This is a genomic window from Mycobacterium sp. NGS22, assembly GCF_059813095.1.
In genome coordinates this window covers 57,097-112,365 of sequence record NZ_JCALDY010000013.1, presented here as the reverse complement: position 1 = coordinate 112,365, position 55,269 = coordinate 57,097, and the positions used below count along the sequence as shown (strand labels likewise).

At 68.1% G+C, this 55,269-nt stretch carries 58 protein-coding genes, 2 pseudogenes and 1 riboswitch (2 of these 61 cut by a window edge); of the genes and pseudogenes, 34 read left to right on the top strand and 26 right to left on the bottom strand.

Translation table 11 applies throughout. The features are described 5' to 3' along the window. The 3 genes from AC5Y47_RS14595 to AC5Y47_RS14585 form a co-directional block, all read right to left on the bottom strand. Positions 1 to 2,441: the 5' portion of an MMPL/RND family transporter gene (locus AC5Y47_RS14595; RefSeq protein WP_499944710.1), read on the bottom strand. 490 nt of this gene lie to the left of the window's left edge; only the first 2,441 of its 2,931 coding nucleotides appear in the window; its start codon is at positions 2,439 to 2,441; the stop codon falls past the left edge of the window. Continuing rightward, a complete protein-coding gene (locus AC5Y47_RS14590; RefSeq protein WP_499944709.1) occupies positions 2,438 to 2,992 on the bottom strand; it encodes an MmpS family transport accessory protein in 555 nt (184 codons plus the stop codon). Before AC5Y47_RS14590 ends, AC5Y47_RS14595 begins: the two co-directional genes overlap by 4 nt. Before the next feature lie 97 nt (positions 2,993 to 3,089). After that, positions 3,090 to 3,776 carry a TetR/AcrR family transcriptional regulator gene (locus AC5Y47_RS14585; RefSeq protein ID WP_499944708.1) on the bottom strand — a complete coding sequence of 229 codons (687 nt, stop codon included), beginning with the start codon at positions 3,774 to 3,776 and terminating at the stop codon, positions 3,090 to 3,092. A 262-nt stretch (positions 3,777 to 4,038) separates the two neighbouring features. Between AC5Y47_RS14585 and AC5Y47_RS14580 the strand changes: the two genes are divergently transcribed. The 5 genes from AC5Y47_RS14580 (at position 4,039) to AC5Y47_RS14560 (ending at position 9,378) form a co-directional block, all read left to right on the top strand. After that, the gene (locus AC5Y47_RS14580; protein WP_499944781.1) at positions 4,039 to 4,461 is read left to right on the top strand and encodes an MmpS family transport accessory protein; all 423 of its coding nucleotides are present in this window, start codon (positions 4,039 to 4,041) and stop codon (positions 4,459 to 4,461) included. Between the two features lie 71 nt (positions 4,462 to 4,532). Then, positions 4,533 to 7,364 (top strand): MMPL/RND family transporter, encoded by a 2,832-nt coding sequence (locus tag AC5Y47_RS14575; protein ID WP_499944780.1) that lies wholly within the window; start codon positions 4,533 to 4,535, stop codon positions 7,362 to 7,364. 48 nt (positions 7,365 to 7,412) lie between these two features. Continuing rightward, complete coding sequence (locus AC5Y47_RS14570; protein WP_499944707.1) at positions 7,413 to 8,069, top strand: DUF1365 family protein; 657 nt, start codon at positions 7,413 to 7,415, stop codon at positions 8,067 to 8,069. Between the two features lie 44 nt (positions 8,070 to 8,113). Next, positions 8,114 to 8,677, top strand: coding sequence for a sigma-70 family RNA polymerase sigma factor (locus tag AC5Y47_RS14565; protein WP_499944706.1), 564 nt, complete (start codon positions 8,114 to 8,116; stop codon positions 8,675 to 8,677). Beyond that, complete coding sequence (locus AC5Y47_RS14560) at positions 8,674 to 9,378, top strand: anti-sigma factor (RefSeq protein ID WP_499944705.1); 705 nt, start codon at positions 8,674 to 8,676, stop codon at positions 9,376 to 9,378. Before AC5Y47_RS14565 ends, AC5Y47_RS14560 begins: the two co-directional genes overlap by 4 nt. A 19-nt stretch (positions 9,379 to 9,397) precedes the next feature. On the opposite strand, the gene AC5Y47_RS14555 is transcribed toward AC5Y47_RS14560, so the two are convergent. Further along, positions 9,398 to 9,913 carry a mycothiol transferase gene (locus tag AC5Y47_RS14555; protein WP_499944703.1) on the bottom strand — a complete coding sequence of 172 codons (516 nt, stop codon included), beginning with the start codon at positions 9,911 to 9,913 and terminating at the stop codon, positions 9,398 to 9,400. A gap of 10 nt (positions 9,914 to 9,923) precedes the next feature. Beyond that, a pseudogene (locus AC5Y47_RS14550) lies at positions 9,924 to 10,073 on the bottom strand (VOC family protein); the annotation flags it as partial. A gap of 27 nt (positions 10,074 to 10,100) precedes the next feature. Here AC5Y47_RS14550 and AC5Y47_RS14545 point away from each other — a divergent pair. From AC5Y47_RS14545 to AC5Y47_RS14530, 4 genes are all read left to right on the top strand, one after another. Continuing rightward, on the top strand, positions 10,101 to 11,840 hold the full coding sequence (locus tag AC5Y47_RS14545) for an N-acyl-D-amino-acid deacylase family protein (RefSeq protein WP_499944702.1): 1,740 nt from the start codon (positions 10,101 to 10,103) through the stop codon (positions 11,838 to 11,840). A 96-nt stretch (positions 11,841 to 11,936) separates the two neighbouring features. Continuing rightward, positions 11,937 to 13,379 carry a PPE family protein gene (locus AC5Y47_RS14540; RefSeq protein WP_499944701.1) on the top strand — a complete coding sequence of 481 codons (1,443 nt, stop codon included), beginning with the start codon at positions 11,937 to 11,939 and terminating at the stop codon, positions 13,377 to 13,379. 16 nt (positions 13,380 to 13,395) lie between these two features. After that, positions 13,396 to 13,806 carry a pyridoxamine 5'-phosphate oxidase family protein gene (locus AC5Y47_RS14535; protein WP_499944700.1) on the top strand — a complete coding sequence of 137 codons (411 nt, stop codon included), beginning with the start codon at positions 13,396 to 13,398 and terminating at the stop codon, positions 13,804 to 13,806. After that, a complete protein-coding gene (locus AC5Y47_RS14530; RefSeq protein ID WP_499944699.1) occupies positions 13,803 to 14,372 on the top strand; it encodes a carboxymuconolactone decarboxylase family protein in 570 nt (189 codons plus the stop codon). The genes AC5Y47_RS14535 and AC5Y47_RS14530 overlap by 4 nt, the downstream gene beginning before the upstream one ends. On the opposite strand, the gene AC5Y47_RS14525 is transcribed toward AC5Y47_RS14530, so the two are convergent. Further along, a complete protein-coding gene (locus tag AC5Y47_RS14525) occupies positions 14,352 to 15,170 on the bottom strand; it encodes an SDR family NAD(P)-dependent oxidoreductase (protein ID WP_499944698.1) in 819 nt (272 codons plus the stop codon). The genes AC5Y47_RS14530 and AC5Y47_RS14525 overlap by 21 nt on opposite strands. 75 nt (positions 15,171 to 15,245) lie before the next feature. Between AC5Y47_RS14525 and AC5Y47_RS14520 the strand changes: the two genes are divergently transcribed. The 5 genes from AC5Y47_RS14520 to AC5Y47_RS14500 all read left to right on the top strand — a co-directional run bounded on the left by AC5Y47_RS14520 (position 15,246) and on the right by AC5Y47_RS14500 (position 18,811). After that, the gene (locus AC5Y47_RS14520; protein WP_499944697.1) at positions 15,246 to 16,769 is read left to right on the top strand and encodes a PucR family transcriptional regulator; all 1,524 of its coding nucleotides are present in this window, start codon (positions 15,246 to 15,248) and stop codon (positions 16,767 to 16,769) included. Between the two features lie 43 nt (positions 16,770 to 16,812). Continuing rightward, entirely contained in the window at positions 16,813 to 17,523 is a 711-nt protein-coding gene (locus AC5Y47_RS14515) for an Rv1733c family protein (protein ID WP_499944696.1), read from the top strand. A 114-nt stretch (positions 17,524 to 17,637) separates the two neighbouring features. Next, a complete protein-coding gene (locus AC5Y47_RS14510; protein ID WP_499944695.1) occupies positions 17,638 to 17,931 on the top strand; it encodes a GreA/GreB family elongation factor in 294 nt (97 codons plus the stop codon). A gap of 2 nt (positions 17,932 to 17,933) precedes the next feature. Continuing rightward, positions 17,934 to 18,407 carry a GreA/GreB family elongation factor gene (locus AC5Y47_RS14505; RefSeq protein WP_499944779.1) on the top strand — a complete coding sequence of 158 codons (474 nt, stop codon included), beginning with the start codon at positions 17,934 to 17,936 and terminating at the stop codon, positions 18,405 to 18,407. Beyond that, positions 18,404 to 18,811 carry a DUF4189 domain-containing protein gene (locus tag AC5Y47_RS14500; protein WP_499944694.1) on the top strand — a complete coding sequence of 136 codons (408 nt, stop codon included), beginning with the start codon at positions 18,404 to 18,406 and terminating at the stop codon, positions 18,809 to 18,811. The genes AC5Y47_RS14505 and AC5Y47_RS14500 overlap by 4 nt, the downstream gene beginning before the upstream one ends. Here the strand turns inward: AC5Y47_RS14500 and AC5Y47_RS14495 are convergent. Continuing rightward, positions 18,808 to 21,030, bottom strand: a complete 2,223-nt coding sequence (locus AC5Y47_RS14495; RefSeq protein ID WP_499944693.1) for a catalase — start codon at positions 21,028 to 21,030, stop codon at positions 18,808 to 18,810. The genes AC5Y47_RS14500 and AC5Y47_RS14495 overlap by 4 nt on opposite strands. Positions 21,031 to 21,262: 232 nt before the next feature. Then, positions 21,263 to 22,888 (bottom strand): chaperonin GroEL, encoded by a 1,626-nt coding sequence (gene groL / locus AC5Y47_RS14490; RefSeq protein WP_499944692.1) that lies wholly within the window; start codon positions 22,886 to 22,888, stop codon positions 21,263 to 21,265. A gap of 233 nt (positions 22,889 to 23,121) precedes the next feature. On the opposite strand from groL, the gene AC5Y47_RS14485 reads away from it, so the two are divergent. Together AC5Y47_RS14485 and moeA are read left to right on the top strand one after the other, a co-directional pair. Beyond that, positions 23,122 to 24,054 (top strand): SDR family NAD(P)-dependent oxidoreductase, encoded by a 933-nt coding sequence (locus tag AC5Y47_RS14485; protein WP_499944691.1) that lies wholly within the window; start codon positions 23,122 to 23,124, stop codon positions 24,052 to 24,054. 1 nt (position 24,055) lies between these two features. Beyond that, complete coding sequence (gene moeA, locus AC5Y47_RS14480) at positions 24,056 to 25,255, top strand: molybdopterin molybdotransferase MoeA (protein ID WP_499944778.1); 1,200 nt, start codon at positions 24,056 to 24,058, stop codon at positions 25,253 to 25,255. Here moeA and AC5Y47_RS14475 read toward each other — a convergent pair. Continuing rightward, positions 25,252 to 26,424 carry an MFS transporter gene (locus AC5Y47_RS14475; RefSeq protein WP_499944690.1) on the bottom strand — a complete coding sequence of 391 codons (1,173 nt, stop codon included), beginning with the start codon at positions 26,422 to 26,424 and terminating at the stop codon, positions 25,252 to 25,254. The genes moeA and AC5Y47_RS14475 overlap by 4 nt on opposite strands. Before the next feature lie 129 nt (positions 26,425 to 26,553). On the opposite strand from AC5Y47_RS14475, the gene AC5Y47_RS14470 reads away from it, so the two are divergent. Genes AC5Y47_RS14470 through AC5Y47_RS14460 form a run of 3 tightly spaced genes read left to right on the top strand, consistent with a single transcriptional unit; the run spans position 26,554 to position 30,267 of the window. Further along, positions 26,554 to 27,252: a phosphatidylserine decarboxylase gene (locus AC5Y47_RS14470; RefSeq protein ID WP_499944689.1), complete on the top strand. Its 699-nt coding sequence runs from the start codon at positions 26,554 to 26,556 to the stop codon at positions 27,250 to 27,252. Then, positions 27,249 to 28,103, top strand: coding sequence for a CDP-diacylglycerol--serine O-phosphatidyltransferase (gene pssA, locus AC5Y47_RS14465; RefSeq protein ID WP_499944688.1), 855 nt, complete (start codon positions 27,249 to 27,251; stop codon positions 28,101 to 28,103). The genes AC5Y47_RS14470 and pssA overlap by 4 nt, the downstream gene beginning before the upstream one ends. A gap of 1 nt (position 28,104) precedes the next feature. Next, positions 28,105 to 30,267: an AAA family ATPase gene (locus AC5Y47_RS14460; protein ID WP_499944687.1), complete on the top strand. Its 2,163-nt coding sequence runs from the start codon at positions 28,105 to 28,107 to the stop codon at positions 30,265 to 30,267. 15 nt (positions 30,268 to 30,282) lie between these two features. On the opposite strand, the gene AC5Y47_RS14455 is transcribed toward AC5Y47_RS14460, so the two are convergent. The 5 genes from AC5Y47_RS14455 to napA all read right to left on the bottom strand — a co-directional run bounded on the left by AC5Y47_RS14455 (position 30,283) and on the right by napA (position 33,773). Further along, positions 30,283 to 30,933: an LON peptidase substrate-binding domain-containing protein gene (locus AC5Y47_RS14455; protein ID WP_499944685.1), complete on the bottom strand. Its 651-nt coding sequence runs from the start codon at positions 30,931 to 30,933 to the stop codon at positions 30,283 to 30,285. Between the two features lie 139 nt (positions 30,934 to 31,072). Continuing rightward, complete coding sequence (locus AC5Y47_RS14450; RefSeq protein WP_499944777.1) at positions 31,073 to 32,203, bottom strand: glutamate--cysteine ligase; 1,131 nt, start codon at positions 32,201 to 32,203, stop codon at positions 31,073 to 31,075. Position 32,204: 1 nt separating this feature from the next. Next, a complete protein-coding gene (gene sodC, locus AC5Y47_RS14445; RefSeq protein WP_499944684.1) occupies positions 32,205 to 32,915 on the bottom strand; it encodes a superoxide dismutase[Cu-Zn] in 711 nt (236 codons plus the stop codon). A gap of 38 nt (positions 32,916 to 32,953) precedes the next feature. Next, positions 32,954 to 33,421, bottom strand: coding sequence for a LytR C-terminal domain-containing protein (locus AC5Y47_RS14440; protein WP_499944683.1), 468 nt, complete (start codon positions 33,419 to 33,421; stop codon positions 32,954 to 32,956). 43 nt (positions 33,422 to 33,464) lie between these two features. Next, positions 33,465 to 33,773 (bottom strand): nucleoid-associated protein NapA, encoded by a 309-nt coding sequence (napA, locus tag AC5Y47_RS14435; RefSeq protein WP_499944682.1) that lies wholly within the window; start codon positions 33,771 to 33,773, stop codon positions 33,465 to 33,467. 274 nt (positions 33,774 to 34,047) lie between these two features. Between napA and AC5Y47_RS14430 the strand changes: the two genes are divergently transcribed. The 4 genes and pseudogenes from AC5Y47_RS14430 to AC5Y47_RS14415 all read left to right on the top strand — a co-directional run bounded on the left by AC5Y47_RS14430 (position 34,048) and on the right by AC5Y47_RS14415 (position 36,641). Continuing rightward, positions 34,048 to 34,644: a peptide deformylase gene (locus AC5Y47_RS14430; protein WP_499944681.1), complete on the top strand. Its 597-nt coding sequence runs from the start codon at positions 34,048 to 34,050 to the stop codon at positions 34,642 to 34,644. Beyond that, positions 34,644 to 35,213, top strand: a pseudogene (locus AC5Y47_RS14425) (GNAT family N-acetyltransferase, cg3035/Rv0428c family); the annotation flags it as partial. The gene AC5Y47_RS14430 and the pseudogene AC5Y47_RS14425, both read left to right, overlap by 1 nt. Before the next feature lie 61 nt (positions 35,214 to 35,274). Further along, on the top strand, positions 35,275 to 36,078 hold the full coding sequence (locus tag AC5Y47_RS14420) for an exodeoxyribonuclease III (protein WP_499944776.1): 804 nt from the start codon (positions 35,275 to 35,277) through the stop codon (positions 36,076 to 36,078). 101 nt (positions 36,079 to 36,179) lie between these two features. Then, positions 36,180 to 36,641 carry a hypothetical protein gene (locus AC5Y47_RS14415; RefSeq protein ID WP_499944680.1) on the top strand — a complete coding sequence of 154 codons (462 nt, stop codon included), beginning with the start codon at positions 36,180 to 36,182 and terminating at the stop codon, positions 36,639 to 36,641. 11 nt (positions 36,642 to 36,652) lie between these two features. On the opposite strand, the gene AC5Y47_RS14410 is transcribed toward AC5Y47_RS14415, so the two are convergent. After that, positions 36,653 to 36,889, bottom strand: coding sequence for an Rv1535 domain-containing protein (locus tag AC5Y47_RS14410; protein ID WP_499944679.1), 237 nt, complete (start codon positions 36,887 to 36,889; stop codon positions 36,653 to 36,655). Between the two features lie 60 nt (positions 36,890 to 36,949). Between AC5Y47_RS14410 and AC5Y47_RS14405 the strand changes: the two genes are divergently transcribed. The 5 genes from AC5Y47_RS14405 to AC5Y47_RS14385 all read left to right on the top strand — a co-directional run bounded on the left by AC5Y47_RS14405 (position 36,950) and on the right by AC5Y47_RS14385 (position 42,113). After that, positions 36,950 to 37,228: a hypothetical protein gene (locus tag AC5Y47_RS14405; protein ID WP_499944678.1), complete on the top strand. Its 279-nt coding sequence runs from the start codon at positions 36,950 to 36,952 to the stop codon at positions 37,226 to 37,228. Positions 37,229 to 37,320: 92 nt separating this feature from the next. Further along, positions 37,321 to 38,841, top strand: a complete 1,521-nt coding sequence (locus AC5Y47_RS14400; RefSeq protein WP_499944676.1) for a PE family protein — start codon at positions 37,321 to 37,323, stop codon at positions 38,839 to 38,841. A gap of 47 nt (positions 38,842 to 38,888) precedes the next feature. Beyond that, a riboswitch (TPP riboswitch) is annotated at positions 38,889 to 38,999 on the top strand. After that, a complete protein-coding gene (gene thiC / locus AC5Y47_RS14395; protein ID WP_499944675.1) occupies positions 38,990 to 40,642 on the top strand; it encodes a phosphomethylpyrimidine synthase ThiC in 1,653 nt (550 codons plus the stop codon). (Overlaps the previous riboswitch by 10 nt.) After that, positions 40,639 to 41,466 carry a bifunctional hydroxymethylpyrimidine kinase/phosphomethylpyrimidine kinase gene (gene thiD / locus AC5Y47_RS14390; RefSeq protein ID WP_499944674.1) on the top strand — a complete coding sequence of 276 codons (828 nt, stop codon included), beginning with the start codon at positions 40,639 to 40,641 and terminating at the stop codon, positions 41,464 to 41,466. Before thiC ends, thiD begins: the two co-directional genes overlap by 4 nt. Further along, entirely contained in the window at positions 41,466 to 42,113 is a 648-nt protein-coding gene (locus AC5Y47_RS14385; protein WP_499944673.1) for an alpha/beta hydrolase family protein, read from the top strand. Before thiD ends, AC5Y47_RS14385 begins: the two co-directional genes overlap by 1 nt. Here the strand turns inward: AC5Y47_RS14385 and AC5Y47_RS14380 are convergent. Then, positions 42,091 to 43,263, bottom strand: a complete 1,173-nt coding sequence (locus tag AC5Y47_RS14380) for a TetR/AcrR family transcriptional regulator (protein ID WP_499944775.1) — start codon at positions 43,261 to 43,263, stop codon at positions 42,091 to 42,093. The two genes, AC5Y47_RS14385 and AC5Y47_RS14380, sit on opposite strands and share 23 nt — an antisense overlap. A gap of 155 nt (positions 43,264 to 43,418) precedes the next feature. Between AC5Y47_RS14380 and AC5Y47_RS14375 the strand changes: the two genes are divergently transcribed. Both AC5Y47_RS14375 and AC5Y47_RS14370 read left to right on the top strand, forming a co-directional pair. Next, entirely contained in the window at positions 43,419 to 43,643 is a 225-nt protein-coding gene (locus tag AC5Y47_RS14375; RefSeq protein WP_499944672.1) for a hypothetical protein, read from the top strand. Positions 43,644 to 43,687: 44 nt separating this feature from the next. Beyond that, positions 43,688 to 44,035, top strand: coding sequence for a hypothetical protein (locus AC5Y47_RS14370; RefSeq protein WP_499944671.1), 348 nt, complete (start codon positions 43,688 to 43,690; stop codon positions 44,033 to 44,035). An 8-nt stretch (positions 44,036 to 44,043) separates the two neighbouring features. Here AC5Y47_RS14370 and AC5Y47_RS14365 read toward each other — a convergent pair whose 3' ends face one another. The 5 genes from AC5Y47_RS14365 to AC5Y47_RS14345 form a co-directional block, all read right to left on the bottom strand. Next, complete coding sequence (locus AC5Y47_RS14365; RefSeq protein WP_499944670.1) at positions 44,044 to 45,507, bottom strand: neutral zinc metallopeptidase; 1,464 nt, start codon at positions 45,505 to 45,507, stop codon at positions 44,044 to 44,046. 100 nt (positions 45,508 to 45,607) lie between these two features. Continuing rightward, complete coding sequence (locus AC5Y47_RS14360) at positions 45,608 to 46,003, bottom strand: DUF4190 domain-containing protein (RefSeq protein ID WP_499944669.1); 396 nt, start codon at positions 46,001 to 46,003, stop codon at positions 45,608 to 45,610. A gap of 228 nt (positions 46,004 to 46,231) precedes the next feature. After that, complete coding sequence (locus AC5Y47_RS14355; protein WP_499944668.1) at positions 46,232 to 47,734, bottom strand: M28 family metallopeptidase; 1,503 nt, start codon at positions 47,732 to 47,734, stop codon at positions 46,232 to 46,234. A gap of 31 nt (positions 47,735 to 47,765) precedes the next feature. Then, positions 47,766 to 48,191, bottom strand: coding sequence for a DUF2752 domain-containing protein (locus tag AC5Y47_RS14350; RefSeq protein ID WP_499944667.1), 426 nt, complete (start codon positions 48,189 to 48,191; stop codon positions 47,766 to 47,768). 15 nt (positions 48,192 to 48,206) lie between these two features. Next, on the bottom strand, positions 48,207 to 48,530 hold the full coding sequence (locus AC5Y47_RS14345) for a CD225/dispanin family protein (RefSeq protein ID WP_499944666.1): 324 nt from the start codon (positions 48,528 to 48,530) through the stop codon (positions 48,207 to 48,209). A gap of 354 nt (positions 48,531 to 48,884) precedes the next feature. Here AC5Y47_RS14345 and AC5Y47_RS14340 point away from each other — a divergent pair, with 354 nt between their 5' ends. Beyond that, positions 48,885 to 49,385, top strand: coding sequence for a serine/threonine protein kinase (locus tag AC5Y47_RS14340; protein WP_499944665.1), 501 nt, complete (start codon positions 48,885 to 48,887; stop codon positions 49,383 to 49,385). A 9-nt stretch (positions 49,386 to 49,394) separates the two neighbouring features. On the opposite strand, the gene AC5Y47_RS14335 is transcribed toward AC5Y47_RS14340, so the two are convergent. Genes AC5Y47_RS14335 through thiO form a run of 4 tightly spaced genes read right to left on the bottom strand, consistent with a single transcriptional unit; the run spans position 49,395 to position 52,096 of the window. Continuing rightward, entirely contained in the window at positions 49,395 to 50,153 is a 759-nt protein-coding gene (locus AC5Y47_RS14335) for an SGNH/GDSL hydrolase family protein (RefSeq protein ID WP_499944664.1), read from the bottom strand. Continuing rightward, positions 50,150 to 50,854 (bottom strand): thiazole synthase, encoded by a 705-nt coding sequence (locus AC5Y47_RS14330; protein ID WP_499944774.1) that lies wholly within the window; start codon positions 50,852 to 50,854, stop codon positions 50,150 to 50,152. The genes AC5Y47_RS14335 and AC5Y47_RS14330 overlap by 4 nt, the downstream gene beginning before the upstream one ends. A gap of 43 nt (positions 50,855 to 50,897) precedes the next feature. Next, positions 50,898 to 51,095, bottom strand: a complete 198-nt coding sequence (gene thiS, locus AC5Y47_RS14325) for a sulfur carrier protein ThiS (protein ID WP_499944663.1) — start codon at positions 51,093 to 51,095, stop codon at positions 50,898 to 50,900. Beyond that, positions 51,095 to 52,096, bottom strand: coding sequence for a glycine oxidase ThiO (gene thiO / locus AC5Y47_RS14320; RefSeq protein ID WP_499944662.1), 1,002 nt, complete (start codon positions 52,094 to 52,096; stop codon positions 51,095 to 51,097). Before thiO ends, thiS begins: the two co-directional genes overlap by 1 nt. 156 nt (positions 52,097 to 52,252) lie before the next feature. On the opposite strand from thiO, the gene thiE reads away from it, so the two are divergent. Then, positions 52,253 to 52,927 carry a thiamine phosphate synthase gene (gene thiE / locus AC5Y47_RS14315; RefSeq protein ID WP_499944661.1) on the top strand — a complete coding sequence of 225 codons (675 nt, stop codon included), beginning with the start codon at positions 52,253 to 52,255 and terminating at the stop codon, positions 52,925 to 52,927. A 38-nt stretch (positions 52,928 to 52,965) separates the two neighbouring features. Here thiE and AC5Y47_RS14310 read toward each other — a convergent pair whose 3' ends face one another. Beyond that, on the bottom strand, positions 52,966 to 53,460 hold the full coding sequence (locus AC5Y47_RS14310) for an NUDIX hydrolase (RefSeq protein WP_499944660.1): 495 nt from the start codon (positions 53,458 to 53,460) through the stop codon (positions 52,966 to 52,968). Between the two features lie 117 nt (positions 53,461 to 53,577). Between AC5Y47_RS14310 and glnX the strand changes: the two genes are divergently transcribed. After that, positions 53,578 to 54,897 (top strand): protein kinase G-activating protein GlnX, encoded by a 1,320-nt coding sequence (gene glnX, locus AC5Y47_RS14305; RefSeq protein ID WP_499944659.1) that lies wholly within the window; start codon positions 53,578 to 53,580, stop codon positions 54,895 to 54,897. Continuing rightward, on the top strand, positions 54,897 to 55,269 hold the start of the coding sequence (locus AC5Y47_RS14300) for a glutamate ABC transporter substrate-binding protein (RefSeq protein ID WP_499944658.1). 587 nt of this gene lie beyond the right edge of the window; 373 of the gene's 960 nt are visible here — the first part of the coding sequence; its start codon is at positions 54,897 to 54,899; the stop codon falls past the right edge of the window. The genes glnX and AC5Y47_RS14300 overlap by 1 nt, the downstream gene beginning before the upstream one ends.

Below are 55,269 nucleotides of genomic sequence, written 5' to 3'. Positions count from 1 at the left end.
GAGAGTCCGAACGAGGCGCCCAGCGACAGCAACACCGTGCCGACGATCACGAAGGCCGCCACGACGCTTCGGGTGATCACCAGCATGATGACGAAAATCAGGGTGGCCGCGGAGATTCCGGCGATCAGCAGATCGATGTTGGACCCGTCGTGCATGTCCTTGTACGTCGCGGCGGTACCGCCGAGGTAGACCTTGGCGCCCTCCCAGGGCGTGCCCTTGATCGCCTCGTGCACGGCCCGCTTGATCGGTTCGATCAGGTTGATGCCTTCCGGACTGGCCGGGTCGCCTTCATGCGAGATGATCAACCGGACAGCGTGCCCGTCGGGCGAGATGAACTGTTTGAGACCCCGTTCGAAGTCCGGACTCTGGAACGCTTCGGGCGGAAGGTAGAACGTGTCGTCGTTCTTGGCTTGATCGAATGCATCCCCCTGCGCGGTGGCGTTGTCGGCCTGCGCTCTGGCCTGGTCGTTGAGGCCCGTGGTGGTCGCATAGTTGGACATGATGGTTTCGAGATTGCGCTGCTGGCTCTCGATCTGCGGGGGTATCAACTCCACCAACTTGGGCTGAATCGCATCCAGCTTGTCCAGATTCGCGCTCAGGGCCAGGATGTTCTGCGCCACCTGGTCGATTCCGTCCAGCGCATTGAAGATGGACCGCAGCGCCCAGCAGATCGGGATGTCGTAGCAGTGCTTCTCCCAGTAGAAGTAGCTGCGAATCGGCCGGAAGAAGTCGTCGAACGTGGCGATGTCGTCGCGCAGCGCCTCGGTGATCTTGACCGTTTCCTTGGTGAGCTTGGTGGTTTCGTGCGTCGTGTTGCTGAGGTCCTGAGTGACCTGCATCTGCTCATGCAGCGTGGCCATCGTCTTGCGCAGCTCGTCCGCCTGGTTCAGCAGGTTTTGCGCCTGCTCGTCTTGGAAGTGCTGGGTCTGAATCCGTCCGGCGGCCTGGGCACCCATCTGAAAACCGAGGGTGCTGTGGTCCAGCGGCGTGCCCAACGGTCGGGTGATGGTCTGCACCCGGCCGATACCGGGGATGTGGAAGACCGCCTTGGCGACCTTGTCCAGGACGAGGAAGTCGGCCGAGTTGCGCAGGTCGTGATCGGTTTCGATCATCAGCAGCTCGGGATTGAGCCGAGCCTGGTTGAAGTGCCGGTCGGCGGCGGCGTAACCGATGTTGGCCGGGGTGTCCGACGGTAGGTAGTGACGGGTGTCGTAGTCCGTTTTGTAGCCGGGCAGCGCGAGCAGGCCGATCAGGGCGACCGCGATCGTGACCGCGAAAACCGGTGCGGGCCAGCGCACGATCGCGGTGCCGATCCGGCGCCAGCGGCGGGTCTGCAGCTTTCGCTTGGGGTCCAGGAGCTTGAAGAACGACGCAACGGTCAGCACCGCCGGGCCCAGCGTCAGCGCCGCGACGACCGCGACGAGCATACCGACGGCACACGGCACCCCGAGTGACTCGAAGTACGGCAACCGACAGAAGCTCAGGCAGTACATCGCGCCGGCGATGGTCAGCCCCGACCCGAGCACAACGTGGGCGGTGCTGTGAAACATGGTGTAGAACGCTTCTTCGCGCGTCTCACCCAAGCCGCGGGCCTCGTGGTAGCGGCCCACCACGAAGATCGCGTAGTCGGTCCCGGCGGCGATCGCCAGCAACACCAACAGGTTGTTGGCGAACGTGGACAGCCCGATGATCCCGTAGTTGCCCAGCACCGCGACCACGCCTCGAGCTGCCAGCAATTCGACGAAGACCATGAACAGCACGGCCAGGACGGTGACGACCGAGCGATAGACGAACAGCAGCATCACCATGATGACCAGAATTGTGATCAGGGTGACGACCGCGACGCCTTTCTCACCCGCGTGCGACTGGTCGGCGATCAGCGGACCCGCGCCCGTGACGTAGGCCTTGATGCCCGGTGGGGCGTGCACCGACTCCACGATCTTGCGAACGGCGTCGGAGGACTCGGCGGACAGGCCGCCGCCCATGTTGCCGGCGAGGTAGACCTGGACGTACGCGGCCTTCTGGTCGTGGCTCTGGGAGCCGGCGGCGGTCAGCGGATCACTCCAGAAGTCCTGCACGTGCTGGACGTGCTTCTTGTCGGCCTGGATTCGCCTGACGATCTCGTCGTAGTAGCGGTGCGCCTCCGGCCCCAGCGGTTTGTCGCCTTCCAGCACGATCATCGCCGAGGTGTCGGAATCGAACTCTTTGAACGTCGATCCGACCCGCATCATCGACTGGAACGACTCTGCGTCTCGGGGGCTCTGCGACACCGACTGCTTCTTGGAGACGACCTCCAACTGCGGCGCAATGGTGTTGGTGACAAAGACTATGCCCAACCACACCAGCACGATGGGCAGCGCCAGCCGATGGATCATCCGCGGCAGGAACGGCGGGATGAGCGGCTGGTCGACGCGCGGCGGCGCCTCGGCGGTCTCGCTCACGCGGACTTGTCCAGGCAATAGACGAAGGCGTTCACCGTCTGCTCGGGGCGCGACCGATTCGGCGCCTTGATGACGTCACCGCGTCCGTCGTTGTTGTTGACCAGGAACCGGCAAGCGATCCAGCTGCCGTTTCCTTGCGCCATCAGGTTGGCTGGGATCCCGGGCTTCGTTGACTTCAATTCCGTCTTCCACGGTAGGGGCACATTGAGAGCCTGCTGAGGATGAGAGTTTTCGTCGAGATAACTGATAGTCGCCGTGCTACCCGGTGCACCCCAGACCTCGAGGGTGATCGTCTTGGGGTTGAACTGGTCGATGACGTCACCGGACGAGCCGCCACCGAACGAACCGCTGTGCACGCCGAACACCCCGTGCAGTCGGTGGACCACGAACGCCGATACCGCGACGACGGCCACCACGGTGACGACGAGCCAGAACCGGGTGACGAGGCTCCACAGACCCTTGCGCTTGGTCTGGTCAGTCGCTCGATCACCCTCGCGGCCGGCAGAGTCCGGGGTCGTCAACGGTTCGGTCCTTGGCTCAGTCATCGTCATGGGCGCGCTTTCCTGATCAGTGAGAGCCGCGGAGAAATCAGCCTGTATTTCAACTCAGATACCCGTCTGACGCAAAACATTTCACGATCCTCACCCGTCATCGCGACCCCGGGAGTGAGCCGATGCAGGTGGCGGTGAGCACCCGGGTGAGCGCGGAGCCGAAGTCGATGTTCCATTCGGCCGGCAGCACCTCGGGTTCCTCCTCGTAGGCGTCCGAGATCTTCGCCGGCGGGTTGGCGATCTGCCAGAAGGCCGCCGCCAGCGAGTAGGCGGCGATCAGGATGTCGAACGCCCCCGGACGCCCCAGCGCGGGCAGCGCTTGTTCGATGGCGTCCGCCAGGGCGATCGCGGCGGCCGAGATGGTCCGCCGGATCTCGATGACCCGCTCGATCTCCACCTCGTGTTCGAGGTGCAGGTGCAGGTTGGCCAACAGGTCGCAGAACAACGGGTCGGCGGCCAGACCGCTGGCCAGCGTCTCGGCCACACGTTCCGGGGTCATCGGACCGGGTTCGGCCAGTTTGTCGCACACCGTGCCCGACCATTGCACCCAGCCCTCAGCAGCCAGATGCAGCAGCACCTCTTTGTGCGAGGTGAAGTAGCGGCGCACCGCCGAGTAGTGGATCCCGGCGCGACTGGCGACCGCTGTCAGGGTGACCGACGCGACTCCGGTCTCGACGGCCAGCGAGCGTGCGGCTTCTACCAGTGCCGCCGCACGTTGGCGCTTGTTCTCCTCGGTGCGGGCGCGTCGGAAAGCGAGTTGCGCCACTGGCAGAGGATAACGCACAACATGTGATTTGTATAACGCACGTAATGTGATTTGCGCAGGTAGAAGCCGGACGGTAGCGTCTGTTACGCACGTGATATGCGTTACAATTCGCAGCGCGAGTGGAAGGAGTGGACAGCCCGGTCGCGCGCCGTGCTTTACTTAGGCAAGGCTTAGTTGCTCTGGTCGACGAGATGCCGCCGGTGCACAGCACCGGTTGGGCGCCGCGGTCCGTATAACGCAAGAAATTCACGAATCTGCAAAGGGGTCTGCGATTTTCAGGCTGTTGTCGCGCACGTGGATCCCACTGACCGTGTTGGTGGTGGTGGCGGTCGGCGGATTCCTCGTCTACCGCGTGCACGGCTACTTCGGTTCGGAGAAGCGCGAGTCCTACGCCGACAGCAACTTGAAGAACCCTGAGCCGTTCGATCCCAAGCGAATCGTCTACGAGGTGTTCGGCCCGCCCGGTACCGTCGCCGACATCAGCTATTTCGACGTCAATTCCGATCCGCAGTGGGTGGAGAACGCACGGCTGCCCTGGTCGCTGCACATCAGCACCACCAAGGCGGCCATGGTCGGCAACCTCACCGCCCAGGGCGACAGCAACAGCATCGGCTGCCGGATCCTGATCGACGACGAGGTCAAGGCCGAGCGTCACTCCAGTGGCGTCAACGCGTTCACCTTCTGCCTGGTGAAGTCGGCGTGAGTACCGCCTACGCGCCGGTCGGCCCTCCCCCCGACCTCTCCAGCGAAGCCCACCGGCCGTTCATCGCGCGGATGATTCACGCCCTCGCGGTGCCGATCATCCTGTTCTGGCTGGTGGTCGTGGTGCTGCTCAGCATTTTCGTGCCGTCACTGGAAGTCGTGGGGCAAGAGCGCTCGGTCTCGCTCAGTCCCGCCGACGCACCGTCGTTCGTGGCGTTGAAGCACATCGGCAACGCATTCAAGGAGGGCGACACCGACAGCTTCGGGATGATCGTCCTGGAAAGCGACAAGCCGCTGGGCGACGAGGCGCACACCTACTACAAAGAGATGATCCGCAAGCTGCGGGAGGACAAGAAGCACGTCCTGAGCATCCAGGACTTCTGGGGCGACCCGCTGACCGCCGCCGGCGCGCAGAGCAACGACGGCAAAGCCGTCACCGTCCAGCTGACCCTCGCCGGCAACCAGGGCGAACCGCTGGCCAACGAGTCCGTGATGGCCGTCCGCAAGATCGTGGACAGCGTGCAGGCTCCGCCGGGGCTCAAGGCATATGTCACCGGCGCCTCGGCGCTGGCCGCGGACCTGCACGACAGTGGCGACAGATCCATGGCCAAGATCACCATCACCACGGTGCTGGTGATCACGCTGATGTTGATGTTCATCTACCGGTCGATCCTGACCGTGTTCCTGCTGCTGCTCTCGGTCGGCATCGAACTCAGCGCGGCACGCGGCGCGGTGGCGCTGCTCGGACACAACGAACTGATCGGGTTGTCCACGTTCTCGGTCAGCCTGCTCACGTCCTTGGCCATCGCGGCCGGCACCGACTACGGCATCTTCATCATCGGCCGCTATCAAGAGGCCCGCCAAGCCGGTGAGGACCGGGAAACCGCCTTCTACACCATGTATCACGGCACCGCGCACGTGATTCTGGGCTCCGGCCTGACGATCGCCGGCGCGTTGTTCTGCCTGCACTTCGCCCGGATGCCCTACTTCCAGACGCTGGGCATCCCGTGCGCGGTCGGCATGCTGGTCGCCGTCCTCGTCGCGCTGACACTGGGTCCGGCGATCCTGGTGGTCGCCGGCAAGTTCGGGGTGTTCGATCCCAAACGGGTGCTGTCGGTACGGGGTTGGCGACGGGTGGGTACCGCCGTGGTGCGCTGGCCGCTGCCGATCCTGGCCGTCACGCTCGTGATCGCGATCATCGGGCTGGTCACCCTGCCGGGGTACAAACCCAGCTACGACGACCGCGCCTACCTACCCGCTTTCATCCCGGCCAACCAGGGCTTCATCGTCGCCGACCGGCACTTCTCCCAGGCCCGGATGAAGCCGGAGATCCTGATGGTCGAGTCGGATCACGACCTGCGCAACCCGGCCGACTTCCTGGTGCTGGACAAGCTGGCCAAGGGCATCTTCCGGGTGCCCGGCATCTCCCGCGTCCAGGCGATCACCCGGCCGGACGGCACCCCGATGGATCACACGTCGATCCCGTTCCAGATGAGCATGCAGAACGCCGGTCAGCTGCAGACCATGAAGTACCAGCGCGACCGCATGGACGACATGTTGAAACAGGCCGACGAGATGACCAAGACGATCGCGCTGATGCAGAACATGTATGCGCTGATGTCCAAGCTGGTCGGAATCACCCACAAGATGGTCGGCGACACCGAGCAGATGCAGCAGATCACCAACGATCTGCGTGACAAGATCGCCAACTTCGACGACTTCTTCCGGCCCATCCGCTCGTACTTCTATTGGGAGAAGCACTGTTACGACATCCCGGCCTGCTGGACACTGCGCTCGATCTTCGACGCGTTCGACGGGATCGATCAGCTGACCGAGCAGCTGAATGTCCTGGTCGGCGACATCAAGCAGCTCGACGTGCTGATGCCGCAGATGATCGCCACCTTCCCGCCGATGATCGACACCATGGTGAGCATGCGGACCATGATGCTGACCATGCACAGCACCATGTCCGGGATCTTCGCCCAGATGGACGAGATGAGCGAGAACGCCACGGCGATGGGCCACGCGTTCGACGCGGCCAAGAACGACGACTCGTTCTACCTGCCGCCCGAGGTGTTCAAGAACGCCGACTTCAAGCGGGCAATGAAGAACTTCCTGACCGCCGACGGGCACTCGGCGCGGTTCATCATCCTGCACCGCGGTGATCCCGCCTCACCGGAGGGCATCGCCAGCATCGACCAGATCCGCACCGCGGCCGAGGAAGCCCTCAAGGGCACGCCGCTGGAGGACGCCAAGATCTATCTGTCCGGGACCGGGGCCGTCTTCAAAGACATCTCCGAGGGCGCCAAATGGGACTTGCTGATCGCGGGCATCTCCTCGCTGTGCCTGATCTTCATCATCATGTTGCTGATCACCAGGGCCTTCGTGGCCGCGGCGGTGATCGTCGGGACGGTCGCGTTGTCGCTGGGCGCATCCTTCGGCCTGTCCGTGCTGGTCTGGCAGCACATCCTGGGCATCCCGCTGCACTGGCTGGTGCTCGCGATGTCGGTCATCGTGCTGCTGGCCGTCGGATCGGACTACAACCTGCTGTTGGTCTCCCGGTTCAAACAGGAGATACACGCGGGCCTGAACACCGGCATCATCCGGTCGATGGGCGGCACCGGGAAGGTCGTGACCAACGCCGGCCTGGTGTTCGCGTTCACGATGGCGTCGATGATCATCGGTGACGCGCGGATGATCGGGCAGGTGGGTACCACCATCGGTCTGGGCCTGCTGTTCGACACGTTGATCGTGCGCGCGTTCATGACGCCGTCGATCGCCGCGCTGCTGGGTCGCTGGTTCTGGTGGCCGATCCGGGTGCGGACGCGGCCCGCCCGCAACCCCGCCCTGCCGCGCGACGACCAGCCGACCGACCGGATGCTGGCGCTCAGCGACCAGCGTTAGTCCGGCCGGCCCGGCCATCCGGCCGGCCGCCGACTCCGAATATCTGGTGTGCAGCCACAACACCAGTCCCGGGCGGGGAAGCCGACGGCGGTCTACCGCACCACGGTCAGCCAGTCGCAGCAGGTTCCGGCGCATCGCTCGTTTCAGCGCCGCGGTTACAGCTGGTACGTCGACGTCGACCGGCTTCCCCGGTTGCCGTGGTTGAGGGCCGGCTTGCGGGACCGGGTGACCGCGGTGTTCGCCGAGCACGGCGTCGAGATGCCTGACGGCCGCATCACCGGGTTGCTGCCCGCCCGCGCGTTCGGGCACGTCGTCAACCCGCTGAACATCTTCTGGTGCCACGACGGTGACGGCCTCCTGCGATACGTGATCGCCGAAGTGCACAACACCCGTGGCCGGCACACCTATCTGCTGCCGCCGGCCGAGGTACCGGTGTTGGTCCGGACGCAGTCCCCCGACGGCCAATGCCTGCTGCTCGCGCCGGTGCCCGAGCGCGAGGTCGACATCATGGTGTCGTTGCACCCCGAGTCCCGGTTGGCGTTCACCGCCACTGTGCGTGGCAAGCGGCTGTTGCCGAGGGCAGTGCTGCGCCGGTTCGCACGTCGGCGGACACAACGGGCCGGACAGGCAGCGATCGGCACCGCGGCTGCCGAAAAGCGGGAGCGGGCGGCCGATCTCGCGTCCGGGCCGGCCCGACAGCCATGACCGACGTCCCCAACCTGGCGCAATCGGGCGTTAGGCTACCGACGATGACCGCCCCGCCGACCCCCAGTGGCGACCTGGATGCGTTGCTGCGCCGGGTCGCCGCGCGAGACAACGGCGCGTTCGCCGCTTTCTACGACCAAACCAAAACCCGGGTGTACGGGCTGGTGACCAGGGTGCTGCGCGATGCCGGATACAGCGAAGAGACCACCCAGGAGGTCTACCTGGAAGTGTGGCGGACGGCGTCGGACTTCGACTCCGCCAAGGGGTCCGCGCTGGCCTGGCTGATGACCATGGCACACCGGCGCGCGGTCGACCGGGTGCGCAGCGAGCAGGCCGGAACCAAACGCGAATCACGCTACGGCACAGCGTATCTCGAGACAGCGACCGACGTCGTCTCGGACTCGGCGATAGCGGGTGACGAGCGGCGCCGGGTGATCCGGTGCCTGGAGGCGCTGACCGACGCGCAACGCCAGTGCATCGAGCTGGCCTATTACGGCGGCCTGACCTACGCCGAGGTGTCGCAGCGGCTGGCCGCGAACCTGTCCACGATCAAGTCCCGCATGCGCGACGCGCTGCGCGGCCTGCGCAACTGTCTGGACGTGGCATGAGCGCCCCCGACGATTTCGAGTTGCTCGAGCTGGCGGCCCCGTATGCGCTGCACGCCCTGACCGACACGGAGCAGGCCGAGATCGACGCCCGGGTTTCGTCGGCGCCCGCGCCGGTCGCCGCGGCCTTCGCCGACGAGGTCCGCGCGGTCCGGGAGACGATGGCGGTGTTGTCGTCGGCGAATGTCGCCGAACCACCGGACCAGTTGCGCGCGGCGGTGCTCGCCCTGACCGCCCCGTCCGCTGCGCCGACCCGGCTCCGATCACGTTGGCGCACTGCGGTTTTGGCGGCCGCCGCGGCGATCGCGGTGGGCCTGGCAGCGTTCGGTGTCGGGGTGTGGATGCGGCCGGCGCCCACGCAGACGGTGGCCGAACAGATTCTGGCCGCGCCCGACGTGCGGACGGTTTCCCGCCCGCTGGGGCCGGGGATCGCCACAGTGATGTTCTCCCGCGACCGCAATGCCGGTGTGCTGGTGATGAACAACGTGCCGCCGCCGGCGCCGGGCACCGTCTACCAGATGTGGCTAATTGGTGCAGACGGCACGACGTCGGCGGGCACGATGGGCACCACGGCGGTGTCGCCGGCCACCAAGGCGACGCTGGACAACCTGGGCAGCTCGACGTCCCTGGCGTTCACCGTGGAGCCCGGCACCGGCTCGCCCCAGCCGACCGGCGCGGTCTTGGCCGAGTTGCCGCTGCGCTGAGCGTCGCCCACCCGGGCAGCTACTTCGCGATCCCCCGCAGATACGCCGCCTGGCCCAGGTGCTGGGCGCAGTCGTCGATGATGCTGACCAGCCGCGCGCTCGCCGTCACCGGCGGGTCCCAGTTGGTGTCCACGATGCGCGCCAGTTCGTCGGCGGTCACCGCGGCGACGTAGTCGAGGGTGAAGGCGTGCACCGCGCGGTAGTAGCCGGCCAGCAGGGCGGCCGGCGCGCGCACTTTGGCCACGTCCCGGGCGCTGTGGCCGTACCCGATGTCGTTGCGCGGCAGGTCGAGCGCGAACCGATCGACCCAGCCGTCGCGCAGCCACACCTGCTCGGCGCCGGCGATGTCGGCCACCTGCAAGTCCTGCACCCGGGCGCTGTGCCAGAGCAACCACGCGATGCTGTTGGCCTGCGGCGTGGGCCGGTAGCCGGCGATCTCGTCGGTCAGCCCGTCGGTGAGTTCGTCGCTGTGTTCGATCAATCGGGTGAACGCGTCGCGCAACAGTTCCCGGACCGCGTCATCGCTTCCTGGCATACGCGCGACGCTACGCCCTGGCGCCGTGCCAGACGGCTTCGACGTTGTTGCCGTCCGGGTTGCGCACGAAGGCGCCGAAGTATCCGGGGTGATACTCCGGCCACCGCCGCGGCGGGTGCAACGACTCCGCACCCAGCCCCACCGCCGTCTCGTAGAAGGCGATCGATCACGGTCGTAGATTAGTTGGATGAGCTATGACCTCCTCATCCGCAACGGCACCATCGTGGACGGTCTGGGAGGTGAACCGTTCACCGGCGACGTCGCGGTACGCGACGGCGTGATCGCGGCGGTGGGATCGCTGAACAGCGCCGACGCGGCGCGCGAGATCGACGCGACGGGCCTGTTGGTCACCCCGGGCTTCGTCGACCTGCACACCCACTACGACGGACAGGCCATCTGGTCGGACCGGCTGACACCGTCCTCGGCGCACGGCGTCACCACGGTCGTGATGGGCAACTGCGGGGTGGGCTTCGCGCCGTGCCGCAAGGAGGACCACGAAGTGCTCGTCGACGTGATGGCCGGGGTCGAGGACATTCCCGGCGTCGTCATGACCGACGGGCTGCCGTGGACCTGGGAGACGTTTCCCGAATACCTGGACGCCATAGAGTCGCGGCGACGTGACATCGATGTGGCCGTCTATCTCCCGCATTCCCCGTTGCGGGTGTACGTGATGGGACAGCGCGGCGCCGATCGCGAACCCGCCACCGCCGACGACCTGGCGAAGATGCGGGAACTGGCCAAAGAGGCGATCGAAGTGGGCGCGCTGGGTTTCGCCTCGTCGCGGCTGACGATCCACAAGACCGAGAGCGGGGCGCCCATCCCCAGCTACGACGCCGCCCGCGAGGAGATCGAACAGATCGCCCGCGGCGTCGTCGACGGCGGTGGCGGTTTGCTGCAATTCGTCCCCGACCTCCCCGCCGGGGGCTACCAACCGGTGCTGCAGACGGTGTTCGACGTCGCCGAGGACGTCGGGCTACCCCTCACCTTCACCCTGATCGTCGGCAACACCGGTGAGCCGTTCTGGCCCGACGCCATCACCATGGTGGAGAAGGCCAACAAGAACTCTGGTGCCGGCGGGACGCAATTCACCGCGCAGTTGCTGCCGCGCCCGATCGGGCTGATCATCGGGTTGCAACTGTCGGCCAACCCGTTCGTCCTCTACCCCAGCTACCGCGAGATCGCCGACCTGCCGCTCGCCGAGCGCGTCGCCGAAATGCGCAAACCCGAGGTGCGCGCCCGCATCCTGGCCGACAAGCCCGGCACCGGGCATCCGATCCTGTACGTCGCGCAGGCCTGGGACTGGATCTTCCCGCTGGACGACAACCCCAACTACGAGCCGGACCCGTCGGACAGCATCGCCGCCCGCGCCGCCGCCCGCGGCGTCAGCGCGCTGGAGGAGGCCTACGACCGCCTACTCGACGACGACGGCCGGGCCATGCTGCTGGTCGCCACCAGCAACCTGGAGAACAACACCCTGGACACCGTGGGCGACCTGCTGCACCGCGACGACGTCGTGCTGGGCCTGGGCGACGGCGGTGCGCACTACGGCATGATCTGCGATGCCAGCTACTCGACGTACTTCCTGACCCATTGGGCACGCGACCGCGCGACCGGACGGTTCACCGTGCCCGAAGCCGTCCGCGAACTCACCTCGGTGCCGTCCCGCATCGCCGGGCTGGCCGACCGCGGCCGGATCGCCGTCGGCTACAAGGCCGACCTCAACGTCATCGACCACGCCGCGCTCCGGCTGCACAAACCGATCATCGCCCACGACCTGCCGGCCGGCGGCCGGCGGCTGGATCAGACCGCCGACGGCTACGTCGCGACGGTGGTTTCCGGCGAGCTGATCGCCGAGCACGGCGTGCCCACTTCGGCCCGCCCGGGGCGCTTGATCCGAGGCCGTCGACCCGCCCCCGAGCCCGTCTGACGCCTTTAACGGGACCCTGTTGGAGCCCTGAGAATTGGCCTTAGCGGGTTACCCGATAAGCCCACGGTAACCAGCCCCGGCGGGTAGGTTTGGGTGGTGACAAGCCCGCATTTCGCGTGGTTGCCGCCAGAGATCAACTCGGCACTTATGTTCGCCGGTCCCGGTGCGGGACCGCTGCTGGCTGCTGCCTCAGCATGGGCTGGACTGGCCGAGGAATTGGCGTCGTCGGTGGCGTCGTTCACCGGTGTCACACAGGAATTGACCACCTCTTCGTGGCTCGGTCCGTCGGCCGCGGCGATGATGGACGTCGCCACCCAGTACATGGCCTGGCTGAGCGCGGCGGCCGTCCAGGCGGACCTGGCGGCGGCACAGGCCACCGCGACGGCGTCGGCGTTCGAGGCGGCGGTGGCGGCCACCGTGCAGCCCGCGGTGGTGGCGGCCAACCGCGGCCTGGTGCAGATGCTGGCGTCCACCAACTTCTTCGGCATGAACTGGCCCGCGATCATGGACACCGAGGCCGCCTACGAGCAGATGTGGGCCCTCGACGTCGCGGCCATGGCGAACTACCACTTCGACGCGTCGGCGGCCGCCGCCCAGCTGGCCCCGTGGCAGCAGGTGCTGCGCAACCTCGGCATCGACATCGGCAAGAACGGTCAGATCAACTTCGGCTTCGGCAACACCGGCAGTGGCAACATCGGCAACAACAACGCCGGCAACTACAACCTGGGCAGCGGCAACAGCGGCAGCGGCAACGTCGGGGCCGGCAACACCGGTAGCTACAACCTGGGCGGTGGCAACACCGGCATCGGCAACCTGGGCTTCGGCAACTTCGGCAGCAACAACTTCGGCTTCGCCAACACCGGCAGCGACTCCTTCGGGTTCGGCCTGACCGGTGACCACCGATTCGGCTTCGGCGGGTTGAACTCGGGCAGCGGCAACACCGGCTTCGGCAACTCCGGCACCGGCAACACCGGCTTCTTCAACTCCGGCACCGACAACATGGGCTTCGGTAACTCGGGCAGCCTCAACTCGGGTCTGGGCAACTCGGGAAGCGCCAACACCGGCTTCGCCGGCATGGGGCCGTGGGGGTCGGGACTGTACGGCGGTGGCCTGGGCGCCGCGACCGGCCTGGAGGCGAGCCTGACCAACTCCGCGCACTACGCCACCGGCGGGTTGGGGACCGCGGCCCTGGGTTCGGGACTGCTGGGCTCGGCGCTGGCGAACACCGGCAGCCTGCATTCCGGTCTGGCCGGCGCGCTGAACGCCGGCATCGCCCCACCCGTCGTCGCCTCGGCCGCCGGACTGGATTCCGCCGGACCCGGCCAGGTGTCGGCCAACCCGACCAGCAGCCCGGCCGCCAACTCGGGGCTGCGCACCACCAGCAGCAACGTGACCGGCTTCACCATGGCGCGCGAGGCGGGGCTGGGCACCCCGAACCTGCCCAACGACGGCATCCCCAGGTCGGGTTTCTATCCCGAGTCCCAGCGCGACACCGCCGGTCAGAGCCGGGTGATCAAGTTCCCGGTGAAGTCGGACTGACGCCTATCCTCAGTCAATGGCCGCAAAGACCGCGAAAAAGGTTGACTTGCCGCGACTGGCGGCCGCCCTGCCCGACTTCCCGTTCGCGTACCTCATCACCGTCGACGACAGCTACCGCGCGCACACCGTGACGGTCGAACCGGTGCTGCGGGATCAGCGGGTCCTGGAGGTCGGGCTGATCGGCGGCGGCACCCGCGCCAACCTGGCCCGCCGCGCCGAGGTCACGCTGATCTGGCCGCCGACCGAACCCGGCGGCTACTCGCTGATCGTCGACGGCCGGGCCGAGATCAGCGAGGGCGCCGAGCCCGACACTGTCCACTGCGACGTCGTGCCCACCCGCGCCCTGCTGCACCGCAACGCCGACTCCCCGTCCGCCGCCCAGGGATGCCTGCACGACTGCGTCGTGTTCAGCCTTCCGGTCGCATGAGCCGCGTCGAACCGCTCGCGCCGCCGTGGAGCGACGAGGACGCCGCGGGCATCGAAAGCTGGGGCCACCCGGACCGGACCTACGAGCCATTGCTGCTGGTGCGCTGCCTGCAACGCCACCCGGCGCTGGCCACCCGGCTGCGCAAGCTCGGCGAAACCCTCTACGTGGCAGCGCTGTTGGCGCCCCGGACCCGCACCATCGCGATACTGCGCTGCTGTGCCCTGGTGGGATGCGCCTACGAGTGGGGCGGACAAGCGGCGTTCTGGGGCCCGCTCGCGGGAGTCAGCGACGAGGAGTGCGACGCCCTGGTCACCGGCGGGCCGCAGGACGCGCGGTGGAGCCCCGACGAGCGCGCGCTGATCGAGGCGGTGGACGAACTGGAGCGCAGCGGTTCGTGGTCGGAGCCGACCTGGGCAGCGCTGGGGAGCTTCCTCGACGACGAACAACGGATCGAGTTGCTCACCGCGGTGGGCTGGTACCGCACCATCTGCACGCTGTGCAACGCGCTGGCGCTGCCGGTCGAAGGCTGGATGCGACGCTGGCCGTCAACCCCGGTCTCGTCGTAGACCGGGATGCCGGCTCTTCAACAAGGGCAGCAGCAACCGTCGCGGCATGAACTGGACCAACCGGGTGCTCACCTGGTTGGGTAGTCCGGCGATGACCATTGCCTCGTCGGCGTCGAGGGCGTCCACCCCGATGCGTGCGACAGTCCGCGACGGGATCCACAGGAACTTGGGGAACGCGTCGGCGAAGGTCCGTTCGTCCATTCCCGCGCTGGTCAGGAACTCGGTGCGCACCGGGCCCGGGCACAGCAGCATGACCGTGACACCGGTGCCGGCGAGTTCCGCGCGCAGACCTTCGGTGTAGGACTTCACGAACGCCTTGGTGGCGGCGTAGCCGAGCTGGCCGGGAAACGGGTGAAACCCCGCGGTGGATCCCACGTTGAGGATCGCGCCGCCCCCGCGCGGCACCATCTGCTGGACCGCGCGCGTGCACAGGTCGATGACTGCCTCGACGTTGACCCGGACCTGGGCGATCTCTTTGTCCACGTCGGTCTTGGTCACCGAGCCGATGGTGCCCAGGCCGGCATTGTTGACCAGGACGTCGACGGTCAGTCCGCGCCGGCCGACCTCGTCCAGTAGCTCGGCGCGGGCGCCGGAGTCCGCGACGTCGCAGGCGAGGACCTCGACACGAACGCTGCCGGAGAGCTCGTCGGCCAGCTCGCGCAACCGGTCTTCGCGGCGGGCCACGAGCGTGACGCCGTGGCCGCGGCGGGCCAGTTCGCGGGCGATGTCGGCGCCGATTCCCGACGAGGCGCCGGTGACGACGGCGGTACTGGTCCGGGAGGGAGTCGGGAGCGCCACGTCTTTGAACCTACCGTCGTAGGACGCCGATCTTCGCATCGCTGATTACGCTGTGATCAATCGAAGGAGCGGCGCGTGATCACTCTGGATCGCCTGGTGAACGTCCTGGGCAGTTACGGGGTGCGGTTGCGGTGGTCGTCGATTCCCCGCTCGACCGAACTGCGCAACGTCGTGATCCACGAAGCCACCCCGCGCGGCCCGGTGACCGGCGACGTACTCCTGGCCGTCGGTGCCGCGTCGTTCGAGGAAGCGATGCGGTGGGCCGCTTCGGCGCACGCGGTCGTGACGTTGCTGCGCGGCCCGGCGGACCCGGCCACAGTCCACGGCGAAGGCGAGGTGGGCGCGGTGCTGCTGGTCGACGAGGCGCTGTCCTGGAGCGAGTTGGCCGCGGTGGTCTACGGGCTGGTGTTGGAGGGTCGCGAGACCGAGGCCGGGCGCGGCCCGACCGATCTGTTCGCCCTCACCGACAGCCTGGCCGACGCGATCGGTGGTGCCGTGGTCATCCACGACCGGCTGATGCAGGTGCTGGCGTACTCCCGACAGCAGCAGCACGCCGATTCCGCGCGGGTGCAGACCATCCTGGCCCGGCAGACCCCGGAGCGGCTACGGGCCTTCTACGAAGCCGACGGCGTCTTCACGCACCTGGCGGTCTCCGACGAACCGCTGTTCATTCCCGAGGATGCCGAGCACGGCGTGACGGGCCGCATGGTGGTGGCCGTGCGTTCCGGCCGCGAACTGATGGGGTCGGTGTGGGTGGCGTGTTCTCTACCGCTGGACGGGGCCGCACGCGTTGCCCTGGTCGACAGCGCCCACACGGTGGCCGTCCATCTGCTGCGGTCGCGTGCAAGTGCCGACCTCGAGCGCCAGGTGGAGTCCGAGCTGGTGATCCGGCTGTTGGAGAGCACCGCCGACGCGGCCACCGTGATCAGCCGGCTGGGGTTGCCGCGCTGTCCCCTGCGGGTGATCGCGCTCCAGGCGTGCATCGGTGCGGACCGCGATGCCGTGCTGCTGCTGGCGTTCGAGCGTGCCACGGCGGGATTCGGCTGGTCACGACCGGGCCGCAGTGCGCTGGTAGGCAGCACCGTCTACACGTTGCTGCCGGGCGACGAGCCGGAAGCCGCCCAGCAATGGGTCGCCGGGCTGCGGGCCGCGCTTCCCGAAGGAGTGACAGTGGTGGCCGGCATCAGTGGCGCCGCCGAGCCCGCCGATCTTGCCGCCGCCCGGCAGGAAGCCGACGAGTGCCTGGCGCTACACGAGGCCTCTGCCCTGTCCACCATCCCGGTTTACGACCAATGCTGGGACGACATACTGCTGCAGCGGCTGCGCACCGCGTCGCGTTCCGGCCGGCTGCCCGGCCGGGGTCCCGTCGCGGAGCTGCGCCGCCACGACGACGCCACCGGAACCGACTACGTGGCGACGCTGCGGGCATGGTTGGCGGCCCAGGGTGACCCGGCCGCCGCCGGCGAGCGCCTGGGAGTGCACGAGAACACCGTGCGGTACCGGATGCGCAAGATGGCCGAGGTCACCGACCTGGCGTTGGACGACGCCGACAAGAGGCTCGCGATGATGATCCAACTCGCGGCGACCGACCTCGGCTGACGCTTTTCGTCCTGTCGGGCCGCGACAACGCGAGCTGGCGCGGTTGTGCGGCTGGGTCAATGCTCACCAGGGCTGTTCGGGGAATCCTGGTATTACGGCCGAAGTTTCGCGGCCCACCGACAGGAGACCACCGATGACCCGCCAGCATACCGATCCGCGGCAGCGGTCGGATGACAGCGCCGCGATGGAAACCTTCACCCTGCAGGCGCCGCACTGGTTGTTCGTGCTGTTCAACCGCAACCCGCTGATTCGCAGGAGCGATCGGCTCGAAGCCCTCGTGGCGGTGCTGACCGTCGTGCTGGCGCTGCTGGCGATTCCGGTGGCAGGCGCCATCGGTACGGCGGTCTATGACTCACGTAGCCAGTTCCACGCCGCGCAGGCGCAGCAGCGGACCGAGGTCACCGCGACCGTGATCGACATGCCCGCGCGCAGCGATCTCACCCAGGTGCACGCCCGATGGTTCGCGGCCGGGGCCGAACACACCGGCGTCGTGCAGGCGCGCACGGCACCGGAACCGGGCGAGACGATCGAGATCTCGGTGAATCCGGACGGCACCTACGCGGGTGGGCCGCCGATGTCCGCCGCGCGTGAGGCGGTGTTCGTGGCCTTGGCGGTCTGGCTGAATGCGACGGTCGTCGCGGCGCTGATCTTCGTCGGCGCTCGAAAACTGCTCACCCGATCTCGCCACGACAACTGGCGACCTGAACTGGCGGACGTGACCGGCGAAGGCCGCGGGCACGTCAGCCGATCCTGACCAGCCAGGGATCTCCGGACCGGGCCCGGCAACGGGCTACCCCAGTCGCCGGGGGCGGTTGCTGAACTCTGCCCGCCCCTGGCGACGACATTCTCCAACTGAAGGGAAACGAAAATGACTCTCGCACAAGATGTTTCGCCCGCCTCGGGTGATGTCGCGAAGAGCGGAATGGTGCTGACCATTCGCTACGACGCGTCCGGTGAAACCGAAACCTTTTTGCTGGGCCGGCGTTTCGGCAAGAACGCCGACATCCCGGTCTACTCGACCCTGTCTCCGCTGGGTCACGCAATCGCCGGCGCACGTCCCGGCGAACAGCGCGTCTACGTGATGCCGCACGAGCGGCGCCCGGTCCACATCACCCTGTTGCGGGCCGTGCCGTACCAACAGCATTCGAAAGGATGGAACTGAACATGACCACCGCGCAACGGGTGTGGATCTCCAAGCACGCCTACGACCGCCTGCAGAAGGAGCTGGCCGCGCTACGTGAGTCGCGCATCGACGCCGACACCGACGGCGGCAGCGCGGAAGCCCACGCCGACGAACAGCAGCGGCAGACGCGTATCCAGCAGATCCACGACCTGCTCACCGATGTCACCGTGGGACAGGATCCCCCCGACGACGGAATCGCCGAACCGGGCATGGTGCTGACCGTCCGATTCGACGACACCGGTTCGGTCGAGACGTTCCTGCTGGGGGTGCGCAGCGCCGAACACGGCGACATCGAGGTCTACTCCAATCAGGCACCGCTGGGCGCCGCCCTCGAAGGCGCCCGCCCCGGGGAACGGCGCACCTATCGACTGCCCAACGGCACCGAAGTGACCGTCACATTGCTCAACGCGGTGCCCTACGGCATCCACATCGCAGCCGGAAAGGAAGAGAAGTGACCACCCGACGCCGTATCGCGGTGCTACTCGGAAGCGTCCTCGCCGCCGTCGCGCTGGCCTTCACGCTCGTCCAACCGGCGCGCGCCCACACCACCCCGGTGGCGACCGAGGCGCCACCGAACCTGCCACCGCTGATCACGTACTACGGCGCGATCGCCTACAGCCACGACGGCTCCAACGGCACCGCACGCCGTCACCTGTCCAAACTCGGCGCGCAGCAGCAAGCTCTGGAACGGTGCGGGGCCGGCAACTGCACAGTGGTCAGCACCTTCACCCGCTGCGGCGCGGTGGCCCACGACGGCACCACGTATCACGGCGGCATCGGCCTCAACCGCCCTATGGCCGAAGCCCATGCTCTGGACCGGCTCGGGGGTGGCTGGGTCGTCGACTGGGCCTGTAACTAAACCCGGTCCCAGACCCGGTGTTCGCCGAGACTCTCGATGAGCGACTCGACCAGGGCCGCCGGGTCCGAGCCGGCGAACACCCCGGCCGCTTCGGTCGGAACCCCTGCCAAAGCAACCAGATCGGCGCCTTGCGGCAGCACCGCGAGCGCCTTCTGGTGCCGATAGGCCTCGTCCACCATGATCCGCGCTTTCGCCAGGGTCGGTGATCCCGCGACGACGACGGCGTCGAACTCCACCGAACGCCCAGTGTCATAGGTGCGCGAAATGGGCACGCTGGGGCCGTCATGTTCGAGAGTCCCACCGTGGGGGGCCACCACGAGCGGAATCAATTTCGCCGCGACGACGGCGCCCAGCGCTGCCGCGACGTCACCGATGTCAGAGTCTGCACCGGTGATGATGCCGATCTGGCGTCCTTGGACGGGCCAACGTTGACCGACCTGCGCCACCGCGGGACTGGTCAGCGCGGGCTCGACGGGCGCAGCGGTCGGGCCCGGCGCCTCGAGTCCCAGACCGGCGGCGACCGTTTCGCACAGTTGCGCATCGACGTTCGCCAGTACCCCGAGGTAGCGCTGCTTGATCACCTTCTCGTAGCACTTGCCGAGTTCGAAGATGTACGCATCGGCCACATGTTCCTGTTCGACCGGCGTCAGACTGCGGTAGAACATCGTGGCCTGGGTGAAGTGATCCTCGAACGACGCAGGGACGGCACGAGTCTTCGTCGACTCCGGGACAACGGTAGGCACATCTATCAGGGCGCCGCTCGTCACGCCGGCCAGGAACGGGCAGCCGCCGTCGAGCGAGTTGGGGCGGTAGGGCGCAACGCCGGGATGCACGCCGTCCTGATGGAATCCGTCCCGCAACATGTCGTTGACCGGCGCGTGCGGACGGTTGATCGGGATCTGGGCGAAATTGGGTCCCGCCAGCCTCGAAAGTTGGGTGTCGAGGTAGGAGAACAGCCTCGCCTGCAACAGCGGGTCGTCGGTGACGTCGATACCGGGCACCAGATGCCCCGGATGGAAGGCCACCTGCTCGGTCTCGGCGAAGAAGTTGGTCACGTTGCGGTTGAGCTCAAATGTGCCGATCACCTGCACCGGGGCCACTTCCTCCGGCACCAGCTTGGTCGCGTCGAGCAGATCGATGCCCTCGAACATCTGCTCGGGGTTGTCCGGGAACACCTGCACCCCGAGGTCCCACTCGGGATAGGCGCCCTTTTCGATGTTGTCGGCGAGGTCGCGGCGGTGGAAATCGGGGTCCACCCCGGCGGCGAGTTGGGCCTCTTCCCACATCAATGAATGCACACCCAGGCGCGGCTTCATATGGAACTTCACCAGTGACGTCCGGCCGTCTTCGGCTATCAGGCGGAAGGTGTTGACGCCGAAGCCCTCCATCATCCGGTACGAGCGCGGGATCGCGCGGTCAGACATCTGCCAGATGGTGTGATGGGTGGCTTCGGTATGCAGACCGACGAAGTCCCAGAAGGTGTCGTGCGCCGATTGTTCCTGCGGGATTCCCCGGTCCGGGTGGGGCTTGGCCGCGTGGATGATGTCGGGGAACTTGATCCCTTCCTGAATGAAGAACACCGGGATGTTGTTGCCGACCAGATCCCAGGTGCCCTCGCCGGTGTAGAACTTGATCGCGAACCCGCGGGTATCGCGCAGGGTGTCAGGTGCGCCGAGCGATCCGGTGACGGTGGAGAAGCGGATGAAGATGTCGGTCTCGACGCCGGATTTGAGGAAGTGCGCTCTGCAAATCTGTTCGGCTGCGCCGTTGGCACGGAACACGCCGTGCGCGGCCGAGCCGCGCGCATGCACCACTCGTTCCGGGATGCGCTCGTGGTCGAAGTGCATGATCTTCTCGCGCAAATGGTGATCCTGCAGGAGCGTCGGCCCGCGTGGACCCGCCTTCAGCGCGTGATCGGTGTTGGACAACCGCGCCCCTTGGGCGGTGGTGAGGTACTCCCCTTGTTGTCCGCGCGCCGTCGGTGGGCCTGCCACAGGAGTGCCGGTGCCGGTGGCCAGCGTCGGCGAGGCCTGATCGGGCTTCGGCGGCAACGGGTCGCGAGGGTCGGTCGGTTCGTTTAACGACGGCTCCTGGGCACCGGGCGCGCCGGGTACATAGTCGGGCGGCTGCCCCGCCAAACCGGCGACCTCCTTGACCTTTTCTTTGACATCGTCGACGACGTCTTTGATGGTCTCCTTGGGTCCGCGACTGTCGGCCATCGTCACTCCTGGTCACTGCCCGGCATTCCGGTGAATGTCACTATGGGCGGTGCAGATACCCGAAACCTCGGCCTGCAAACGGCTCCAGCGTCGCGGGTTGAAGACGGCCGGACGTCGTTCCCGATCGAACCTCGCGTCGCGCGCCCGGAACCGGCGAATTAGTCTGCGCGCCAACGGTTCCCACGAAAAAGCCCGGCTCCACCGTGGGAGCCGGGCTTTCTCGTACCCAGGACTAGAAGTCCATACCGCCCATGCCACCGGTCGGGTCGCCCGCCGGAGCGGCCGCCTTCTCCGGCTTGTCGGCGACGACGGCCTCGGTGGTCAGGAACAGACCCGCGATGGACGCCGCGTTCTGCAGCGCGGAACGGGTCACCTTGACCGGGTCGGCGACGCCGGCCTTGAGCAGGTCCTCGTACTCACCGGTGGCGGCGTTCAGGCCGGTCCCGGCGTCGGAGTTGCGGACCTTCTCGGCCACCACACCGGGCTCCAGCCCGGAGTTGAAAGCGATCTGCTTCAGCGGAGCCTCGAGCGCGACGCGCACGATGTTGGCACCGGTCGCCTCGTCACCCTTGAGGTCCAGCTCGGCCAGGGCCGGAGCCGCCTGCAGCAGGGCCACGCCACCGCCGGCGACGATGCCCTCCTCGACGGCCGCCTTGGCGTTGCGGACGGCGTCCTCGATGCGGTGCTTGCGCTCCTTGAGCTCCACCTCGGTGGCAGCCCCGGCCTTGATCACCGCAACACCGCCGGCCAGCTTGGCCAGGCGCTCCTGCAGCTTCTCCCGGTCGTAGTCGGAGTCGCTGTTCTCGATCTCGGCGCGGATCTGGGCCACCCGGCCGGCGATGGCGTCGGAGTCACCGGCGCCCTCGACGATGGTGGTCTCGTCCTTGGTGATGACGACCTTGCGGGCCTTGCCCAGCAGCGAGATGTCGGCGTTCTCCAGGTTCAGGCCGACCTCTTCGCTGATGACCTGACCACCGGTGAGGATGGCCATGTCCTGCAGCATCGCCTTGCGGCGGTCACCGAAGCCCGGGGCCTTGACGGCGACGGACTTGAAGGTGCCACGGATCTTGTTGACGACCAGGGTGGACAGCGCCTCGCCCTCGACGTCCTCGGCGATGATCAGCAGCGGCTTGCCGCCCTGGATCACCTTCTCCAGCAACGGAAGCAGGTCCTTGACGGTTGAGACCTTGCTGGAAACCAGCAGGATGTAGGGGTCCTCCAGGACCGCTTCCTGACGCTCGGCGTCGGTGACGAAGTAGCCCGAGATGTAGCCCTTGTCGAACCGCATGCCCTCGGTGAGCTCGAGCTGCAGGCCGAAGGTGTTGGACTCCTCGACGGTGATGACGCCCTCGTTGCCGACCTTGTCCATCGCCTCGGCGATCAGGTCGCCGATCGACTGGTCGCCCGCGGAGATGCCCGCGGTGGCCGCGATCTGCTCCTTGGTCTCGACGTCCTTGGCTGAGTCGAGCAGGGTCTGGGTGACCTTCTCGACGGCCTTCTCGATGCCGCGCTTCAGACCCAGCGGGTTGGCGCCGGCGGCAACGTTGCGCAGGCCCTCCTTGACCAGCGCCTGCGCCAGCACGGTGGCCGTGGTGGTGCCGTCACCGGCGACGTCGTCGGTCTTCTTGGCGACTTCCTTGACCAGCTCGGCGCCGATCTTCTCGTACGGGTCCTCCAGCTCGATCTCCTTGGCGATGGACACACCATCGTTGGTGATCGTGGGAGCGCCCCACTTCTTCTCCAGGACGACGTTGCGGCCCTTGGGGCCCAACGTCACCTTTACCGCGTCGGCGAGGCTGTTCAGGCCCCGCTCGAGGCCGCGACGGGCCTCTTCGTCATACGCAATTGTCTTGGCCATTGCGAAGTGATTCCTCCGGATTGGGGATGGCTACGTTCGGGCCGGGCGCAGTGCCCGCGACGGACGGCTGGGGTTGCTCCCCGCTGACGCGGACCCCTGGCCTCACCGTCCCGACCTAGCACTCGCCGGTCGCGAGTGCCAACGTCATTCTTAGCACTCGCCTATGCCGAGTGCAAGAAAATGACGGGCGGTCGCGTCTCGGACTCGATGTCGGTCTGGGTATGTTCGGGGCCATGGCTTCCGACGGCAACAACGACCGCAACTGGGCCGCCGCCGACATCCCCGACCAGACCGGGCGCACCGTCGTCGTCACCGGCGCCAATACCGGTCTGGGCTACCACACCGCCGCGGCACTCGCGTCCCGCGGCGCGCACGTGGTGCTGGCGGTACGCAACCTGGAGAAGGGCAACGCCGCGCTGGCCGGCATCGTGGCCGGCAATCCCGGGGCGGACGTCACGCTGGCCGAACTCGACCTCGCCTCACTGGACTCGGTGCGCCGGTCCGCCGGGAAGTTGCGGGACAGCTACCCGCGGATCGACCTGCTGATCAACAACGCCGGGGTGATGTGGACACCCAAAGGAGTCACCGCCGACGGTTTCGAGCTGCAGTTCGGCACCAACCACCTCGGGCACTTCGCGTTCACCGGACTGCTGCTCGACCACCTGCTGTCGGTGCGCGGTTCCCGGGTGGTGACGGTCAGCAGCCTCGGTCACCGGATGCGGGCGGCGATCCATTTCGACGACCTGCAGTGGGAACGCAGCTACAGCCGCGTCGGCGCCTACGGACAGTCCAAGCTGGCCAACCTGCTGTTCACCTACGAACTGCAACGCCGGCTGGCCGCGGCGTCGGTGCCGACCGTAGCGGTCGCGGCACACCCCGGCGGGTCGGCGACCGAGCTGGCCCGCAACGTCCCGTGGTATCTGCAGCCGCTGCTGGTCCTGGGTCCGGTGTTGTTCCAGAGCGCCGAGAACGGCGCACTGCCGACGCTGCGGGCCGCCACCGACCCGGCGGTCGAGGGTGGGCAGTACTACGGCCCGGCCGGCTTCGCCGAGCAGCGCGGCCACCCGAAGCTCGTCCAGTCCAGCGCCCAGTCCCACGACCAGGATCTGCAGCGCCGGCTCTGGGCGGTCTCCGAAGAGCTCACCGGTGTCACGTTCCCGGTCTGAAATGCGCTCGGTCACCGAACATCAACGCATCGTGGCGGAGCTGATCCGGCCCCGACCCGCGGTCTCGGTTCCGCTAGCCGACGCGCTGGGGCTGGTGCTGGCCGCCGACGTGGTGGCGCCGCTGTCGCTGCCGGTGTTCGACAACTCCGCCATGGACGGCTACGCGGTGCGGGCCGAAGACACTGCCACCGCGACATCTGAACATCCGGTGGCGCTGCCGGTCGCCGAGGACATCCCGGCCGGGCGCACCGACGCGTTGGTGCTGGGGCCCGGCACCGCGCACCGGATCATGACCGGGGCACCGCTGCCCGCCGGAGCGACGGGCATCGTGCCGGTCGAGGACACCGACGGCGGCGTCGCATCGGTGCAGATCCGGCGGCCCGCCACACCCGGCAGACACATCCGCCGCGCCGGCGAAGACGTCGCCGCCGGAACCACCGTGCTGCAGGCCGGCCAGGTGGTGACCCCGGCCGCGCTCGGTCTGGTGGCGGCGCTGGGACTGGCCGAAGTGACGGTGACGCCGCGGCAACGGGTGCTGGTGATCTCCACCGGGTCGGAGTTGGTGCCGCCCGGTGCTGCCCTGCAACCCGGACAGATCTACGAGTCGAACGCGGTCATGCTGGCCGCCGCCGTGCGGGAGGCCGGCGCCGACGTGGTCAGCACCGAGACCGCCGGCGACGACGTCGCGCAGTTCAGTGCGGTGCTGGATCGCCACGCCGGGAACGCCGATCTGATCGTCACCAGCGGCGGTGTCAGCGCCGGCGCCTACGAGGTGGTCAAGGACGCGTTCGGGCGCGACGGCGACCAGGGTGTCGAGTTCGTCAAGGTGGCGATGCAGCCCGGCATGCCGCAGGGTGCCGGGCGGGTGGCCGGCACCACGATCGTCACGCTGCCCGGCAACCCGGTCAGCGCGCTGGTGTCGTTCGAGGTGTTCATCCGGCCGGCGTTGCGCGCGGCGACGGGCTTACCGGATCCGCTTCGCCCGCGCCGCGCCGCGGTCCTCACCGAGACCGTCACCTCACCGCGCGGCAAACGCCAATTCCGGCGCGCGGTGCTGGAGGGCGCGCAGGTCACCAGTTACGGTCCGCCGGCCTCGCACCACCTGCGCTGGCTGGCCACGGCCAACGGCCTGCTGGACATCCCGGAGGACGTGGTCGAAGTGCCTGCCGGCACCGAAGTGCAGGTCTGGGATCTGAGTTAGGCCGTCGAGCCGACCGGGTCCCGGTGGAACTCGTCGGCGACCTGGAAGGCCGTGGTCCCGGCGATCGCCAGCGCGGCCACCGTCAGCACGACCGGAATGGTGACCAGCGCAGCCGACAACCCCCACCACTGCGCCAGATGCCCGATCAACGGCGGCCCCAGCAGGTTGCCCACCCACCCGGTCGCGGCCACCAGTGCGATCGCCGACCCGCCGTTGCCGGCCGAATAGGCCGCGCTCAACGCCGTCGGCACCAACAACGCCACCCCGGCACCCAGGCAGGCGAAGCCCAGCACGCTGATCACCGGGTCGGCCGTCGCCAGCGTCACGCACATGGCGAGCGCGGCGAACACGGCCAGCGCCGGCAGCAACCGCCGGGCCGGGAGCCGCGAATGCAACCGGAGGGCGCCCAACCGCATCACCACCATCGCCAACGTGTAGGCCGCGTAGCTCAGCGCCGACAAGCCGGGACCGGCGCCCACGACGTCGTGCAGGTAGTTGGCTGACCAGTCGGTGGCGGCGCCCTCGCACAGGAAGGACGCGAACGCCACCGCCGCAAGCAGCGCCACGGTCTTGGTGAGCCGCGCCCGGCGGGGTTGCTGGCCGTCCTGGCAGGCGACGACGGCCGCGTCGGGGAAGAGGCGACGCGTGAACGGTCCCACCACCAGCAGCACGGCCAGTCCCAGCACGATCAGCTGCGGACCCAAACCGATACCGGCGCTGACGCAGAACGCGCCGATCACCGCTCCCAGCAGCGCGCCGACACTCCACATCCCGTGGAAGCGGGACATGATCGGCGCGCGCGCCAGCCGCTCCACCGTCCCGGCCTGGGTGTTCATTGCGACGTCCAGCCCGCCCTGGAAGGTCCCCCACAGCGCCAGCGTCACGAACAACCACGGCCCGGACGTCGCCAGCCCCACCGTCATGCCGGCCAGCGCGTAGCCGACCACCATCACCGGCACCAACCGCTGGCTGCCCCACCGGGGCAACGCCCAATGGCTGAACACCGTGGCCAGCACCGAACCCAGCGGCGCACCGAACAGGGCAGTGCCCAGCGCCGCGTCGGAGAGCCCCAGATCGTGCTTGACCTGCGGGATGTGCGCAGCCCACGACGAGAACACCACAGCGTGCGCGATGAACGTTGCGGTGACACCGACCTTCGCGCGGTGCAATCGGGACGCGCGCGGATCATCCGTCGAAATCAGGGGGACTCCTCGAAGAAGGCTCGTGAATTCAAAGCGTTCCCGTTCCGGAGCCGAACGAACCGCGATGCCCGCGCGCCCTTCCGTAAGATGACCCGCGTGGCAAGACGCCCTGGCTCCGCCGACGGTCCCGCACACCTGCTCGAGTTGGTGCGCGACACCATTCCGCCGATCCACCCCGCCGGGCTGCCGTTCGTCGCGACCGGGCTGGCCGTGGCGGCGTCCGGATACCGGCACCGGTGGCTGCGCCGCACGGGGCTGCTGGCGGCCGGGGCCTGCGCGGGCTTCTTCCGGCACCCGTCCCGGGTGCCACCGACCCGGGACGGTGTCGTCGTCGCACCCGCCGACGGCACGGTCGCCCTGGTCGAGCACGCCCTCCCGCCCGCCGAACTGAGCATGGGTGACACTCCGCTGCCGCGGGTCAGCATCTTCCTGTCCATCCTGGACGTGCACGTGCAACGGGTCCCGATCAGCGGTGAGGTGATCGCCGTCCAGCACCGCCCCGGACGGTTCCTGTCCGCGGATCTCCCCGAGGCCAGCGAGGCCAACGAACGCACCAGCGTGCGGATTCGCACGGCCCAGGGCGCCGAGATCGTGGTGGTGCAGATCGCCGGGCTGGTCGCGCGGCGCATCGTGTGCAACGCCCACGTCGGCGACAAACTCGATATCGGCGAGACCTATGGGCTCATCCGGTTCGGCTCGCGGCTGGACACCTATCTGCCGCCGGGCGCCGAACCGCTGGTGCGGGTCGGCCAGCGCGCCACCGGCGGCGAGACCGTGCTGGCTGTGCTGGCATGATCAAGCCCCGCGTCCGGCGCAGCGAAGCCCTGCATCTGCTGCCCAGCGCGATGACGGTGCTGTCCATCTGCGCGGGCCTGACCTCCATCAAGTTCGCCCTCGACGACAACCCGATACCGGCGATGGCCCTTATCGCGGTGGCCGCCATCCTCGACGCCCTGGACGGCCGGGTGGCCCGCATCTTGGACGCTCAATCCCGGATGGGCGCGGAGATCGACTCGCTGGCCGACGCGGTGAATTTCGGGGTGGCGCCCGCACTGGTGGTCTACGTGACGCTGCTGGCGAAGTTCCCGATCGGGTGGCCGGTGGTGCTGCTCTACGCGGTGTGCGTGGTGCTGCGCCTGGCGCGCTACAACGCGCAGTTGGACGACGGCACCCTGCCCCCCTATGCGAAGGAATTCTTCGTCGGCATGCCGGCACCGGCGGGCGCGGTGTCCATGATCGGCACCATCGGCCTCAAGCTGCAGTTCGAACATGACGGCTGGTGGTCCAACCAGTGGGTGCTGGCCGCCTGGATCACCGGGACGTCGCTGCTGATGGTCAGCGCGATCCCGATGAAGAAGGTGCACACCTTCGCCGTCTCGCCGAATCAGGCGGTGCTGGTGCTGGCGGTGGTGGCGCTGGTCGCGGCGGCCGCGGTGGTGTTCCCCTACATCCTGATCTGGGTGATCATCGTCTCCTACGTGTGCCACATCCCGTTCGCGGTGCGCAGCAAGCGCTGGCTGGCCAAACACCCCGAGGTCTGGGACGACAAACCCAAGCAGTGGCGGGCGGCGCAGCGTGCGACCCGCCGGGCACAGCCGAACCGCCGGTCGATGGCGCGGCTCGGGTTGCGCAAGCCGGGCAGGTGAGTTGAACAGTCCCAGGACGCAGCTCGCGCTCACGGCGCGGCTGAACACGGCTGCTGTCGACTCGCGCCGCGGCGTGGTCCGGTTGCATCCCAGCGCGATCGCCGCGCTGGGCATCCGAGAATGGGATGCGGTGTCGCTGACCGGATCCCGGACCACCGCGGCCGTCGCGGGCATGGCCTCCGGCGACATTCCCGTCGGCACCGTGCTGCTCGACGACGTCACGCTGTCCAATGCCGGGCTGCGCGAGGGCATCGAGGTGATCGTCGGCGCGGTCGTCGTCTACGGCGCCCGGACCGTGACGCTGAGCGGTTCGACACTGGCCACCCAGTCGCTGTCGTCGGCGACGCTGCGCCAAGCCCTGCTGGGCAAGGTGATGACGGTCGGAGACGCGGTATCGCTGTTGCCGCGGGACCTGGGCCCGGGCACCTCGACCTCGGCGGCCACCCAGGCACTGGCCTCCTCGGTCGGGATCAGCTGGACCTCCGAGCTGCTGACCGTCACCGGCGTCGACCCGGACGGGCCGGTCAGCGTCCAGCCCAACACGTTGGTCACCTGGGGGACGCTGCAGGCGCACCGCGCATCGGGGGTGGAACCGGCCACGGTGGTCGGCCCGGATATCCAGGTCGAGGAGCTCAAGGGCGCCCAGCCCCAGGCCGCCAAGCTGACCGAATGGCTCAAATTGGCCCTCGACGAGCCGCACCTGCTCAAGACCCTGGGCGCGGGCACCAATCTGGGTGTGCTGGTGTCCGGACCGGCCGGCGTGGGCAAGGTGACGCTGGTGCGCGCGGTGTGCGCCGGCCGGCGGCTGGTGGAAGTGGACGGCCCGGAGGTCGGCGCCCTGGCGGCCCAGGACCGGTTGCAGTCGGTCGCTGCGGCGGTGACGGCAGTGCGCGACGGCGGCGGCGTGCTGCTGATCACCGACGTCGATGCGTTGCTGCCGGAGACGGCCGAGCCGGTGGCCGCGCTGATCCTGGCCGAGCTGCGCACCGCGGTGGCCACCGACGGCGTCGCGTTGATCGCCACCTCCGCGCGCCCCGACCAGGTGGACCCGCGGCTGCGCTCGCCGGAACTGTGCGACCGCGAGCTGAGTCTGCCGCTGCCCGACACCGGCACCCGCAAAGCACTGCTGGAAGCACTGCTCAAAGAGGTGCCCACCGGTGACCTCGACTGTGACGAGATCGCCAGCCGCACACCGGGTTTCGTGGTGGCCGACCTGGCCGCACTGACGCGCGAGGCGGCACTGCGGGCGGCGGCGCGGGCCAGCGCCGACGGCGCGCCACCGAAGTTGAGCCAGCAGGACCTGCTCGGGGCGCTGACCGTCATCCGCCCGCTGTCCCGCTCGGCAAGCGAGGAAGTGAGCGTCGGCAGCGTGACGCTCGCCGACGTGGGCGACATGGCAGAGGCCAAGCAGGCATTGACCGAAGCGGTGCTGTGGCCGTTGCAGCACCCGGACACCTTTGCCCGGCTGGGCGTGGACCCGCCGCGCGGGGTGTTGCTGTACGGTCCCCCGGGTTGCGGCAAGACGTTCGTGGTGCGCGCGCTGGCCAGCACCGGGCAGCTCAGCGTGCACGCGGTCAAGGGGTCCGAGCTGATGGACAAATGGGTGGGGTCGTCGGAGAAGGCGGTCCGCGAATTATTCCGTAAGGCAAGGGATTCCGCGCCGTCGCTGGTGTTCCTCGACGAGGTGGACGCGCTGGCACCGCGGCGCGGTCAGAGCTTCGACTCCGGCGTCACCGACCGGGTGGTGGCCGCGCTGCTGACCGAGCTGGACGGCATCGACCCGTTGCGCGACGTCGTCGTGCTGGGCGCAACCAACCGTCCGGACCTGATCGACCCGGCACTGCTGCGGCCCGGGCGGCTGGAGCGGCGGGTGTTCGTCGAACCGCCCGACGCCGAGGCCCGCCGCGAAATCCTGCGCACCGCAGGCAAATCGGTCCCGCTGAGCTCCGACGTCGACCTGGACGCGGTGGCCGCCGAACTGGACGGGTACAGCGCCGCCGACTGCGTGGCCCTGTTGCGCGAAGCCGCTCTGACCGCGATGCGACGCTCCATCGACGCCGCCGACGTCACCGCCGCCGACCTGGCCGCCGCGCGCGAAAATGTGCGTCCGTCGCTGGACCCGCTGCAGGTGGAATCGCTGCGCGCGTTCGCCGAGGCCGGCTAGCCCGATTTCGCGCCGTCACTCCGACAGCTGGAACTCGATCATCGCGGTCACCGAGTCCACCGCTTCCAGCAGCGCGGCCAACCGATCGGCGCCCGAGGGCGCGGCCAACACCGCGTACCGGTCGGCCGGACCCATCGGGACGCGAGCCGCCAACGCGTACAACAGCTTTGCGTTGTCTCGTGGCGCGTCGCCGGGGTAGTCGAACAGCTCGTCGCGGTCCGGCACCTGCACTCCCCGCGCCGCGGCCACCCGATCGAACAGCGCCAGCACCCGGTCCTCGATGTCCCGGACCTGCGCGGCGGTCACCGGCAGCCCCGGTTCGTCGGGCCAAATCTCTACGCGGGCACGGGGATACGGATCATCGGGCAGCCACTCGCGCACCCGGATCCGTTCCCCGATCCGGCAGCGCAATGCGTACCGGCCCGAACCGCCGGCCACGTAATCGGTGATCCTGGCCAGGGTCCCGATGTCGCTGCGCGCATCGCCGCCACCGACCTCGCGGCCGCGGGAGATCAGCACCACGCCGAAGCGGGGATTCTCACTTTCCATGCAGTCACGTACCAGCGCGGAGTACCTCGGCTCGAAGATGCGCAGCGGCAGGATCTCGTCCGGTAGCAAGGCCGACTCGAGCGGAAACATCGGCATCTCGACCGGCTCACGATCCATCGCGCCTCACCCCCACCTCAGCATAGGCCGACGCCGTTCCCGGTCGCCCAACGTGTAACCACTGTCAAAATCAGGCCGAAATTTCGCAGCAGCGACACGCTCGGCGAACGTGCGAGTCCCGGCCGGCCACCGCCGGAGACTAGATCTCCAGTTCCGCCACCAGGGCGTCGACCACCGAGCGCAGGTCACCGTCGTGCTCTTCGGCCACCCGCCGCTGTCGCTGATACGACGCGCCGAGGCGCGGGATGTCGGCCACCGCGGCCAACTCTTCGGTGCAACGCAGTGACCTGGCGATCGGTTCGAGACGGGTCAGCACGTCGTCGAGGTCTTCGGTGACCAGCCGTTCGTTGCTGTCGGCATCCAGGATGATCACCGCGTCCAGGCCGTACCGGGCCGCGCGCCACTTGTTCTCCTGGACGTGCCAGGGCGGCATGCTCGCCAACGGCTCGTCGGCCTCCAGGCGGCGGTCCAAATCGACGATCAGGCAGTGCGTCAGCGCGACCAGTGCGCCCAACTCGCGCAGGTTGGACACGCCGTCGCAGATGCGCACCTCGATGGTGCCCAGATGCGGGGAAGGCCTTATGTCCCAACGGACTTCGTCGACGTGGTCGATGATGCCGGTCTTCTTCTGGTCGTAGACGAAGCCTTCGAACTCCTTCCAGGTCTGGAATTGGAACGGCAACCCCGCGGTCGGCAACTGCTGGAACATCATCGACCGGTTGCTCGCGTACCCGGTGTCCACGCCGCCCCACCACGGCGACGACGCCGACAACGCCAGCAGATGCGGGTACTGGTTGAGCAGCGACGAGATGATCGGCATCACCTTGTTCGGCGACGAAATCCCCACGTGCACATGCACACCCCAGATCAGCATCTGCCGCCCCCACCATTGGGTGCGTTTGATCAGCTCGGCGTAACGCGGTGCGTCGGTGAGCTTCTGACTCGACCACTGCGCGAAAGGATGGGTGCCCGCGCAGAACAACTCCATCCCGCGGTCGCGGACGATGCGCCGCGCCGGACCCAGCGTCTCGCGCAGATCCTGCATTGCCGCGGGGGCGTTTTCACAGATGCCGCTGACGATCTCGACGGTGTTGCGCAGCAATTCCTTGTGCACACGCGGGTTTTCGCCGATTTCGGCGATCACCGCGGTGGCCTCGTTGCTCAGATCCCGGGTCTCGGCGTCGACGAGGGCGAACTCCCATTCCACGCCCACCGTGGGCCGGGGCGAACGGGCGAAGTCGATCCGGTTGCGCGCCCGGCTGCGAGGCAGGCTAGCCGGCTCCGATGACACCGCACGCAACCCGCTTGCCGGCGTCACCGGTTTTCATCGTGGTCTCGTCGGGACCCGGTTGGCCGTTGACCTGGTAGCGGTTCGGGATGTTCATGAAGTTGTCCGGACCCTCGTGGATGATGATCGACGTCTTGCTGCCGGCGAGCAGGTCGTCCATGGTGAAGCCGTCGGTGGTGGTCACCAGCATCGCCGCGCCGTTCTTGCGCACCTGCAGCGACGTCAGGTCCCCGCTGGCGTGGCCGGTCGAGCCGGGCGCCGAAAAGTGCCCGCCGGCAGACATGAAGTCGCCGGTTTCCCCGCCGTCTGGGGCTTGCGAATTCGCTTCGCACTTGCCGACTTTGTGGATGTGCATGCCATGAAAGCCCGGTGCGAGCCCGCTGCTGCTGGTGGCCGTGACCGTCACGGTCGCATAGCCGTTGGCGAAGTCGAATTTAGCGGTGGCGATCTCCGCGCCGGTGGGGCCTTTGAGCACGGTGGTGATGGTCTGCCCGGACGGCGGCGCCTCGGAGGTGGCCGGCGCCGACTCGGCATGCCCGGAGGTCGACGGCGCGGGGGATCCGGTCCAGACCGACGGGGTGGTACCGGGTGTCGTCGACGGTTGCTGGGGCGACGAGCACGCGCTTACCAGCGCGACACAAGCGGCCGCGGACAGGACTGACATGGCGACTGTGGGACCGGCGAGCTTAGGCATAGCCGTGAGCCTAGCCTGGCAATGATCCGAACTCAGCCTCAACCCGTCACCAAAACGATGACGCCCGGCGGCAGCTCGGAAAGTTCGGGCGTGCGCTTTTCCACCGGCGCCGCCAACTTCTTGCCCACGGCGTCGGCGGTCGCCTTTTCGCTCTCTTCGCCGTAATAGACGGTCGTCACTGCGACATCGGCGGCGGTGAAGTTGGTGACGTCGGCCACTTTGAAACCGGCCGCTTTGAGCTCATCCCCCGTCCGTGCGGCGACGCCCTCCTTGCCCGAGATGTTGTACACCCGCACCTCGGCGTCGTTGGCGGCCGGCTTCGCGCTGGTCGACGACGGCGCCACGGGGCTGGACATGGTGGTGACCGACGACGACTCCTCCTCGGCCTTGCCCGACGAATCCAGAGCCTGCCAGCCGAGCAACAGGAAGATGACACCCAGGAAGAGCAACACCATCACCATGGCCCGCAGGGGAAGCCCCGAAGAGTCGGGTACGCGCTCGTTCATCGAAGCCACTGTAACCAGCGGACGGCCAGGAACCGCAAAACGGTCAGGTCACCTCGAAGCCCAGCCGCCGCGCGGCCCGGGCCTTCTGACGGCTGGCGCGCAACCGCCGCAACCGCTTCACCAACATCGGGTCGGCGGCTAGCGCTTCGGGCCGGTCCACCAGCGCGTTGAGCACCTGGTAGTAGCGCGTGGCCGACATCGAGAACAGCTCTCTGATGGCGTCTTCCTTCACCCCGGCGAACTTCCACCACTGGCGCTCGAAAGCCAAGATGTCGTGCTCGCGCCGGGTCAGCCCGTCGGCGATCTCCGAGTCGTCCCCCGCTCGATGTGCCCGCGCCATGGCGCTGTCCATATTGCTTCCCCTGGACCCTTCCGGCGAATGCTCGATTGCTCGAATGACTTTGACCTACATAGGGGCAATGTCGTGCGCGAATATTGAACCACGCCGCAAAGTGTTGCGCCGGAATCCACACCCGCGCGTCGGCCGAATTGCTGCGGATCGACAGGTCCCGATGCTGGTCACACCCTGTGACGGAGTCGACAGGGCGCACACCCGTGGCAGAATCGCCCCCCTTCTCCTCGGCCCGTTCCGGGCCGCATCGTCGGCGGGCCTAAGCTAGCCGACCATGGCAGTCGTACCCATTCGCATCGTGGGAGATCCGGTCCTGCACAATCCGACGACGCCAATTCCGGTCGGACCCGACGGATCGCTGCCGGCCGAGCTGCCCGAACTGATCAAGACCATGTACGACACGATGGACGCCGCTCACGGTGTCGGGCTGGCCGCCAATCAGATCGGCCACGGACTGCGGGTCTTCGTCTACGACTGTTCTGATGACCGTGGGCTGACCCAGCGCCGGCGTGGGGTGATCGTGAACCCGGTGCTGGAGACCTCGGAGATACCCGAGACCATGCCGTCGGCCGGCCACGACGACGACGAGGGCTGTCTCTCGGTGCCGGGTGAGTCCTTCCCGACCGGACGCGCGGACTGGGCACGGGTCACCGGTCTGGACGGCGAGGGCAAACCGGTCAGCGTCGAGGGCACCGGATTGTTCGCGCGGATGCTGCAGCACGAGACCGGGCATCTGGACGGATTCCTCTACCTGGACCGCCTCGTCGGCCGGCACGCACGGGCCGCCAAACGCGCGGTCAAATCGCACGGTTGGGGGGTGCCGGGATTGTCGTGGCTGCCCGGCGAGGGGCCCGACCCGTTCGGTCACTGATGGTGTCGTGGCCGGGCCTGGGAACACGGGTGGCGCTTCGCTACCGTCGGCCACCCGGATCGGTCCCGCCGCTGACCGACGCCATCGGGCACCTGGTGGCGGTCGACCCGACGTTGCGGTTGCGCACCAAAACCGGTGCGCTGGTCGAGGTCTCACCCGACGACGTGGTGGCGATGCGGGTACTGACCGACGCCCCGGTGCGCACCGCCGACATCCGCGCGCTGGAACGTACCGCTGCCGCGGAGCGGCCCGGCGCCGAGCAGACCTGGCTGGACGGCTGGCTGCTGCGCGCCGGCGACGGGATCGATCTGGCGACCAACTCTGCGGCACCCCTTGATATTTCGGCACACGAGAACACAATCCCGGAGATCCTCGAGTGGTACCGCCGCCGGCGGCTCACCCCGCGACTGGCCATCGCCGACCGGTTGCTGTCACCGCCGCCGGGCTGGGTCACCGAACGCACCGAACAGATCCTGGTCCGGGCCGAGGACCGGGCCTACCGGTGCGTGCCGGACAGTGAACCGACCGCACCGGCCGAAGCGCAGGGTTTCCGGCTGCACCACCGTCGTCGATACTTCCGCCCAGCCCAGAACTAGGAGACCTGCCATGCCGAACGGCACCACTGCGCGACTGCGCCTGGCCACCTGGAACGTCAACTCCATTCGCTCCCGGCTGGATCGGGTCCTCGACTGGCTCGCCCGCGCCGAGGTCGACGTGCTGGCCATGCAGGAGACCAAGTGCTCGGACACCCAGTTTCAGGCGCTGCCGTTCTACGAGATCGGTTACGAGGTGGCGCATGTCGGCTTCAACCAGTGGAACGGCGTGGCGATCGTGTCGCGGGTCGGGCTGGACGACGTGCAGGTCGGCTTCGAGGGCCAGCCCAGCTGGAGCAGCAAGCCCGACGTGGCCGCGGCAGCGGAAGCTCGCGCCATCGGCGCCACGTGCGGCGGCGTGCGGGTGTGGAGCCTGTACGTCCCCAACGGCCGTTCCCTGCGCGACCCGCACTACACCTACAAGTTGGATTGGCTTGCCGCGCTGCGCAATACGGCCGAAGGTTGGCTGCGAGACGAACCGTCCGCGCCGATCGCCCTGGTCGGTGACTGGAACATCGCACCCACCGACGAGGACGTGTGGAGCACCGATTTCTACCGGGGTTGCACGCACGTCTCCGAGCCCGAGCGCAACGCGTTCGACGCCATCGTCGACGCCCAATTCACCGATGTGGTAAGACCTTTCACCCCTGGGCCGGGGGTCTTCACGTACTGGGACTACACGCAATTGCGGTTCCCGAAGAAGCAGGGCATGCGCATCGACTTCATCCTGGGCTCCCCGGCACTGGCTGAGCGGGTGGTGGACGCACAGATCGTCCGCGAAGAGCGCAAGGGCAAGGCGCCCAGCGACCACGCGCCGGTGCTCGTCGACCTACGCCGGTGAGCGGCGCAGCCTCCAAGATTGCTGTGAATTCCATTGCTGATTCTGGTGAACTACGCGGGCGCGGGGTATACACACTTCAACAGCCGAGCCAGGGAGTCATCATGGGTGTCGTCGACGGAGCTTTCCGCACTGTGGGTCGATCGGTGAGTCGCGCCGCGTCCGCGACCACGGCCGCCGCCGGCGCCGTCGGCGGCGCGGCGGTCAACGGCATCGTCGGCGGGGTCAAGGGAGCCGCCGACGGGATTCAGCAAGGCATCAGCGCCGGCAGCAAGTCGACACCCGCGGCCGCGCTGGCCCTCGGTGCCATCGGCGCCGCGGGTCTGGTCGAATGGCCGATCCTGTTGGCGATCGGGGGCGGGGCACTGTTGCTGCGCAAGCTCGGCGACGCACCCGAGCAGCCGGTGGTGCCGACGCCGGCGAAGCTCGCCTCGGTACCCGACGAGCCGCCGGAAAAGCCGGCGAAGTCGACGCCCAAGCCGCCGGCGAAGACGGCGCGGAAGGCCCCGGTCAAGAAGGCGACCGGCCGGCGTGCCGGCAGCACCAACCTGCGCAGCACTAATTGAGTCGGCTGTCGTCAGCCGGTCGCCCAGGTACCGGATGATGAAAAATCGTGATCGGCGTTCGGGTCCGCTGCCACCCGCAACTCGTTGCGCGAGGCATTCACCGACAACTGGCGAGGAGCTTGATGCCGATCGACAACTTCCAGCACCCCGGCCCGCCACAACAGCGCGTACAACTCTGTCAACGGTCCGCGCAGCAACCGGCCGAACGACGAAGCTAACGGGTCGCGCAAGACATCTGTCGTCGTCATAATCCCGACGGTGACCGCACGATCGGGCTCAACGGCAAACCTTCAGTTACCGAAAGGCAAATGATGGCCGAAAAGAGAGATCGCCGCGCTACCTCGCAGCGCGAGGCGGTGGCGCAGATCCGGCAGGGACAGACGTTCGCCGTCAACCTACCGGTGGTGGGCAGGCTGCAGATCCCGCCGCCCGAACAGTTGGCGTATTACGGCGGTATCGCCGCGCTGGCAGCCTTCGAACTGATCGAGTGGCCGGTCGCGCTGGTGATCACCGCCGGACACCTATTAGCCAGCAATCACCACAATCAGCTCCTCCAGGAACTAGGGGAGGCGCTCGAGGACGCCTGACGCGTTTGTCGGATATTGGGGCCGATGCCCCATGCGCCGCTATGGGTTCGGCAGCGACGATTTCCGCACCGTAATCGGTGAGGAGTTCCCAGATGTCGTTTGTCATCGCCGCTCCCGAGATGCTTTCGGCGGCAGCCTCAGACTTCGCAGGTATCGGCTCGGCGCTAAGCGAAGCCAACGCAGTCGCGGCGGCACGCACCACAGCGGTGCTGGCCGCCGGCGCCGACGAGGTGTCGGCGGTCATCGCGGCACTGTTCGGCGACTACGCCCAGCAATACCAGGCGCTCAGCGCGCAGGTCGCGGTGTTCCACGAGCAGTTCGTCGCCACGTTGAACACAGGCGCCGCAGCGTATGCAAGCGCCGAAGCCGCCAACGTCCAGCAGGCAATCCTGGGCACGATCAACGCCCCAACGCTGGCGCTGTTCGGGCGCCCACTGATCGGCGACGGCGCTAACGCCGCTACTCCTGGTGCGGCCGGGGCGCCGGGTGGTTTTCTGCTGGGCAACGGCGGCAGCGGCGCGGCGGGCACTGCGGTCGGTCAGGCAGGTGGCGCCGGCGGGGCGGCCGGACTGATCGGCAACGGCGGAACCGGCGCCCTCGGCGGACCCGGTGGGACTGGGGGCCAAGGCGGTGCCGGCGGCTGGCTGTTCGGCAACGGCGGTCAAGGCGGCAACGGTGGCACGGCCGCATTTCCCGGCAGCCCCGGCGGGCTTGGTGGCAACGGCGGCAACGCCGGACTGTGGGGCGCGGGCGGTAACGCCGGCGCCGGCGGAACGGGCGGCTTTTTGCCGACCGGTGGTGCATCGGGAGGCTCCGGCGGCAACGGAGGAACCGGCGGACTGCTGTATGGCAACGGCGGGGCCGGCGGCACCGGTGGAACTGGTGGCGGCGGCAATACCGCAGGTCCCGGCGGGTTCGGCGGTCTGGGCGGCGACGCCCGACTATTCGGCAACGGTGGAGCAGGTGGCACTGGCGGAAACGCGGCCGGGCCGAGCAGTGTCGGCAACAGCGGTGGCGGTGGCGGGACGGCCGGCAACGCCGGTTTCTTCTTCGGCGACGGCGGCGTCGGTGGATCCGGGGGTTTGGGCAGCGTCGCCACTGCGACCGTCGGCGGAAACGGCGGCGCCGGCGCATTCGGCGGCGTGAGCGGACTGGTTGGTAACGGCGGCGCCGGTGGAAACGGCGGCGACGGCGGCGCCGGCGTGCAGCGCGGCGGCTCGGGCGGCGTGGGCGGATATGGCGGCGACGCCAAATTGATCGGCGGCGGCGGGGCCGGCGGCGACGGCGGATTCAGCGCTCCCGGTGGCTTCCTTGGCGGCACCGGTGGTGCCGGCGGCACCGGTGGCCATAGCGGAGCGATCTGGGGCAGCGGCGGGGCCGGCGGTGCGGGCAGGCCTGGCGGCACGGGCGGGGCGTTGGGTGGTGGCGACGGTGGGGACGGCGGCGACGGCGGCAATGCGGTGGGGCTGTTCGGCAACGGCGGCGACGGCGGGGCAGGCGGTGCCGCCGGCAACACCGTGGGCGCTAATGTCCCCGACCCAGGCACCGGCGGTGCCGGCGGCACCCGCGGAACCGTGCTCGGCGCTCCGGGTGCCGACGGTCCGAACGGCTGACATCGCTGCACGCCGGCCCCGCGCTGCGCTAGCGTGGGAGACGCCCATCAAATCCACGCGGGAGCGCGAACCCGACGCGCTGAGAGGACGGCTGGGGCCGTCGACCGTACGAACCTGACCGGGTAATGCCGGCGTAGGGAGATGCACCATGACCGAACTTCTTTCCAAGACCGTCGACCCGTCTGTGACCACCGGCCCCATCGCCGGCAGCAGCAAGACCTACCGCGAAGTGGACGGGGTCCCTGGAGCCCGGGTGCCGTTCCGCCGCGTGCACCTGTCCACCGGAGACCATTTCGACCTCTACGACACCTCCGGGCCGTACACCGACACCAACGCCGTGATCGACCTGACCGCCGGCCTGCCGCCGCGGCCCGGGGTGATCCGCGACCGCGGCACCCAGCTGCAGCGTGCCCGGGCCGGCGAGATCACCGCCGAGATGGCGTTCATCGCGGTCCGCGAAGGCATGCCCGCCGAACTGGTGCGTGACGAGGTCGCCCGCGGCCGGGCGATCATCCCGGCCAACCACAACCATCCCGAGAGCGAGCCGATGATCATCGGCAAGGCGTTCGCGGTGAAGGTCAACGCGAACATCGGCAACTCGGCGGTGACGTCCTCGATCGCCGAGGAGGTCGACAAGATGGTGTGGGCCACACGCTGGGGCGCGGACACCATCATGGACCTGTCCACCGGCAAGAACATCCACGAGACCCGCGAGTGGATCATGCGCAACTCGCCGGTCCCGGTCGGCACCGTGCCCATCTACCAGGCGCTGGAGAAGGTCAAGGGCGACCCGACCGAACTGACCTGGGAGCTGTACCGCGACACCGTGATCGAGCAGTGCGAGCAGGGCGTGGACTACATGACCGTGCACGCCGGGGTGCTGCTGCGCTACGTCCCGCTGACCGCCAAGCGGGTCACCGGCATCGTGTCCCGCGGCGGGTCGATCATGGCCGCCTGGTGCCTGGCGCACCACCAGGAGTCGTTCCTGTACACCAACTTCGAGGAACTCTGCGACATCCTGGCGCAGTACGACGTCACCTTCTCCCTCGGCGACGGGCTGCGGCCCGGCTCCATCGCCGACGCCAACGACGCCGCCCAGTTCGCCGAGTTGCGCACCCTGGGTGAGTTGACCAAGATCGCCAAATCCCATGGCGTGCAGGTGATGATCGAAGGGCCCGGGCACGTGCCGATGCACAAGATCGTGGAAAACGTCCGGCTGGAAGAGGAATGGTGCGAGGAGGCGCCGTTCTACACGCTGGGGCCGCTGGCCACCGACATCGCTCCCGCCTACGACCACATCACCTCGGCGATCGGCGCGGCCATCATCGCCCAGGCCGGCACCGCGATGCTGTGCTACGTCACCCCCAAGGAGCACCTCGGCCTGCCCGACCGCAAGGACGTCAAGGACGGGGTGATCGCCTACAAGATCGCCGCGCACGCGGGCGACCTGGCCAAGGGCCACCCGCACGCGCAGGAACGCGACAACGCCTTGAGCACAGCACGTTTCGAGTTCCGCTGGAACGACCAGTTCGCGCTGTCGCTGGATCCCGACACCGCGCGGGAGTACCACGACGAGACGCTGCCCGCCGAGCCCGCCAAGACCGCGCACTTCTGCTCCATGTGCGGGCCGAAGTTCTGCTCGATGCGGATCACCCAGGACGTGCGCGACTTCGCCGCCAAGCACGGTCTGGAGACCGAGGAGGACGTCGAGGCCATGCTGGCCGCCGGGATGGAGGAGAAGTCCCGCGAGTTCGCCGACCACGGCAACCGGGTTTATCTCCCGCTGACGCCCACCCAGTGACCTTCCTGCCGGTTCCGGCGCCGGGCACGACGCCGCTGCGGGTACTGACCATCGCCGGGTCCGACTCCGGAGGCGGCGCGGGCATCCAGGCCGACATGCGCACCATGGCCCTACTAGGCGTGCATGCCTGCGTGGCCGTCACCGCGGTCACCGTGCAGAACACCTTGGGAGTCAAGAGCTTTCACGAAGTTCCGCCGGACGTGGTGGCGGGACAGATCGAGGCGGTGGTCGACGACATCGGTGTCCAGGCCGCCAAGACCGGAATGCTGGCGTCGTCGTCGATCATCGAGGCGGTGACCACCACCTGGCGCCGGGTCGAACCGGCGGTGCCGCTGGTAGTCGACCCGGTGTGCGCCTCCATGCACGGCGACCCGCTGCTGGCCCGAGAAGCACTGGATTCGCTTCGCACCCAACTGTTTCCGTTAGCCACCCTGGTGACGCCCAACCTCGACGAGGTGAAGCTGCTGGTCGACATCGAGGTCGTCGACCAGCAGACGCAACACGCGGCGGCCAAGGCTCTGCATGCATTGGGACCGCAGTGGGTGCTGGTCAAGGGTGGGCACTTGCGGTCCTCGGAGCGTAGTTGCGACCTGCTCTATGACGGCGCGGACTGCTACGAATTCGACGCCCCGCGACTGCCGACCGGCAACGACCACGGCGGCGGTGACACGCTGGCCTCGGCGGTGGCGTGCGCGCTGGCCCACGGCCGCACCGTGCCCGATGCGGTCGCTTTCGGAAAAAGCTGGGTGACAGAGTGTTTGCGCGCGGCCTATCCGCTGGGCGGTGGGCACGGGCCCGTCTCGCCCCTGTTCCGGCTGAGCTGATGAACCTCGACCGGATCGCCGGTATCGCCCACGAATCCGACGGCACCCCGTGCGGCGTCGTCGTGCTCACCCACGGTGCCGGCGGAAGCCGGGAATCCCCACTGCTGCAACGGGTCTGCGACGAGTGGGCGCAGCGTGGCTGGCTGGCGGTGCGCTACAACCTGCCCTATCGCCGGCGTCGCCCCAAGGGCCCGCCTTCGGGTTCCGCGGCCACCGATCAGGCCGGGATCGCCGAGGCGATCGAGGTGTGCCGGGGCCTGGCCGACGGGCCGCTGATCGCCGGCGGCCATTCGTACGGCGGCCGGCAGACGTCCATGGTGGTGGCCGGACCGGCGGCGCCGGACACGAAGGTAGACGTGCTGACCCTGTTCTCCTATCCGGTGCATCCGCCGGGCAAACCGGAACGCATGCACACCGAGCACCTGCCGGACATCGCGGTGCCGACGGTGTTCACCCACGGCACCTCGGATCCGTTCGGCACGATCGCCGAATTGCGGCATGCCGCAGCGCTGATCCCCGCCGCGACCGAGATCGTCGAGATCACCGGCGCGCGCCACGACCTGGCGTCGAAGACTCTCGACGTCGCCGCTCTAGCGGTTGCCGCGGCGCTTCGGCTTCTGGATCTCAGCGGGGCCCAAAAAGGGTGACTTCCATCAACTTTCGCACGCAGGCCTGCAGGTAGGCGGACTCTTCGGCACGGATGCCGGCCGGCACCATGCGGCCCAGGTCGACCGTCAGCGCCATCGCGGCGTGCACCAGGAACCGCGCCCGTATCGCGGGAAGCGACGGCCGGGCGGCGGTGAGCAGCCGTACCCACGAATCGATGGTCGAGAGTTGCACGTTGTGCAGCAGCAGTTGGTCTGCCGGGGTCAGGTTGACCCGCTCGGTGTAGTACACCTCGGCCAGCTCCGGGTTGGCGAACGACGTCGCCACGTAGGCATCGATCAGCAACGTTAAAGCCTGGCTGGGCTCGGTGAGAGCGCCCAGCACCGGTGCCAGCTGCGCCGAGACCCGGTCGGCCGCGCGACGCAAGCCGGTCGCCAGGATCTCGCACTTGCCGGAGAAATACCGGTAGATCCCCGACACCGGAATCCCTGCGGCCGAGGCGATCTGCGCCATGCTGGTGTCGGTGTATCCCCGGTCTTTGAACAACGCCATCGACGCGTGCAACAACGCCTCGTAGACACCGGCGTCCGCGGCGAAGATCCGCCAGGACGCCGGGCGGGGAAAGACATCGCCGGGCTGCGGGAGGTCCGCGGCCAGCACCGCCGCCGCCGCCGCGCCCAGCACTTCGCGAATGTCGGCGGGCGACATCCGGGCGCGGTGATCGACGATGCTGCCGATCACGCTGAGCGCGCCGGCCGACAGCATCCACCGCTGCCGGGCGGCCAGCCCAGGCCGAACCGCCATGAGCGGCCGCTGAATTCGGCGATTCACCATCTTGAGTTGCTCGGCCAGCGCGGTTTGATCTTCGGCCCTCAGATACCGCGCCTGCCACCGGTAGAGCCCACCGGAGTCACGGTTGTCCAGGGCGGTGTCGATGAGCGCAGCGACGATCTGGTCCAGGTCGGGCTCGTCGTCGAACTCGGTGCAGTCGACGAGTACCTGACTCAGGGCCAGCACCGCACCCCGGAACAGGTCGTACTTGCCCGAGTAGTGGCGATACAGTGCCGGTGCGGACACTCCCACTCTGCCCGCGATGGTCTCCATGCTCACCGCGTGATAACCCTGGGCGCTGAACGCCTCGGCGGCCGCCCGGGCTATCTGGGCCTTGCGATCCTTGGGCCGTCGGCGAATCGTCGGCTCAGCACTGGGAACCGACGCCACCTCCCTCACCGACCTACTGTAGCCCCGGTCGTAACCTCCGAAACCCCGTCGCTACTACCGCACCCGCGGAACCTCCATTAACATAGTGTGAGTTCGAGGGGTGGTCCGATGGGTGGCGGGGCATAGTGTTGGACAGAATTCGCCGGGTGCTCAGCATTGAGCTCTCCGTCGCCCAGCTGCTTGCCCTCGGGATCATGATCGGCACGCCATATTTGTTGGTGGGCACGGTCTGGTCGATGACGCACACCGACCACCTGCGTGAGCTGCAAGGTGCGGACCTGGCCGTTTCGTTCTTGGGGTCGATCGTGTCGTGGCCCGTCCTGTTGTTCTCCAACGTCTGCATGACCTGACCGCGAAAGACCGCACCGCCTAATTAACATCGTCTGGAGAAATTGTGAGCCACCGTCAGCGCTACCTCGCAATCGCCGGCCTGCTGCTGGTACTCGCCGGATTCGCCGCCTTGTGGTTTCCGGTCTACCTGGACCAATACGACCTGTACGGCATCAGGATCAGCTGCGGCAACGGCATCGGTGTCGAGCAGTCGCAGATCTCCCATGACGCGAACGCCTCGACGGCCGGGTGTGGCAACGCGCTGCTGATCCGGCGGGCATGGGCCATCCCGATCCTCGTCATCGGGTGGTCCCTGATCGGCTGGGTCGCGGTGCTGTGGATGCGCAGTGATCCGACGGTGAGCGACGAACCCGAGCATCTGCTGCCGCATCCCGAGATCGGGTGGTCCTAGCCGGCGAGCTACCCCGGGTAGCGGCTGTAGCAACGCTCCATCTCGCCGCCCACGCCGGCCCGGAACGCCGCTATCCGGGTGAACCCGGCCGGCACGCTGACGCCGTCGGCGTCACTGGCCACCATATGGTTGGTGAGCAGCCCGGCGACGGCCTCGTCGAGGTCTCCGGCCGTCAGGATCAGCGAATTCCCCGACGGCAGCTCGATGTTGTCGGCCATCTTGCGGTGCGCGACGCCGGTGAGACATGCGGTGCGAAGCGCGGTCCACGGGCTCTGCATCGGCAGGTTGCGCTCGTGCTGGGCCGCCAGCGCGTACCTGGACATCACGATCGACAGCGCGGTGTCGTCACCCTGGGGCAGGCTGTATTCCCGCTCCCCCGCGACTTTGCCCATCGTCGCCAGCGCGGGCAGGTCGACCGCGATGGTGTTGGTGGCCGGGCAGTACGAGGCGGGCGGGCTGGGTTTCGCATTGGAGCAGCCCCCGGTCTTGAACGACAACGTCGGCGGATTCTTCGGGGAGAAGATCTTGCCCATCAATTCCATCAATGTCTTCAGCGTGTCTTCGGTGATCTCGACCTCACCGGTTTCCGAGGATCCGCTGGTGTCGACCCGCAACGTTGTCGGCAGGTCACCGCGGCGCTGCTCGATCTCGGCTTTGTTGATCGTGGCGCACGCCGAGGTTCCGGTGACGAAACCCATCTGGAAGGCACTCACCCGGTCCAGCGCCGAGCCGTGCTCGTCGTCGTTGGACTCCTCGGCGTCCATCACCGGATCACGGGTGGTGATGATGCCGGCCAGCACGTGATCGAGCCCGTCGGCGGTGCTGAGGGTGAAGCGCGGCGACTTGCCCTCGGCCACGTGGTAGAGGTACACACCGGCAAAGCAGTCCGCTTGCTGTTCGTAGACGATGGTCGGATCTTTGCGGGTGACCAGTTTGGCCATCGCCTGCAGTGCGTGCCCGAATTCGTGAGCCAGCACGCCGTTGACCGACATGTCGCCGAAGTACTGCTTGGCGGTCGGCATGAACACCCCGCGATCCCAGGCGATCAGGTTGCAGCGAGAGGTGAAGAAGGCGTTGACGTTCTGGTAGGTCTCGTTGCGACACACCAACGGACTGCTCGGGTCTTTGGAGTTGTAGGACACCAACTTGTCGACGGGCTTGTACGAACCTTTCAGCGGCGCCTTGTAATTGGCTCTCCAGTACTCCTCGATGTCGTTGATCGACAACAACGACAACTTGTCGATCGCTCCGTTGTCGGTGTTGACCACGGTGCCGGTCGCGGCCGGGGCGTTCGGTTTCGGTCCGCTCGGCCCGTTGGTCGCCGGCAGGCCGCCCACTCGGAACGGGTCGTTGAGGATCGACACCGCCCGACCGTTGACCACCGTCGAACAGCCCGCCACCATGACGACCGCTCCCAGCAACGCCGTCACGGCCCGCACCGACGCGTTCACCCGGCGTGAGCGCAACCTCATTCAACCAACCCCGTCCCCGACCGGCCTGCACACAGCAACTTATTCTAGACACCGCACGGGAACGCGTCGGACCGGCGCGGCACGCGAAAAGACTTGCGGGTCAGGCCATCAACATCGCGGACGCGGTGTCGGCACTATTGGCGGCCCCGACGATGATCGCGAAGATGACCCACAGCACGCCGAGGGCGAGCAATGCCCCACTGATGATGACTCCGGCGAGCGCCATGCCGCGTCCGTCTTGACCGGTCTTCTTGATCTGGCCCAGCGCAACGAGGCCGAACACCAGGCCCAGGATGGTGCCGATGCCGCATAGCCAGCCGAATAGCGAGCACACCAACGAGGCGATCGCCAACCCGTTGGTACCCGCACTCTGCGGGTAGCCGCCGTAGGGACTCGGCGCCGGCGGCGGATAGCCGTAACCGTCGGGAGCGGCGGGCGGTTCGTAGCCGTAACCCCCGGGTGGCGGCGGCGGATACTGGGGCGGTTGTTCCGTCAACGGACCCTCCTACACCAATCACGATGCCGTGTCTGAGAGTTTGCCAGCATCAGGCCACACTCTACTTCCATGGCGCGCGCCGTGACTAGGGCTGCACTACGACACCCGCGTACGATTCCGCTTGGCCCGGGGGTTGACGCCTGTCCACCCCAAAGCCGGGACCGCACAACGGTTTTCACCTGAGCGGCACCGGTGTTCATGCCGCCCGCCGGCACGCGCGCTACCCGGTCATGGCTTGGCGAGCACGTGGCGAATCCGGTCCCCCATACTCGGAACCCCGTTGCGACCGCCGAGATCCTGCGCATACAAGCCGACGGCATAGGCGACGCCGCCGCCCTGGATGCCCAGCGAGGTGCGGTCGATGTGTTCGAGGTTGTCGCCCTTCTGGTGGTAATTGGGGTCGAACGGCTCGTTGGCCGTCCCGCCCCACAACTTGGCCTCCTCGTCGGACTTCTTGGCCTCCGCACCGGCGAACAACCCACCCGACGGGATGCCGGACAGGGTGAACCCGTCGTAGTCGGAGCGGCCGTCGAACGAGGTGTCGCGCGCGGTCTTGCCGGACAGCTTCAGGTAGTTGACCAGCGTGCGCTCGATGCCGGCCGAACCTTCCGGCACCACCGGCTGGCCGCGGGTGTCCAGCGGCAGCGACTGGTCACCGTCATAGGTGAAGTAGCCCGGGTTGGGCGAGGCCAGCATGTCGAAGTTCAGGTACAGCGCGATGTTCTTGAGCGCTTCGATGTCCAGGGACTCGACGTACTTGCGTGAACCGATCAAACCGAGTTCCTCGGCACCCCAGAAACCGAACCGCACCGCGTTGTGCACCTGCGGTGAATTGCCAAGCTGCACCGCGGTTTCCAGGATCGCGGCCACTCCCGAACCGTTGTCGTTGATGCCCGGCCCTTCCGGCACGCTGTCCAGATGCGCGCCGGCCATCACCACGTCGGTCGGTGAGCCGGTCTTGGTTTGCGCGATGACGTTGCGCGCCTTGACATCCTGGGTGTTGGCGGCGAGCTTGACGGTCGCCAGGCCAGCCTTGGTGCGCAGCTGGTAACCGACGGACTTGGTGACGCTGACCACCGGGATCTTCACGTCGGTGTCCGCGCCGAGCGTGCCGCCCATCGCCTGCTCGTCGACGTTGTCGATGACGATCAGCGCGACGGCGCCGCGCTGGGCCGCGGCGTCCTCCTTCTGGGCGAACTGGCAGGCACCGCGGTTGACCACCACCACCGCACCCTGCACCGGCAACCGGTCGTAGTCGTTCGGCGTGCATCCGGGGCTCTCGCCTTCGGGTGCGAACAGCAGCGGTCCCGTCACGCCTTCCGGTCCGGTGCCGCGGCTGTACTCCAGCGCACGGGACTCGGAGTTGAAGTCGCCGACGGCAACCGAGCCCTTCTCGGCGTGGAACACGCGCGCGGTGAACTCCGGTGTGTGCACGTCGAAACCGCTCTTGCGCAACGTTTCGACGACGTAGTCCACGCTCGCCTCGTAGCCGGGGGTGCCTACGGCGCGAGTGCCGTTGTGGGCATTGGCGATCTCCTGCAGCTTGGACAGGTGCGCCATCATCGCGTCGGCGGTGACCTTGTTGCGCATCGTGGTGGCGAACTCGGTCGCGGCTTGGCTGTTGCCCGCTGGTTGCGACTCGTGGGTGCAACGTCCGCAACCGGTGGCAAGCAACGTGATCAGGGTCAGCACCGCGAGCGCGGCGGGAAGCGTCTTCGATTTGTTCAGCATCGCGCCCAGACTAGACGCCTTCGCGCCGTTATCAGACGGACAGTCCCGTGAACGGTGCGAACGGGATATTGCGCACCACGAACCAGGCCACCCACAGCACCAGCGTCACCATCGCCGCCCAGCGGGTGTGTTGCCAACTCTTGATTCGCCGGCCCACCAGCCGGCCGTACGTCCAGGCGAAGTAGGCCCACACCAGCAGTACGACCGCGACCAAGCCCAGCGCGTTGAACCTGATGGCCGCCAACACATCTGCGTGCAGCAAGCTGTAGATCATCCGCAAGCTGCCACAGCCCGGGCAGTCGATTCCCAGCAGCGCTTTGGTCGGGCAGGTCGGCAGCGGGCCGCCCGGTGTGGTCGGGTCGCCGAGCCAGATCGCAGCACAGACCAAGACCGACGCGCCACCGACCAGCAGTGGCGCGCCCAGCCTCAGCGGCTCCGCGGCTTGGCGGACCTCCATGAACTCAACCCGTGCTCAGAACAGCATTGCCGCCAAAGCGCCACTGGTGTCCGGCGCGTTGGACGCGAGCAGGACCGCGAAGACCAGGTAGAGGACGAACAAGATGACCCAGGCGATGACCGACCACTTCACCCACTTCTTGGCCGCATCGGCGGAAGCCTGCGCTTCGGCATGCAGCCCCTGTGCCCACAGCCCAGAAACCTGACTGGCCTTCACGATCGCGACGATTCCGGTCGGCGGGAAGCAGAAGATCGTTGCCAGGATCGCCAACACCAAGTTGTTGTTCGGCGCTTGTCCGCCGGCGGGCTGCTGCGGCGGGTAACCGGGGGGTTGTGTCATGGCGTCTCCAGGTCGAGGGGAGTTAGCTGGCGTGAAGCGAGGCTTACCATACCGGAGACCCGGCCGCACGGCATCACTGAATTTGCGATCGCGCCCATACCCGTTCAGGCCGGCCCACGGCCATCCCGCGGTGTCGCGAATTCGCTTGCAGTCATTGACTTTTCGAGGATCGTCCGGCCGCCGGGTCGCGCACGGATCAGTGCTGTGTCAGACAGTGGCCCATGGAATGGATCGGTGCAGCGCCGCACACCGTACGCCTTTTGGCAAAAACCCTGTTTTCTGGCGAGCCGCGCAAATACACTCCCGATACCGGCACAGCCGCACCATCGGGCCCACAAAACAAAGGAGCACCAAATGCCTCACTTCACGAATCTGTTGCGGACCGCTTCCGCTGCGGCGCTGCTGGCCGGTGTCGGCTACGCGGGCATGGCGACCGCGAACGCCGAACCCAACGAAACCCTTGTCGGCGTCTTGTCCAAGGGCTACTCAACGAGCAACTGCAGCGCCAAGGAGCCGGCCAGTGGGATGGTCGCGGTCTTGGAATGCGGACAGAACTCCACCGAGGGCGGACCCGTCGTCGGCAAGTACATGCTTTTCAGCAACGCGACCGACCTGGCCAGCGCATTCACCGCCAGCATCAAGGACGACACCCTGACCAAGTGTGGCGACGCCCAATCGCCCACCACGTGGACTCAGGGCAATGCCACCTCCCCGTCCGGACAGGTCGCCTGTGGGACCTACCAGGGTCAGGCCGAAGTCATCTGGACCACCGACGCCAAGAACGTGCTGAGCTTTGTCCGGGCGTCCAACACCGACACCGCTCCGCTCTACCAGTGGTGGCGCACCAACGGCTAACCCGTTGAGCTACAACGCTTTCAAGATCAGATCGGCGACGGCCCGCATCCCGGCACCGTTAGGGTGCAGCGGTGCGGGCCGACCCGGTAGCGGCACACCGGGTTTCGTCACCCAGGGCTGCGCCGACCACGCGTGATGCTCGCGGCTGGCCGCCGCGGCTTTAACCAAAGCGCAATCTGTCGCCGCGGCGGCTTGGGCGGTCAGTTGTTCCAGGGCGGTGGCCAGATGCCGCCCCAGTGCGGCATTTTCGTCGGACAGCGGCGACGCCGGCACACCCGCGGGTGGTAGCACGGTCAGGTAGTCGACAAAGAAGATCCGCGCCCGCGGAGCCCGCTCGCGCAGCGAACGACCCACCTCGTACAGCGAATCCGCCACCTCGGACAGCGCCCGGTCGCGGGCGTCCCGATCCAGTAGTTCGGTGATCCAGCCACCCAGCAGCGGCAGGTGCCGCAGCAGCGACGGCAGCGACGCCGCCATCAGCGACGGGATGTAGCCGATGTCGTTGCCCCCGATGGTGACGGTCACCAGTGCCTCCGAACCGTCCAGCGCGGCGATCTGCGGCGGTGCGCCGTGTTGGCGGTCGGTCAGCACATGCGCGGTGGTGGCACCGGAATAGGTGACGTCGGTCAGTTCCAGGCCGGCCTGTTCGGCGACCAGATGCGCGTAGTTGCGGGCCGAACGTCCCGCCCGCCGCGGTGCGCCCGCCGCGCGCGGCCGGATCCCGGGACCGGCCGCCATCGAACTGCCTAGCGCCACATAGCGTTTCATCGGTCGGGGCTGGACGCCTGTGCCCAGAATCGCTTCGGGATCCGACCGGCTCCCCGCGCCAAATGGCCGGCGGTGACCGCCGCCGCCATGGCCGCGGCCATCGCCGGCGGATCGGCCGCCCGGGTGACCGCGGTGGCCAACAGCACAGCGTCGCAACCCAACTCCATGGCCAGCGCGGCGTCGCTGGCGGTGCCGATGCCCGCGTCCAGCACCACCGGGACGCCGGCGCGGGACACGATCATCTCGATGTTGTGCGGGTTGGTGATACCCAGACCGGTCCCGATCGGTGAACCCAGCGGCATCACCGCCGCACATCCGGTGTCCTCCAGGCGCCGGGCCAACGCCGGGTCGTCGTTGGTGTAGGGCAGCACCACGAACCCGTCGTCCACCAATTGTTCTGCCGCCTTTACCAATTCGACCGCATCCGGTAACAGGGTGCGCTCGTCGGCGATCACCTCGAGCTTCACCCAGTTGGTGTCGAGCGCTTCGCGGGCCAGTTGTGCGGTCAGCACCGCTTCGGCCGCGCCGCGGCACCCGGCGGTGTTGGGCAACGGCGTGATGCCGAGCCGGTTGAGCAGGTCCAGCAGTCCGGTGCCACCTTCGGCGTCCACCCGCCGGATCGCGACGGTGGTCAATTCGGTGCCCGACGCCGTCAGCGCCTCCTCGAGCACCGCCAGGTTGCCTGCGCCCCCGGTACCCATGATGAGTCGTGAGGCGAAACTACGATCCGCGATCGTCAGTTTGTCAACCACCCTGCACCGCCGTCACTACGTCGATTCGGGCACCGTCGAACAGCGTTGTCGCCCAGTTGGACCGCGGCAACAACGAGGAATCCAGCGCCACCGCGATACCCCGGTCCGGAAAGCCCATCGAGGCCAACAGATTGGCCACGGTGGTCTGCGGGTCGACCTCGACCCGGCGTTCGTTGACAAGCACGATCATCAGCGGACTCCCACCGGAATGAGTTGCGACACAATCTGTTCGGCCGTCCACGGCGCCAGCAGGAACCCGGACCTGCCGTGACCGGTGGCGACCAGCGTGCGGTCGTCCAGGCGTTGCACAATGGGCAGGTTGTCCGGCGTCATCGGGCGCAGACCCGCGGCGCACTCGGCCAGTTCGTACTCACCCAGCGCCGGCAGCACCGCGCACGCGTCGTCGAGCAGGTCGCGCACCCCCGACACCACCGGGGCCGTGTCGCGGCCGTGCTCGTACTGGGTGGCGCCCACCACCACGCCGTCGGCGCGCGGCACCAGGTAAACCTGCCGGCCGTGCACCCGCGCTCGAATGACCCGCTGCGGCAACGGCATACAACCCTTTCGCCAGCGCAGCCGCAGCACCTCGCCCTTCACCGGCCGCACCGGCAGGCCGGGCCACAACGCGGGTGCGTCGATGCCGTTGGCGATCACCACCGTGTCACCCTCGGCGGCGCCCAGCGCGGTGACCGGTCCGGCCCACCGGACTTCGAGTCGCGCGCAGTCAGCGACCAGCGCGTCGAGAACCGCGCGGTTGTCCACCGCCAGTTCGGTCGGAGCCCGAAACCCGTGCCGGATGCCCTGGGCCAGCAGCGGTTCGACGTCGCGGGCGGCGGACTCCCAGACCACGGGGTGCCCCTGCTGGGACAGCCAGTCCGCCACGGTCCGCAGGTCGGCGACGTCGGCCCGGTCGACCGCCACCACCAGCGATTCGCGCGCGGTCACCACCTGCGGGTCCAGTCCGTCCAGGAATCCGCCGTCGCGCCACAACCGCAGCGACTCCAGCCCCAGCCGCAACAACCGTTCCTCGCCGGGCCAGCCTTCGCTGTGCGGGGCCAGCATGCCGCCGGCGACCCACGAGGCGCCGCGCTCGCCGTTGGCGTGCAGCGTCACCGACAACCCGGCCTGCGCGGCCCGGCGTGCCACCGACAGGCCGATGACACCGCCGCCGATCACGGCCAGAGACTGCATCCTGTGCTCCCTTCGCCGGCATGACCCGGATCAGGTGTGACGGTAAGGACAGGTCCGTTGGCGGCAGTGTCCACTCTCAGCCCCGCTCACTACCCGGGACTCCCGTGCGTTGTCGTGTGTTTCCAACGTTCCACGCTAGCGCGCTAACGTCGCGGTGTGCACCAACCCTTGCTGCAGAACGCCCGGTTGTACCTGTGCACCGACGCCCGGCGCGAGCGCGGCGACCTCGCCGAGTTCGCCGACGCGGCCCTGGCCGGCGGGGTGGACATCATCCAGCTGCGCGACAAGGGTTCGCCCGGTGAGCAGCGCTTCGGCCCGCTGGAAGCGCTCGACGAACTGGCCGCCTGCGAGGTCCTGGCCGACGCCGCCCGCCGGCACGGCGCCCTGTTCGCCGTCAACGACCGCGCCGACATCGCCCGCGCGGCCGGAGCCGACGTGCTGCATCTGGGCCAACGCGACCTGCCCCTGCAGATCGCTCGCGACATCGTCGGACCCGGGCCGGTCATCGGGCTGTCCAGCCACGCACCCGACGAGACCGCAGCGGCGGCGCGTTCCATGGCCGACTACTTCTGCGTCGGCCCGTGCTGGCCCACCCCCACCAAACCGGGCCGCGCCGCGCCGGGCCTGGACCTGGTCCGTTACGCCGCCGGATTGGCCACCGACAAGCCGTGGTTCGCCATCGGCGGCATCGATCAGCGGCGCCTGCCCGAGGTACTGGACGCCGGCGCCCGCCGGGTCGTGGTGGTGCGCGCCATCACCGCGGCCGAGGATCCGAAAGCGGCCGCTGAGGCGCTCAGCTCAGCGCTGGCCGCACCGCCCCGTCCAGCGTGAATCCCACGACACCCGCACGGCGCGTCGCGTCGCGCAGTTCACGCTCGCAGCGGCAGCGTTGCCAGAACGGCGCGCAGCTCTTGCCAGCTGGCGGCAAACCCCGGGTGTAGCGGCAGGCTGGCCACCTCGTCCTCACTCACCCAGCGCATCTCCGCGCTTTCGTGGTTGGGGACGGTCTCCAGCATCTCCTCGGCGTCGGCGATCACGGTCGTGTAATGCCAGTCGATGCCTTTGCGGCCGGCGACCTCGGCCGTGACCATCGCAACCCGCACCGTCAGCCGCCGGCCGTCCACGCCCGCCTCTTCGTACGCCTCCCGCACCGCGGTCTCTTCCGGGGTCTCGTGGCTGTCGCGGGCACCGCCGGGCAAACCCCAGGTGCCACCCTGATGACTCCAGGCCGCTCGATGCTGCAGCAGGACCACGGGACTGCCGTCGTGCCGGGGCGCCCGCAACAACAGGCCGGCCGCACCGAATCTGCCCCAGTAGTGCCGGCCGTGCTCGGATATCACCCATCCGTCGCCGTCGCCCCGCACTGAATCAGGATAGGCATGCGGTAATTCGCCTCGCCTCCCCACATCCGCTGCGAGATGCTCATAAACTTTCGCTTATACGGGTTCGTGAGATGGCCGAAAGATGAGGGCTGAGCAGAAGTGACGGTTGAGCTGGCGCATCCGTCTACCGAGCCGCTGGGATCGCGCTCGCCCGCCGAACCCGCCCATCCACGCTGGTGGTTCATCTCCACCACCCCCGGGCGCATCCTGTCCATCGGCATCGTGCTGGCCGCGCTCGGCGTCTCCAGTGCCTTCGCCACCTCGACCACGATCAACCACCGCCAGCAGGTGCTGACCACGGTGCTCGACCACACCGAGCCGCTGTCGTTCGCGGCTGGGCGGCTCTACACCACGCTGTCGGTGGCCGATGCCGCGGCAGCCACCGCGTTCATCGCCCAGTCCGAACCGCGAGCGGTCCGGCTGCGTTACGAGCAGGCCATCACCGACGCCGCGGTGGCGGTGACCAGGGCGTCCAGCGGCCTGACCGACGAGTCGCTGGTGCAGCTGCTGGGCCGGATCAACGCCGAACTCGCGGTGTACACCGGGCTGGTCGAGACCGCGCGCACCAACAACCGGGCCGGCAACCCCGTCGGATCGTCGTACCTGTCGGAGGCGTCGGGGTTGATGCAGTCGCGCATCCTGCCCGACGCACAGCGGCTCTACCAGGCGACGTCGGCCCGGGTGGACAGCGAAACCACGGCGTCCACCGAAATCCCGGCTCCCGTCATCCTGGTGGTCGCCACCACCGTCGTGTTCGGCGCGTTCGCGCACCGGTGGCTGGCCCGGCGCACCCGGCGCCGCGTCAACCCCGGCCTGGTCGTCGGGGGTCTCGGTATCCTCGTCATGGTGGTATGGGTCGGGACCGCGTTGACTATTTCCACCACTGCGAGCCGCAGTGCGAAAGACACTGCCGCCGAGTCGTTGAAAACCGTCACCAACCTGGCCATCACCGCCCAGCAGGCCCGCGCCGACGAGACGTTGTCGCTGATCCGCCGCGGCGACGAAGAGGTTCGCAAGCGGGCGTTCTACCAGCGTATCGACGCCATGCACCGCCAGCTCGACGCGTACATGGCCCGCAATGACGCCGTCGACAAGGTCGATCTGCAGGGCGCCGAGCAGCTGCTGGATCGCTGGCAGCAGGCCAACGACCGGATCAACGCCTACATCTCGGTCGGCAACTACCGGTCGGCCACCCAGGTGGCGTTGGGCAAGAACGAGGACGACTCCACCCCGGCCTTCGACAAGCTGGACGAGGCGCTCACCAAGGCCATCGAGCAAAGCCGTAATCATCTGCGCAACGACGTGCTCAACGCGAAGCGTGGCCTGGCCGGGGCGCAGATCGGTGCGGTGGTGCTGAGCCTGGGCGCGGCGATCGCGGTCGCGCTGGGGCTGTGGCCGCGACTGAAAGAGTATCGGTGATGAGGCGCCTGCTCGTCTTGGTCGCGGCGGCGGTGTTGCTGGTCGGCTGCGGTCACTCCGAACCGTTGAAAGTCGAGGCGATCCCCACGCTGCCGCCGCCGACACCGGTGGGCATGCAGGAATTGCCGATGGAGACCCCGCTGCCGCCGGATACCACCAGCCAGGACTGCAATCCCACCGCCAGCCTGCGCCCGTTCCCCAACAAAGCCGACGCTGACGCCGCCGTGGCCAACATCCGCACCCGCGGCCGGCTGATCGTCGGGCTGGACATCGGCAGCAACCTGTTCAGCTTCCGGGACCCCATCACCGGCGACATCACCGGCTTCGACGTCGACATCGCCGGGGAGGTGGCACGCGACATCTTCGGCGGGC

Coding starts and splice junctions, on each gene's coding strand:
- AC5Y47_RS14505 (WP_499944779.1), top strand. CDS start 17,934: ATGACCACCGCGCAACGGGTGTGGATCTCCAAGCACGCCTACGACCGC.
- AC5Y47_RS14455 (WP_499944685.1), bottom strand. CDS start 30,933: ATGGATCGTGAGCCGGTCGAGATGCCGATGTTTCCGCTCGAGTCGGCC.
- sodC (WP_499944684.1), bottom strand. CDS start 32,915: ATGCCTAAGCTCGCCGGTCCCACAGTCGCCATGTCAGTCCTGTCCGCG.
- AC5Y47_RS14440 (WP_499944683.1), bottom strand. CDS start 33,421: ATGAACGAGCGCGTACCCGACTCTTCGGGGCTTCCCCTGCGGGCCATG.
- AC5Y47_RS14495 (WP_499944693.1), bottom strand. CDS start 21,030: ATGGCCGACAGTCGCGGACCCAAGGAGACCATCAAAGACGTCGTCGAC.
- thiO (WP_499944662.1), bottom strand. CDS start 52,096: ATGCAGTCTCTGGCCGTGATCGGCGGCGGTGTCATCGGCCTGTCGGTG.
- AC5Y47_RS14330 (WP_499944774.1), bottom strand. CDS start 50,854: ATGGGTACCGGGGGCGCAGGCAACCTGGCGGTGCTCGAGGAGGCGCTG.
- AC5Y47_RS14560 (WP_499944705.1), top strand. CDS start 8,674: ATGAGCGCCCCCGACGATTTCGAGTTGCTCGAGCTGGCGGCCCCGTAT.
- AC5Y47_RS14365 (WP_499944670.1), bottom strand. CDS start 45,507: ATGAGGTTGCGCTCACGCCGGGTGAACGCGTCGGTGCGGGCCGTGACG.
- AC5Y47_RS14355 (WP_499944668.1), bottom strand. CDS start 47,734: ATGCTGAACAAATCGAAGACGCTTCCCGCCGCGCTCGCGGTGCTGACC.
- AC5Y47_RS14565 (WP_499944706.1), top strand. CDS start 8,114: ATGACCGCCCCGCCGACCCCCAGTGGCGACCTGGATGCGTTGCTGCGC.
- napA (WP_499944682.1), bottom strand. CDS start 33,773: ATGGACAGCGCCATGGCGCGGGCACATCGAGCGGGGGACGACTCGGAG.
- moeA (WP_499944778.1), top strand. CDS start 24,056: ATGCGCTCGGTCACCGAACATCAACGCATCGTGGCGGAGCTGATCCGG.
- AC5Y47_RS14385 (WP_499944673.1), top strand. CDS start 41,466: ATGAACCTCGACCGGATCGCCGGTATCGCCCACGAATCCGACGGCACC.
- pssA (WP_499944688.1), top strand. CDS start 27,249: ATGATCAAGCCCCGCGTCCGGCGCAGCGAAGCCCTGCATCTGCTGCCC.
- AC5Y47_RS14335 (WP_499944664.1), bottom strand. CDS start 50,153: ATGAAACGCTATGTGGCGCTAGGCAGTTCGATGGCGGCCGGTCCCGGG.
- AC5Y47_RS14430 (WP_499944681.1), top strand. CDS start 34,048: ATGGCAGTCGTACCCATTCGCATCGTGGGAGATCCGGTCCTGCACAAT.
- AC5Y47_RS14530 (WP_499944699.1), top strand. CDS start 13,803: ATGAGCCGCGTCGAACCGCTCGCGCCGCCGTGGAGCGACGAGGACGCC.
- AC5Y47_RS14415 (WP_499944680.1), top strand. CDS start 36,180: ATGGGTGTCGTCGACGGAGCTTTCCGCACTGTGGGTCGATCGGTGAGT.
- AC5Y47_RS14410 (WP_499944679.1), bottom strand. CDS start 36,889: ATGACGACGACAGATGTCTTGCGCGACCCGTTAGCTTCGTCGTTCGGC.
- AC5Y47_RS14405 (WP_499944678.1), top strand. CDS start 36,950: ATGATGGCCGAAAAGAGAGATCGCCGCGCTACCTCGCAGCGCGAGGCG.
- thiS (WP_499944663.1), bottom strand. CDS start 51,095: ATGATCGTGCTTGTCAACGAACGCCGGGTCGAGGTCGACCCGCAGACC.
- AC5Y47_RS14350 (WP_499944667.1), bottom strand. CDS start 48,191: ATGGAGGTCCGCCAAGCCGCGGAGCCGCTGAGGCTGGGCGCGCCACTG.
- AC5Y47_RS14345 (WP_499944666.1), bottom strand. CDS start 48,530: ATGACACAACCCCCCGGTTACCCGCCGCAGCAGCCCGCCGGCGGACAA.
- AC5Y47_RS14485 (WP_499944691.1), top strand. CDS start 23,122: ATGGCTTCCGACGGCAACAACGACCGCAACTGGGCCGCCGCCGACATC.
- AC5Y47_RS14400 (WP_499944676.1), top strand. CDS start 37,321: ATGTCGTTTGTCATCGCCGCTCCCGAGATGCTTTCGGCGGCAGCCTCA.
- AC5Y47_RS14555 (WP_499944703.1), bottom strand. CDS start 9,913: ATGCCAGGAAGCGATGACGCGGTCCGGGAACTGTTGCGCGACGCGTTC.
- AC5Y47_RS14575 (WP_499944780.1), top strand. CDS start 4,533: ATGATTCACGCCCTCGCGGTGCCGATCATCCTGTTCTGGCTGGTGGTC.
- groL (WP_499944692.1), bottom strand. CDS start 22,888: ATGGCCAAGACAATTGCGTATGACGAAGAGGCCCGTCGCGGCCTCGAG.
- AC5Y47_RS14590 (WP_499944709.1), bottom strand. CDS start 2,992: ATGACGATGACTGAGCCAAGGACCGAACCGTTGACGACCCCGGACTCT.
- AC5Y47_RS14545 (WP_499944702.1), top strand. CDS start 10,101: ATGAGCTATGACCTCCTCATCCGCAACGGCACCATCGTGGACGGTCTG.
- AC5Y47_RS14510 (WP_499944695.1), top strand. CDS start 17,638: ATGACTCTCGCACAAGATGTTTCGCCCGCCTCGGGTGATGTCGCGAAG.
- AC5Y47_RS14535 (WP_499944700.1), top strand. CDS start 13,396: ATGGCCGCAAAGACCGCGAAAAAGGTTGACTTGCCGCGACTGGCGGCC.
- AC5Y47_RS14340 (WP_499944665.1), top strand. CDS start 48,885: ATGCCTCACTTCACGAATCTGTTGCGGACCGCTTCCGCTGCGGCGCTG.
- thiC (WP_499944675.1), top strand. CDS start 38,990: ATGACCGAACTTCTTTCCAAGACCGTCGACCCGTCTGTGACCACCGGC.